A 57,671-nucleotide genomic window follows, 5' to 3' on the forward strand; every position below is an offset into this window, starting at 1 on the left:
TTCTTTATTTAAATGATTGAATACAACATCCGGTCTCATCAAATCTAACTCAAACAATCCCCTATTCAATATACATAACAATTCACCTTTCCTTTCATCGAATCTTTACAAACCAAACGCAAACTAAACCACAAAATACCCAATGTTATAAATCAACTAAATCAAACAACATCTTAAAAAATATGATTAAGATTTAAAATGGTAAATTCAAAACAGTTATATTCTAAATAAATTATTCATAAAACTACAACCCTTACAACATTTTGATATTAACCAAATAAGCCAAATAATAGCCAGATGAAACCAAACCAATTAACACCATGATCGGTTAACAAGATATTAATAAATCAAACTAAATAACTTCTTAATAATGACCATTAGTAACAACACGAACAACATATAACCAAAAACCAACTACTACCACAATCAACATCCCAATACCACATAATTCATCAAATATTTATTCACTTCTGTGTTGACAATTAATTAAAATCAGAATTCATTTACCTTAAAGTAAGTAACACAATCCCATCAACTACTTTTAATAGTCCTAACACTAACAAACACATCCCTCATCATAAAAAAATACACAAACCAATAACCACAAACAACCCCATCTCCACCACTAATCCCCATCCACTCCATCTAATATCTCTCTGTGTTATATGTTCAATTTAAATAAACCATAGTAACTCATCACATTACCTCTCATACCCGCATTATCTAAACCAATTATATATGTAAACTTATAATACAAACACTTATTCAATAATCACACCACAACAAAAAAATGATCATAAAACCGATGTCACAAAATACCTTTATCAAAGATCTCAAAACATTAATCCTAAGACATTTAGACTCCGGCAGTCTTGAAATCATAAGTTTAATTAACTCAACCAAAACCACCCTAGCATCTTGAATAGAAAAATTAAACCAACATGTATGTTCTAAATTCGGAAACAACCACCTTACTAAGAAATTAAACTTAATTCTAGCCATCATCTGAGGTATTTGTTGTACAACGTTGACTTGATGTTGGTTGTTCCATGCTTAATCAAAGTTTAACAAATAAATCCAGACTACCAACACCCATCATTATTTTTTATAACGAATAACTACTACCATTTAATCGATTTCTACCAACAACCTATCACTAATATATATATTACTTCTCAATAGTCCATCGAACATAGCTATAACTTTTAACAAAAAAATCGAAGATTAACTCAACCTCAAACAGTTATCTTCTTTCATTTATTCCCTTTCATCCATATCCACACAAACATATCCAACAAAATCCTACCTATTATCTACCTCTTCAGAACTACCTACTTAACCCTAAACTCTACATCCTAACAACCTCTATCATTTAAACACCCAATAATCTAATCTCTATTTCCTAATTATAACTCCCAAGCTGACAACTTATTTACCTACAACCCAAACAAAACATTTAGATCCCACTAACAAAACCTACTAACATTTACTAATCTCTAATAATTACATTAAATTCATCAAACACACCGAACCTATAACAACTATCAACTCAAAGTATTTCTTTCAAACGAACTAAATTCTACTTCTAATTACTACCAACCATATTATCTAAACAAACAACCCATATACATCCGTAAAGAATTAACAACAACATCCAAACGTTGTTATCTACACCAATTTAACTTACCAACATCCAAGCACCAAAACCCATACCTCTGAATCAACCTCTTACTTCCCCAATCATCTAATAACCTAACATTCTGATTATGTTATCAAGTTCCTTCATCAAAACCATCCATCTTCAAACCTCTCTTACCTTCTCACAATCCACCTCCCCATTCCAATCCTTTGTAACATAATAGTCTCTAAACTGTTTACCCCATATTGTACATTTTTATCTTCATTTGTGTTCATATTGTATAAACATCCCGACATATTGAAATATCCTCGTCCAAACATCTGTCAAGTCCAACACTCGTCAAACATAACACCAATCATTTCTTCCAACATAATCAACCTGAATCTATCCAACATCTTCCTAATTTAGAATACCAACACCGACCAGATCTTCTATCTAAAATCAATGAATCCATCTCAAACACACCTCTTCTCCTAACCACAACACCCAACCTCATCTTTCAATTAACATCCTATTTCCCATCTGATATCTCTCTTAAACATCTTAAAGTCCATTACTCCCCATCTACACCAATACAATTACCATTAAGAATTATCTTAAACCAAAAAAACAGGATAACCAACAAATCAAACATCGACCTCTGCCATCCTCTTCATGCTCATCTATCTTAATATCGTGAACAATAAACCTTTATCTTCAACCCATCATAGATTAACTGACCCGATACTACCTTCTTCTCCAAAATAGAAACCTCTAAATACCATTGATTCTAACTTAATAAAAATTGGTAAGTACACAACATAACGTTTGATAATTTAATAACAACCTCCGAAGCACATCATAACAATGTTATAATTTATGTATAAAATCAAACTTTAATCATTTCTTGAATTCCTATCTCCACGAAAGCGATAACTGACATACATGCACAGGATTTATCTTAAGATATATAACCCCCTTCAATAAACATCTTACCAACTAGATCTAATATCTTTACAAAACGATCCTACCATCAATCACTCCTTTATCATCCAAAAATTAAACCAAACCTTTGAACCATCCAATAAATTTCTATCCGGAACTACCCCAACCCTTATCTCAAACCTCCAATTGCCTCATACTTCTCAATCGATCTCCACCATCGAGTATACTACTTCCAACAAACATGATCTATTAACTACTAAATTTTATCTTCTTAAACCTAAACATACCCAACATCCACACAACCACACCATCGAACCCATTACTATAACCATAACAACATCCAATCCTTTGAAACTTATTACAACATCTCCTAGATGACCAAATTCTACCAAGAACATGCCATGAATACAAACATCCATACGCAACAAATACCCAAACGTCTAGATCTACTTCCCTCTCACATATATTAACCAATTAAAACCCCTCATGTCAATATCTCCTTAATATAAATTGACACTTCAATTGATCAACCAATATTTTACACATTTTTTCTATCTAATAATAAACTTAAATTTTAAAAAAACCTATTCATCGGTATACTTCATTTATTTCAAACACAATCCCATCTTAACAGTCCAATCATAAACACATCAAACAAATACACCCAAACATTTCATTTCCTTACTAATTACCCACTTTTGTTCAGCATATGTTTAACCCAATCCCAATCTATAATCTTATTGACTTATAATTCTATACAATTGAAACGACCGTACAAACAACACAATAACCACTACTAATTCTTATCCCACAAACAACACCAACAAATCAGCTTATACTACCAATCATTACCACGTTATCATAAAATGTATTTACTACAAACTAACCTATTAAACAGAATATCAAATTGTTTAACATTAATATCAAATCTTAGAGTTAACAACAAACCAACAGTCGAATCCTCTCAAACGATGTTTTTGTCAACTACCATCATTCAATCAATCTGTGGATTAATACTACTATGAAGTACAAATAAACTTGGACTTATAACTTATCTGATCATAAGAGGTTTACTGACGAATTGAATTCATGAAGATGCCATCTCTGACTGTTCTGATTCAAGCACCAAACAAAGTGTTACAACAAGATTAGAACTTCTCAAAATACCAACGATTGGTGCATATGGAAGTTGCATCCTAACCTCTACTATTTTGTTAGAATACATACTATTATCCAACATCAAAACAAACAAACTGCCAACAACCTGCACGATCTGTTCATCCATAGGATACTTCTCCATGATTTGTCACTGATACCTTATCCCACATGCCTACAGCTCACAACGTTGTCAACCTAAACTTTCAAATCTCTTAACTTGATTACCATTACTATTAATAACTATCTTGTTACAAACCAGCTGTGTTCAAACCATCCTGCTCCTCATGTCAAACCTCCTGTTATTACTGGTTTTTAACCTTTGATCATTACACAAGTTCGGAGGACATACCGGCAACACCATCGGTGCTCTCAAGAAACTTTCCGAAATACTAAGTCTTATTACCATGACAAATTAATTCCCTCCTTCATTTACGTAAACCTATAATCACCCCCTTTCTTTTATTATACCTTCAAAACCAACCTCTCCATCTTTTCCCATTCATTCAATTAAATTCTTACTTCCGATCATTGATCCACCACCAAAAAACTATACCCAAACGACCACACCTATTAATCGTTTATTCCCACAATCCAATCCTTAATACCATATAACCCATTTATACTTAATAACAACATACCTTCCCACTAACAACCTCCAAACGTTGTAACATAAAATTATCAATTATCGAATCTTAACTCTATATAACTTAACCTCCATCCGAACACCAATGTATTTAAATCAACCTTCTATAAATTTTTAACTCCTAGTCAATTCTGGATCCAACGTTCCATGTCCCAAAACACATCAGTAAATCAACATAAATCCTATTAATCCAACACTTATCCAAACATTTATCTTGATCGCTTAAAATCAAGGCAATTACATCCAAACCATTAAACACTTAACCAATCATTAACCGAAACCAAACAACAACATGGCGGTATACTTCAACTTGTTTTATTATTGAGTTAATTACAAACGATAAATCAACCCTAAACCTAACACAACCACTTTTATTCGATGAGATACACAAAACAACATAAACTTGATTACTGATCTTTCTGATTATAACTCAAATCTGTCTCGAACATCCTGTCACTAAATTGCAACTAAACAACCTATCGTTCACTGACAAAATCCAAACTAATTATATTTAACTCTGACCTCTTAATCTCTCTGTTTTATCGACCAAGTCCAACAACAGAACAAATATGCCTAACATTATTAGAACATCAAATTTCCATTCAACTTCTTCCAGATAGACCAATCTTATCCAAAAGATTAGGTACTTCCAGATACCTCATGGTTTTTTTCCTAACATTATATAACTTAAAATAAATTAACTTTCATAATAACAATTTAAACACATATACAGAAACAATATTAACAAAACCAAGTAGAATTAACTTATCTGTTCCAATACTTAGAGAATAAATACTAAGCAAATTGAACAATCCAGACCGATTACAAAGTTCGTTTAACTCAATTGGCATGTCAATAATTCGATCAGTCCTTGCCATTTTAATTTTACTTTTTATATTCCGATAATCATCTAATATAAACATTGCCGAACTATTATCAGATTTAGACATTTTGTTTGTCGGATCTTTAAAAGACATTACTTTCATTGTTGTAATTAAACGTTTTGATCCAGAAACAAAATCATGATCACTTCCAAAAGTTTTGTATTCAAACAACCTGTTGAACTTAGCAATAATCGTATTAGTATACTCAATGTGTTTTGTTTGATCCGATCCAACACACAGATAGGTGGGATTACATAGAACGATATCGGCTGCCATTAAACTTGGATAAAGTAAACTTCCGAAATTAATCTGAACTTTAGAAGAACTAGCACGATTAACATCGTTTGCTTTCGATAAACATACAACAATTCAATTCAGATATGGTGAGAGTGATGAATAAGACTGAACATATATTATACATCGACTTAATAAAGATCTTATTGAAAACACCGACACAACAAAACCAACCATCAATCTAGTTGCTAACGTTGAAACGAACAAATGGTTCTCTGATAGTGAATGTAGGTTGGCTAATAAGCATACCATTAACTTTTTTATACCAATAGCAGAAATCAAACACAAATAATTGGCAATATGCGGTTGTCCTGTAGTTTTAATACCAAACAGCCCAACATCTCTATGTTTTATACCAATGATAGAAGTCACTTATCTAATTTCTAAACTAATCCTTAACATCTTTTATTAAACCCATCAACTACATCAAGCTTGGATTATCTCAACACCCAACCGTTCTGTCCATGACAACGTTGTAACGAATTCATTCATAAGATATCAAACAAATATTCTCATTGATTAGATTAAACATTTAAACCAACCAATATATAATGTATAACTGAATACACTTATGTAAGTGATAAACACACGAATAAATCAAATGAAACATACACACTTCTGTTCTAAATATCAACAAATGTCTAGAATCAACTTGACACAACAAAATAAACATAAATGTCTCGGTTGGCTAATAGTTAAACTGTTGTTAAAATTGTAAACTTAACTGAATTGTTAGAAAAAAAAGATTAAGTTATGATTGGTAAACATGTTTAATAGATCGGAGATAAGAATATCTGGTTGACTTACAAACAAATCACTTATGATATGACCATCACAGATGATAACCAAACATCTATCAATAACTACAAGTATATGGTTGAATGTTGGTTCATGTGCATATCTATGACAAATCTTATAATACCTGAACAACATGTTGAAGTTATGAAGACCAAATACAAATAACTATTATTTAATATTTTGATATTAACGTTGAAACATAAGCAACATAGACCTACCAGCAACGGAAAACAACCTTGGCTATTCCCAATCATCTGTATGTCTCATTTTTAGTCCAGAATTAGAGTAATAAATCTAATCTTTAATTAAAGTATACTGTTTTGATTTCAATGAATTCGAAAGAAACAGATTTAGATTAACAAACCATGAAACGTTTTATCTTCATCATTATCATAGAACCTGAACAAATCCTGATCAAACAAACAGTTTATTAATAGTCGGTTAAAACCCAAAGATGTATAAATTCCACATTAAACAAGTATAAATCTGTCAACAAGTCTTAATATCGAAGTATATACCAACCGATTGTTAACTTCTATTTAACGTGTTTGTTGATTAAACTCTTGACTGTAAGAGAACAAAACACATGGAACACATATAATACATTGGAATACATGAATTGTATAATTTACATGAAGTAATGTTAAACATATGTGTATGTTGGTGTTTAAATTATGTGTACAAACGACCTGTTAACCTTATTAAGTTAATAACATTTAAGCAACTATCATTGGTTGTTGATAAAATCTGTTGGTAACAACAAGAAGTTAACTTTAGAATCATTGGAGATCAATATCTATCAAGATCATTGAGATTTTAAACGATCCAAGACTTAAAGATGTAATAATCGAGAATAGATTAATAACTTATAGGAACGAACCGTTGTTTTTTATCAATTTGTTAAATTACTAAATCCTAGATTCGAAGAAACAGTCTCATATCGACTTCAGTTACTTTAATCTAACTTATCAACAAAACTTATTAGGTTTCATGGATTTAAGCACTACAGACGTACAAAGAGTTCCAATAATGTAAGGTTTTGATAGATATATTTATTATGTTTGAGATACAAATCTAGAAACAAAATTATAATTAGTGATAACCTTATGGCAGTAACCAAATGTTAATCTGGAATAAAAAAATGGAAGGCGAATGGTTGTTATGACTAAAACACAATCTGGGTACAACATTGGGATCGATGCTATTACATTGATCAATGTTTGGTCATTCTTGTTAGGTAATAGTCACTTTTCAATAACATCGGAATGAATAATGTTATATGATCCATGTTGTAAACTACTTAATGGTGTTGGAACAATACTAACAAATTAGATTAATTATGAAGATAAGATTGGATAAATTCTGGTTGTTACATGACTGTTTAGAATTAAAACCATGCATGAAAAGAGTTGGAGCTGCAACGTTTCATCCCAAAACTGTAAAACATATTATAAATAATTCAAATCTTAACTTCTATTTTCTTCAACCAACATATAGACCACATGACAGCAACTTTGACTTAAATCATAAATACCAAAAACATCTTCAATATCAAGTGCTAATCCATCCATTCTATGGTTTACCTGGTCATTTGTGTTTTAAATCACTGCAGAAAATAGGCTTAACAAAAAAAATAACCATGAAGAAATCACATTGAGAAAACACCACATTAAACGCTTGAGGATTAGGCTGAGAATGTTTAATAGATTCAATCGAAGTATGTCAAATAACCGTATTTCATCAAATATGTGGTTTAAAAGCTAAACATCCAATGTTAGAAATTACATACGGATTAGAAAGATTAGAATTGGTCATGATCAATAAACGGAGGTTGGTAAATCGATTAGAAATACCTGATTGTTATATTAACACAAATTTGTTGGAATGTTGTAACGCTTTAGTATACTACTTGAAAATTAAACAACAATTAAGAAACCATGTTAACCACAATTTTTATTCAAACTATTTCATGTTTTTGAAATTAATTGAAATATATAATCGGATTTCAACAAGCCGTAAACTAAAACAACCTTTGACAAGATGTATTTTAAACGAAATACAAGATAAAATAAGGATCATTGTTAAAGTTTCTCAATAAGGAACAAATGGTATAAACTATGTATAAAGAACTTCAAACCCTCTTGATCTGGCTAACTGTTTGATAGATTTCATAGGTTAATGTATATCCAACAACCAAACAATCAAGAAAACATGAATTGAACATACACTTATTAACATGTTGGAATAAATCGTTAATAACTAACACCGTTGCCATAAGTTAATAGTTAAACAAACAACAACAAGAAAATAAACAGAACGTTGATGGTATTGGAACATTAAGGTAATCGACGGATAATAATTAGTGATTCAATGGATGAAATTAAACACATCGTGCTATATTTGTTTCGTTGGACATATTATCATTCATGTTAACATATGTGTATATAAAACCAAGAACATAATATTAAATTGGTTTAAATCAGTCACGGATAACAAAACAGGATCCAAAGTTAAACATGTTGAGGATATTATGTCAGAATTTTAGATCTAAGTTCTAAGATTTAATTTAAACATGTATAGTTTAACACCAAAAAAACTTCAACCGATACAACAATCGACCCTTCAATCAAGATGTTACTAATCGTTTGATTAGATGATAATAAAATACTCATGAAACGAGATGTAAGCACAACGCAAGTAGGAATGATTTGTTGTGTATATTGGTAAATGTATGAGACCGTTGTGTCTATGTCCGTATACATCAATATGTTGAATTATATAACCTTGTAAACAGATTTATGTAAGGTATAATCGTTGGTCACTGAACTAGTCATTAACAGATGTGAACCATCAAAATATGTAAACTAATTAATATCAACTTATTAAAGAAATGAAGATGGATGCATATGAATTACATCAATCATACAAGTATTAACTGTTTAAATTTGGAACAGTAACAACAAGTAAACACTAAAATATGTCGATGTTATTGATTAAGATCTGTTGGTGTTGATATCTGTTTAATTTTTTCAATGATTAATCAAACAAGGTAATTGCTGTCGGATTATAAGCTAGGTGGTAGAGATAAACAAGACAAATGATGAGGTGGAAAGAGGAACATATTGGTTTATTATGAATATTTGTAAATGTTGTACCAGCATTAAAGATAGAAACGTACACATTTAGTTTATGTCAGATCATTGATATTGGTGTAATAAAGAGGTTAAGACTCATCTAAAGGTTCTCGATCATAATTTACATGTTGGGATTAATAGATAAAATCATCTGAATATTACATCTATGATATCCGCATCAAACTTAACATGAACTGTTATCTTGTTGTTTTAACCAAGTATCAACATGAGGTTGTTATAGTTCTAATAAAATCTGTTGATGGTTAGTTCAAAATTCGATGAACATACCAACATTTTGTTTGAAAATATAAATATAACCAACAAATAAGAGTAATAAAATAAACATGTTTGGAGTTTGATAGATTGTTGATCTTTTGTTCTATTAAGTTAGTTGATTGAAATGTTATAAGAGAATAGGTTACAGATAAGTTAGACGAATGAATACATGACCTCTGATAGATGTAAGAGTATACATAACAAAAGAAACAAACCAATTAACACAGGATCTTGATGCTTAGATTGGATTTTTTTGACGTTGTTGATGAGTTTATTGATATCTTTAATGTTAATAAAATTGTCATATGGTTAACAAATGTTGTTGTTATGTTATAGAAATTAACTTATAGAAACAACTAAATTCTTGATTAATAATTCACTATGTTCGATTGTTATTAAGAACCAATAAGTACTCAATAGATGTTGAACATTATGAGATTAAGTTGTGCTGGATGTTAAACCAACGACCATGATATAAAAAAAGATTTGGTGATCGACATGTTCACTTCATTTTATCAATAACAACATGTTCGGACCTGTTTTGTACTTGTAAAACTATTAGTTGTTCATTCACTCTTTAAAGATTTTACTTGATCCTTAATATAAACAAATTATTATTAACTGAAACTGTTAAACGTGGACATAATTCATGAATCAACGAAATAACTACAACCTTGTTGTGATTGGACCAAAACAGGGTAAACGTAATGAATAGTTAGGTCTGGTTTTAAGGTGTGATTTCAGTACTATGGATGTTGGTAATTTATAGTTTTCAATTAATTCATCATTTCATTACTACATCAAATATAAGGAACGAGATATGTTAATTTGAATGTTATTTGAATTAACTCATGAGTTCAACCTCAATGTTTTGAATTACATATTAAAATAACGTTTAGTCACAACGTTTGGTAACAAATTGGATGTTGTCAATACTTTGATGTTATTACGTTTAATTTAAATAAAGCAGAATGGTGATGGTTTTACTAATAATTGGTTCAATTAATTCCTCATTTCGATAACAGTATTGGTCTAATATCCTATAATGTTCATCTATCACTTCCTGTAAATCATAACGAACGTTGTTAAATGTCCAATTGATGTGTTCGTGTAAAAACCAACATCCTAATAGATTAAATTGACGATTGTAACTAGACAGGAGTATACATGTAAAACGAATCAACAAACACATGTTAATTAACTGACTTAATATCTGGTAAACATGGTATTCGCTAGTCAACATCGTTCGAATTAATAAATTTACTTGGAAATGATCAACGGCCAATCAATAACAACGTTCAGAGGTATTAATAATCCATGGATTGTCATAATGTTTGGATATGAATTTAACACATAATTAATAGTTTAACTTGGAATGAAGTTGTTTAATAATCGTTGATGTTTTTAATATGGGATAAAGAAATTATCAATAAGTTTACGATTTGTTTAAGTCATTATTATGGTTTTATAGTATGAGAAGTATACCGAAGATAACAAAAATAGGAAGATGTAATTGGCCATGATTTCATATTGGTTTATGTAATATAGACGAATAAAATTGATATGTTGGTATATGATATTAGATGTTGGCGTTGGTTATTAAAAAATACATGTATCAGTGTTGGTTAACAGAAACATAACACCAGTTTATTACAATAAATGGTAAGATAATTGAACAATACTTTGTTTGAACCGATATATCTGTTATGTTGTACTTCATCAGATGGTAACTTAATTAGTCAGAATAAAGAAGAACCAGTATAGTGTTATATCTTTAAAATAACTAAGATGTTACATGTTGGATGTACTTCGGATGTTGTGATGTAAAGAATGGTCTGATTTTGAGAATAAATTATAAACAGTGATCGTTTGTTCGAATCGATCATGCAGGATTGGTAACTAAACCTATTTAAATCAAACGTTGTAACAAATCCATTCTCGATTAAACTCTTAAAATTTAAATCAATGAAAGATGGTACTGATCAAGTGTATCTCCATTTATAGATAAATAATCGTTTGTTTTTCTTAAATTGATAATTGTTTACAAGAATGGAATTATATGTAATATTTGAAACAAAATAGAGGTGATAAGGATGTTAATTTAATCATGTGGATAGAGGATATAATATTTAATAAGGTCATTTTGTTGGTATGTCTCATAATGAGATCATTGGGATTTTATTGGTAAATATCAAACATTGGGTTTAAAATAACCTGAACCAAAAGATTGTACAAACGTTGCATGTTGGTTGTCAAATCGTTGAACTGAAACAAATATCATAAACTTAATATGTTAATTGTAGGTGGAAACATTAAAACATTTGTTCTGGTTTTTTGGAAATAAATGGTATCTTTGGTAATACTGAACGATAACTGGTTGGAACAAACGTCCATGAATACCAATGAATGTTTCATCACTGTGGTTTTTTGTTGTAGTATCTAAAAGGTCAGTATTAGTTACAATCAGAACAACAGGTTGTTATACCAATTGATGGATTTAATGTTCTGGGTAAGTAACATCTTATTTCCGATACCGAACATCAACTTAACAACATTATTCATGGATGGTCAAAAAAACCAACGATCGGTTGTTGTATATTATAACTCCGATATTACAGATAACAAAATATAAGATAAAAAATTATCATCAGGTTGTTTTGATTATCTTTATTCACATGAAATTGTTACAGATGACGATATTGGATTCAATGAAACATAAGTTGTTGAACTCGATGTAGAACTAAACACAAATAACATGCTTATGGTTCTATGACAACTATTAAGTTAATGTCGATATTAACAAGGTAATAAAGGTTGGTGAGTCAAAGGAAATCGGTCATGATAAGGTATTCTTGGTAACATGAATTCAGATCATTGTGTTTATCAAAAATCCAGTAACAGACATTTTGTTGTTAAGATCGAATGATAAGCCAAGAAAATAAATGTTTCATTAATATTATGATATGTTCTAGACGTAACTAATCGATCCTTGTATACTATCCGGATTGATAACTTATTTGTTGTTGTTAGTCGATTGTCATTATTCATAACATTTGAAAGTGTTATAAGGCCATAAACTACCATGATATTTATTAACTAAAACAGGTTAACCATTTAACTTACGTTTGATATGTATATGGTAATAAATTTAAGATCACTGTTTCATATTTATTAATTTTATCCAAGTATAGTTGTTAAGATTTATAACAAGGTTTTATAATCGAACATATTCCGATTACCATCAATCGTTGGAATACCATGTTGTTCTTTTAATTCAAGATCTGATAGAACCACTGTCCTGACGTTAGGTTAATTCGAACTACAAACCGATTAACAAGTAATTATTTAACCAAACGATTACCTCAAATACATATCTCACAAACGTTTAACAACGAGATAATGATTAAACAGATAAAACATTGAACCGAATGGTGCTTCATGGAAGTGTTATTTTGTTGGAATTAGATTGGATTTATTTAAAGTGAGATAGACCAACATCATTGGATATTATTATATCAGTTATAGATATTATTATGTGTAGTATAACAGGTCTCGGTTAGAGTATTAATTGAAGATCATAATATAATTTGGTTTATTTAATTAATAAAGATCAAATTTAATTTATTAATGTAAACTGAATATGGATCAATCAGAACAAAACATGTTGTTTGTTATTTGTTGGTTGTTAACACATCCGACCGAAACAAATGTGTTGTATGAATTCCAACGAAGTAGTGATAATATTTGTTTGATATTTCAGTATTTGTAGGTACTTTTTGTTAACCAAACGTCCATGTAATTTAATTAATTGATTCGTATACGTTTATCAAATTCTTCATCGATGTTATCATCTAATATTATATCAATCGTTTTGACCTTAAACTCCGTTGTTTATCTTATTAATTGCTTATCTAAACATTGGTTTAAACAGTTTCATTTAACAACATATTTTAATTAAACAGATGTTATTCGGTTGGTGTTAACATAAAACATAACAAATCTTAATAACAACCGATCATGTATTTATTTATCGGATGTCATAATCACACAAGTCAATAACCAAAACATTACAAAAACTATAAATGTTTCATCGTCTTAGTGCTGAGTTGTATACGAAGTAATTTCTTTGGTTGGAACATCAGTTCAATTAATAAATTTATAACAACCGATATAACACTATTAACACAACACGATAATCCCAATCTCGTTTGGTTCAAACGTTTATGTTATATCTCTATAAATTTATATATATGTTGGATAACATACGGTTATTTAAAAAACAACAAAATGGTAACATAGAACCAACCGTTGTATTCACGCAAACATAGTAGCAATCAGTTATAATGGGTAACTAGTAATATCCTTTGAATATATTTATCAAACCATTATTGACTACGTTTAACAAGACCATCCGATTTATTCTCATGTAGTAAGTTCCATTGGTTTAAAGATACTTTAGATGGATCTACTAACGTTTTGTTTTTTATATAAAGATCATTAACATAAATCATATTATTACTATATATATATTACAACTAATAATATTAATAAAAGATACCAAAAAAATTGATTGTTATCGGTGTGTGATTAAAGTATAAATCAACTGGTTTAGGATCAATATAAAACAAGATGGTGAGATGATTTGGTACCTGTTTATAATGAACTTTCAGTGTTATATATTAAGTGCCAATAATCCATGTGTAGTATAATAATCTCATTGATGATTAAAACAATTAGTCATTGTGTTTGGATGTTTAAGTAATACAAATTAGTATCGATTAACAATTATCAAACCTCTATGATCAGTTATTTATGATTAAAACTTGTTGTAATTCAGCAGAAAAAATGTACTAACATGTAAAGGTTAACTTAACATCTTGTTATAACCTGCATAAACTTCATACATTGTAGTTTACCAAGATAGGATGTTGTTGTTAATTTATATAATCAGATTTAATATGTATTATGTTTGATAAAGTGTTGATAAGAGTCCGTGATTTGATCAATGGGTAATGTTGTCTGGTTCAATAAGATGTCAATGTCAATTATTGACTCTGGTTATAAAACCAATGAACATAATTGTCTCAGGTTCTACTTACCAATCGTTGGATGTTTCGGAGGTTGTAATTTGTTAATGATTAATAAAATTTATGTTACAGATATACAAATACTCTGGAGTTAGAATCCAATACAAAATTTAGTCATATTTAAACCAATCATTTTATGTTAACACAATTGGTAACGAATGTTTTGTATATTTCCTTAAAATGTAATAAAGTTAAATATATTACATTGGATTTTATGTTTATATAGATAACTAAATATTATTCATTCATATCTAATAATATAGAACTATTAATTTGAGATAACTGATAAATTTATCTTCTGAACTGTCCAACATCCCATGGTTGTTAAACACCCACATATATATAAACGAATCTAATTCCTTTGTATTAATGTGAATTTAGATATTAATACTTCTATACCCATATTCATGGTTTGTTGTTATCGTGTTTAAGTGTTAACCTTTATGAGGTAAGTCCTATTGGTTGAACTTCTTATATAAGATATTACATAATATAAATGATAATTATGAATCATGTTTATAGCTATTCATTATAAATTTTCTATCTAAGATTATATCAAATAAATGAACCAAACGTTGATAATCAATATTTTGTTGGTATCATAAATCAGATGGTTTATTATTATAACAAGTTCGGTTAGTACCAATGGTTTTTATAGAATATTATAATACCATAATTTAAATGTGTCGTTATGATTATCATTAGTTTTTAAAACAACCAAATGTTTTAGTGGTATTCATAAGTTATACAATTAATTGATTTGTTTAATCAAAACACAGATCGACAAACTAATAACTTCGAGGTATTATGTGAATTGTTACAACAAAATAGGTATTAACATCAACGTTCGGATGTTGTTGTTTGTTCATCATTTTGTTGGGTATTAAACATTAGCCATGTTATATTTCCATTATTGATCCATCGGATAATACTAATATTGACGGTTATACCAAAAAGTATTATAATATATCTGTTAATAACATTCGAAACTAAACCATGATTTACCATTATCTATGAGTGAAATCGATAATCCAATTCCATTGTGTTGTCATTAAACATCTCTGTCAACTTCTATCATACATTTATTATCCTTGGTTGTTTATCATCTTATTTGATCATCATGTATGTATGTTTTACTAATTACCCACCTTATTGTCCATTTATGGTATTACAATGATGTTAATTAATCTGACGATTACCATCAATCCCTCATTTGTACTGATTTAATCTGTTCTCAACAATTGGTACTATGTAAATACTTTCCAATTTAGGGATAAAATTCAAATTCATAACAAACAAGATTAGTAATTAATAAAGTTAACAACAAAAAACATGTTACCAAGGGTTGAATCTATTATTTCGAAGCCTTTGAAACTGCTTATGACAAAGACTAACAAAACTAATCGTTTTCTCTCAAGGTCTAACCGAACCTAACAAAACCTAGATGTTAACATCAAACGACTACTTAATTAATAGTCTTAACAACTTATAATCTGAACACTTACCTTCTTGTTGTTGTTTTTTATTATTGATATTAGGTATTATAAGTAATCATAGGATTAATTTTATTCACTTACATCCAAGTTCCATATTATCATCATAGATTTCGTTATAATATTTGTAAACATTGATATACCAATAGGATATTAACTGTACGTATTATTGGTAAAATATATCTAACACTTATTCCGTTCGTTTATGACAGATTTAATCACCTTATACTATTAGTATACAACGTATACGGTCATGATTCAGTACTTGCTAAGAATATAAATATATCATTAGATATTAAATCTTGGTTCAGTGATGAGTTAATCCATATTATCAACATAACAAAACATCGTATCAAATTGTTTATAATTTACATTTTATTAATCATAACATTTAATAACATTAGCTTACAACCACAAAACATAGAAAGAAATACAGTCTACTTGTTGCTGCTAATCGGTTGTTAAATAATTCCAATGTTATGGTTAAACAATCATTTATTATTTACATGTAATTTATTAAACTTAATAATTAAACAATTACCAAAACTATACACGTTGTACCACAACATATTAATTTATTATCTTCAATGTTCATGTTTTTTCCATTAACATGTTGGTTTGTTGGTATCAATAATTTGGTAAACATTTAACATCCATTTAATCTATTCGTTTCGATCACGTCAGCAGATGTAAACATTAAACCCACCATCTGTGTTCTAGATACCTTAATTACTATCACAAAATATAGAACTATTATAATCTATAATGATTTATCCATTAACATAAATCAATAATCAAATATGTTCTTAGTTCATTTTCCCGTTGGTAAATCATTACACGAATAAACCAAATGATTTGAATTAATATCCATGTTGTTAAATAATAATTTATAACAATTTATAAACATGATTGGTTAATTGCTTAGTTTATAACCCGATCAGATTATCTAATTCATCAACCACAATTAGTTATAATCGAATTCTATTGAAACCTCATTAATACAACCCGTTATCTATAATACCCGCAATAACTTACTAACCGTTGGTTTTAATATCATGACCCTTAGATTAATCAATTTTTTATACAAGTTAATAGCAAACAGATTATTAACCAAACATATAGGTTATCATTAATCACTCGTTCAAATATGTTATAGACTTAACAAACAACATGTTGTATCTGTTATTAACTATGGCAGGTTGTAAACGTAATTACCACTTATCTAATCAATATTCTGTTCGTACTTAGTAACTTAACACTAACAAACATGTGGTCAATAACCAACATCCAAACACTTCATCATGTTAGCTGTAGCTTGGTTTAATATGTAGTTGTTATTGATTAATTTACTTAGCTAGTACAACGTATTCATGTTAATATAACATATAAAATGTTGGTATAATTTCATCAATTATCTTCGATCTATACGAATGATGATTAAATCTTGTTATAAAAACCACCATCACAACATCATCTACCCATTGTAAAGTTATACCATCTTCAAACGTTGTAAACATCAACATGTAGGTTATTATTACTCGATTATATCATCTTAATTGGTTGAGAGTCGGTATCTGTTACATTTACCTTATTATTAAAGACCATATATTATCATGGAGCTTAGATCATTCAATATAACGACTGTTAAGATCCTATTACGGATACATCCTGATAACAGATCTTATGTAGAATTATTAACAACAAATAAACAAAACATTAACATCTTTTAAAACCAAACATGTTGTTCAAATATATATGTAAGTCTTATAATTTATAACATAATGTTTATGATTTTAATTTAAACATACTCTAATCTAATATTATATTCATAAGTCGATATCTTGAATTAATAACATTTGGTGTAATGTCAAACCAATGGCACAACAAGTTATCATTTAATTCACATCTTGTTAGAATGTTGGTAACACGGACACAACAAATTAACTAAATCCGACTAATGGGTGTTATCCTCTTTTTTGTTAACAGAAGGTTATTAGTACTTAATCTCCGATAATTATCCTATCAATATTATTAAAAACCTACATAGATGTAAAGAGAATATTTCGGTTCTCATGTAATAACTTATAGAAAAAATGTGGTGACAATGGCCTGTAATTATGTTTTTAACCACCAACATGGATGGTAGGTATAATGTAATTAATATTCAGGTGATTTACCACATAAGTTCTTATTTAAGATTATGTTCAAAAATTTGATTGTCTTATGAAGATGATTGATTAAATCGGTCTATTATAATTACTTCTAATCGATTACCATCTATTATTTACATCTATTCCTATCAAGAACCGATGAATTATATACAAATCAATGAATTGTAAAATCTGTTACCAAGAACAAAAAAAACATACACATGGTATGTGATAAAATTTTTATCTTATTAGATCCATAGCAACACATACGTGTTTACAACCTCCATTCAGGGTTAATACTACGACTTTAATAAAACACCGTAGACCTGATACAGATATGATATGGATATGTTTTAATTTAAAACTTCATTGTTATTGATATCTCTACAAAATGTAAACAATATGAAACAAATATTTGTTGATCAAATATAAACCAATATGCTATGTCTAATAATAACCTAAACACGTTTTAATTCTTTTATTTATAAGTATTAACATCTAATAACTACCAAAAATATATATGTAATATCTATGTCATTGACCTGTTGGTTTTTAAAAAGTGTCGAGATGTAACATGTCATCGGGTTGTATTAAATTCTTTTCTTTATCAACGTAGTAAGATGTTATGTTTATGGGACTGGGATTTTGTATGTTCAGTTATTATTATGATGGGTTTTTGTTTTAATGTAATAGTTATTAACAATAGGTAAATGGATTTAAAGTAATAATAGATGAAATATGTAGTGATGGTGGTTTGGGTATTTAGACACATTAATGTAAGTTTCATTTAGTTTACATTTATTCCATTAACATAATTTATTACATTAACCTGTTCATGGTTGTTTTCAATGATGATTGGGTTGTTTACTCGGAATTATCATGTTTAGAACCATTAACAACAAAACCAATGTTATTAACAACAAGTTGACAATGTCCGGTGTTTGTTTGATTGGGATATTGGATAATGGTTTAAGTTGAATCTAATCAGTGATCTTATGCTTTGGATATTAAAACCATCAGGTTAATTATGTATTAAGGTTACATTATGTACGATGACTAGTTTGTAACTTATTGATAGATTAATTCGAAGTAACACTCATGAACAGAGGAATTACAAACAAAAGGATTCAACTTCTTATTTCTTGTTTTTTTATATTAGTAGGAATGACAACATTTCATTTAAATCCAGAACTGATTGATGTTTCGATAAACATTTCTCATGTGGGAATACTGATCAAATAGGATTTTAACATTACCATTTGCATTGATGTGTAGTACGAAACACAATGTTGTTGTTGGTATCTGAAAGGAAACAGAATTTAGTTTCATAGTATCTGGATCTTGTTTAACTGTTAACTACAGAGAACTGATGAAATGATGAGAATATGGATTGGGAATTTGGATTTAATTAGAACATCGAAACTTTCATTCCAAATGATAAAATGATTGGAGAAATGTCATTGTTTGGACGTTGATCGAACCGTTAAAGATATGTAAATTTTTATTATAAAATATAGACATATTACTAGTAGAACTAAGCGGATGTTGTTCACATTTTTAACTGATGTTAACTTCCTATGATACAGTAGTAATAATTTTTGGTGTTAATAACACTATCAGGTTGTTTTAAATGATAACAAAAAAAACTAAGAATTGAGATTTATGTTTAACTTACTAATCGAACCATAGTTTTAAGTTGAGATTTATAACAGACATTGGCCATTCGAACTAAAGTAAATTCGATACAACCGTCCTAATATACCTCAAGCATATATCTCTTCCGAACATGATGTTGTCAGTGTTGTTATCGAAAAATAATTGTAGTTATTTATACGTTGATGATGTATAATAAATTATTATTAATTTCAATAAACAACGGAAGTAGTATTTAATTCAATATTTACAACGTTCAGGTTAATGGTATTCTTGGAAGTTGATCATATGAGTTTTGTGTTAAGTATATCAATAAAGTTAATAAGTTTTTTTGTTGTTGGTCGTTGTTAGTATTAACGGTTAATACTTGTTTTTAGTTTATATTCATTTAGGATTTTGAATCGATATAATATGGATTTAAGGTTTAACTTGGTCTGTTTCTATTAATGGGAATAATATATCAAGATTAAAAACCATAAACAATGGTATTGGTGTTGTTTGTATGAATGTTGTTATTTTGTTGTCATGATATCGGTGTAAAATATACTGGAAAATATAAAGGTTTATCAGTTCATTTCTGACATAAAGAAGATAATAGGTAAATGTAGTTATCTGTGATATATGGATGTTGAAATGTTTTGCTTACAATAGTTGTAATTGATTTTATAATTTGATTCAAAACCATGAACTACAGTTACTTTATTATTATCATAACAACCATCAATATTGTAGTAAACAGACTAAGTATCGGTTCCTGCTCTTACAACATCGATGACATTTTGTTGGCAACAGTCGTTATCAAAATATCTATCAAGAATAGAAGATTTATCATGTCGGTTATTAATTATAATTTTACCATTAAATCATGACATAATGCTTAGTACTACAAAAAAATGTACACTTCGATTTCATGGATTGTGTAAACTAGATGGTTTGGTTTTATTAGTATTTAATGTTGATACTAGGTATGATAGAGAATTAACATGGTTCATAATAACATCGGTATAATGCCATCTGTTTCACATGCGTTTAAAGTTAAAGATCTACTCAATGTTCATGGATTGTTTAGTGTTGAAGTTGTCTGATAGAATATTTTATGTAAAATAATCCGGTGGATACTAACAACAAAATAATAAAACAATGGTAACAACGTTTCATCGCTGAAACCTTTTTTGTTAAAACTTACAACATATAGTTGCATATATGGTGTTCGGTGATGTGGTTTATTGGTTTATGAATAACAGATGATAGTTTATGTCTAAACAGTACTAGATCGGTACTATTCAATTAAGTTAAAACGTTAGTTATACAATGAAATAATTTTTTATATGTTAGTACCATTGATACCAAAGTTAATTCTAATGTTTGGCCATATTTGTATTGATTGAATTGATTATGAAGATAATAACCGAAACATCATCCGATAATACAAGTTATCAATGGAATTGATCTGCCGATTTGTTCCGTTCTTATTATTTTTAGTACTTACTTAAAACATCAAACATTTTATCACATCTGTATAATTACAAGTTTTAACAGTTCATTAAAATATACCTGTTTAATTTATATCGTTTAAAATTACTCTAATAACAACACAGATGATTGAAGAAACCATGAAATTTATGTTGGTACGTTAACCTAACATCTTTTAATTAAGTAATTCGAACTGTTTGTTACTCCTTAAGGTAATTAACTTAATAATCACATCTATTGATATTTGTTCGGAATTATATCACTAGAAACATTATAAATTACAACATCCGAGAACGTTGGAACAAAAAAGATGGTTGTTTGTTTTATATAAGTAAACATAAAAAAGGATTAACTTATGATATAATTCTTAATCTTATGATGATGTATGTAATTACGAATATGTTTATGACTTCAAATGACTGAGTTAATAGTTGATTAGTAGTAATTAACAAATCAGATATAATTAACATCAATAAATCTAGGTTAGATATTCTAACGACCAATCTTATAATTTCTTAATACATAACATAATTTTTTTATCATCTTAAAGACAAACAAGATTTAATGAAATTGGTAAACAAACGTAGTGATTATTAACATCCATTTATCTATAGTTTTATTTATAACATGGTTGTTTATCTTTGTTGTATATTTTAGTAAATTTAATTTAATAGTTCAGTAAATCATTAGTTATTACCTGTTTTATATATTCATTAACATCTTAGCTTACAGTGTATTTGGATTATAGTTAATGGAGTGTTAAACGAGATGAATTTGTTGTGTTTAAAGTGTTACATCGAACCATATTCTAAAAAAACATCAATGCTAAATCGTATGTAATCAAAGATTTTGACTATCGAAAGTACTATGATCCCATTATTAATTCCTTTATTTTAATATTAATTTGTTAGTTCGAAGACATCAGATGTAAATTGATATAAATTATCATTAATAATGTTAAGTACTAAAGATATTTAACTTTGAATCGATTTCATTACAAATAGATATAAATCATTGTATCGTTGTTTAAACAAATAAAAATACCCAATATTTACGTTATTATAATTAACTATTATCCGATCACATTGATTTAATTTCATTTATTAATATCTCTTAATTCTATTTAAATCTTGAAACATGGATGTTGGCAGATGATAATCTTTTTTTAAAAACATATACCATTCGTGTCTGTATTGGCTTACAACTCAAACGATGTTTGACCGCTATGCTTATTCGTATTGCTTAAAGTTAATATAATAAACCCATGACAATGAGATATTACAGACCACTTCAAATAGTTCACATCGTTTGTTATAATTATTTACAAATCTATAAGCTCAAAGTTCATCCATAATATACCTTTTCTATACATGTTACTTCGTTGTTAACTTTATCTTAATCGGTTCTAGAATATTAACAACCAGTAGTTTTTTAAAACATAAACGTTATAGCTAACCTATTATACCCATCTTTCTAACTGCTCAAACACCAACATTTTGTTGTCTATATATAACCAAATCGTGATTTATGTAGTAAGTTAATCACTTAGGTTGATAATTTAATTGAGATAATAATAAATGTTAAGGCTTAAGTTTATTAATTTTATAAACAATACATCTATAAATGAAACATATATTTGAAATTGGTTGAACTGTCACTGAAACAAATTAACAAACGTGGTATTACATTAGTGGTTAGAAATAATAATATTCATGATGTTGTTCCAAAATCACCGATTGTGTATGTCTTTGGCCATGCGTGTCACGGTAAAACAAGTCTGATTGATAGTATAACCAAAAAAAATTCAACATCCTGTTACTCAGATTGTACTATTCGATACCACAAGGTTGACATGTTTAAACATAAAGGAATGAAATTAACGTTTATTGATGATCCTGATTACTTACTAGTTAGAAATATGTGTTTATATGGTTTACATACTTTTGGTATAGCGGTGTTAATTGTATCACTCCAAGACGGACCAAAGCCCCAAACACTTGAACATGCGAAGCAAATTAAACAATATGGCTTACCAACTTTGATAGTGTATAATAAACTTGATTGTGGAATAGTTAAAATGGAAGAAAACATTTCTAAGACTAGAAGTGAATTAGTTAAGATTGGTATTGTTCCTGAAATAATTGGTGGCAATACAACCGAAGTTTTGGTTTCAGCCAAATCAAGTGAGAATATAAAACAGGTATTAAATTTATTGTGTTCGTTAGTAAACAGATCAACATTTATGAACAATTTAAATTCATTACCTATTGGAATTATCCTAGAAATTAATTTAATTAACAGATTAAGAACAGTTGCTAATGTGTTGGTAGTTCAAGGACTGTTGAAATATGGGACGGTTGTGATACTTGGAACCGAATCTTCCAACATTTATTTCAAGAGGAATACTCATTTTACCATAGCAGTTTGTATCACAGAATTAACCATACTACCAACTAACATCCAATTTAAACACCATATTGAAAACAACCGTTGTACTACAATGCCGATAAAACAAGTTAATGTTAATTTCTCTTATCGTGATAATTTTTTAGTCGGAATAACTGATACAATAATTAAAGCTAATTTGTGTTCTAGTTTTAGTGAGATTATTGATTTAATAAATGAATTAACACCGAAGGTTGTTACAGAAATTGTTGAGTACATTTGAATTATAAATGTTGTTCTCATAATAATAACAAAACCAACTTTAATAACTTCTGATATAAAGTCCGTTGTAAGTACTAAGTGTATTGCTAAACGATCAAGTGTTACTGTACTCAATCCGAAATTTATATACATGCTTGTACAATGGTTAGAAAAATTAATAACAAGACAACAGTTATTAATTCGGGTAGAAAAAATATTTCAATCACAACACCGTACTATATATGGTACTAAATTAATTTGCGGTGAAATTCATGTCAATCAACGACTTGTACTTATTCGTAAAGAACAGCCATTATTTACAGTACGAGTTAAAACACTAAAACGATTTTGTTCTGAAGTTAAGTTTTTCAATGAAGTAAATCAATTGTTTGGATTAATTATTCATGAGAAAAAAGATCTTGGATTAAACGATAAGTTGACATCATAGTTACTATAATCCTTTAATTTTGAATCTTATAAGTAGGTTATTAGTTAATATAAATCGTATAAATTATAACCATTACAATTATAACTAACAAAAAAATTAAAATAATGTTATAGATATAATATTCATGAAGTTGTTCGTTTATGAAGTCATGGTGGTGTAACAATTGATAATCATTTTAAAGAAAGATATTATTAGTCATGATATATTTGATTATAATCCGAGTCTCCAACGTTTAGATTGATCTCTGATGAAAAAAAAGTAAACCAATGTTGTCACAACAACGTTTGGCAGGAATAGGTTATATTTGGTTTAATTATTAAATATTATTTATGAACAAATTATAGAATAACCTGTTAAGAGATTTATATTACATGTTTAATCTTATATTATTCCTTCAATAGTACTAAATGAGGGTATCTTGGATTTTGTTTTGGTTATTAATGTTATTAGTACTTGATACACCTGTTTACCGTTCTTTAAAATCTATTCAGTAATCGTTTCTTGTTCATATTTCTGAGTCCATTTACTATTAATTTTGATCAATGCCATCAGGTTTTTTATTTAACTTTAACCACAACATCACATTAACCAACGACCAATCTATACCTACATCCGAACCCACAAATCTTTATGCCGAGCAAGTTATTTCAAGTTAAAACCATCATGAAATAATCCAAACATTTACATCAAACCATATAATTTATCACATCATTTTATCATAACATTTAGTTGACAGATTTATTACCTTATAGATTTTCTAAACAAACCATTGTTATAAAACGTTTCTACCATCTCTTGGTTATGTTGTTATCGGTTGTTGAATTGAACTTATCGATGGTTGTACCATCGGTCTTTGTATTATACATACTTCGTCAATTACATGTATACAGGATTGTTGTTACGATCAACGATAACTATGTACCTGTTGTTATCAAGTTATGTTTTAGTTAATATGTTCGGATTAATATGGTTTCAGTATAGGAACTAACCATGGGATGATGGTTATTACAGATGCAGATATTATGCACTTCAAACGTTGGTACATGAACATCTGGTGTTTAACCCCTCCTAAGGAGGGTACATTTCGATAGCCACATGTTGTTTTCATACATGGATATTAAAATAAACAGATCTGTTAACAACCAAATCCAACTACCAAGATTATAACTTAATACCCTATCAAATCGAGAAACACTTACAACGATAACACAAAAACAACAACCAAATAACATTAATAAATTTAAAAAACAAATCACAACGATTAACATATTTCTAAAGACCAACATTGGATTATAAACAACGGTTGAACAGATTATACTCAGATAATTGAAAAACACATAATCATTAGAACCTTTTGAACGACCGATCAAACATCAATGAATAACTAAACTAAATTGAACTAACCAAACAAACCAGTAATTCCTGCGGCATTAACCTATTAACCTTCTGAAATTAAACAGAATCTTCAAAGTTACATCCTTCCCAACACGTAAACACTACCAACAGGTTGGCAACTGAACTTAATTCCCCTATGGTAGTATGACTGACATTAAACTATGGATTCACCTTTTTAATAACTAGTTGCAATGGTAATACTATTGACCTAATTCTTATATACACGTTTTGATTATCGTGTTTGTCAATAGCAGTTTATAAACAAAATAACAGGTTAATAGCAGTGGTATAGATAATAAAATTTTGTTGAATCAACTTTAATAACTACACCATTAGATTTAGAGAACATGTTGTTATGACTGTTTCCAATGATTAATCTCTCTATACCTGTTTCTAACAATAGAGATTGAGAAGTCAATGATGTAACCGTTTGTTCCTCCATGTTAACAGTAATAAGACATCATGTTTGATCGTTGTTTTTAAGAAAAAGGATTAAGTTCGTTGAAAGAGAAGTAACGAATTGTTATCTGGGTAATAACATATTTCAACTTCGGTTAGTTTAGTTAATGAGTTTTTGTTGGTTTCCACATATAATCTTATCTCTGAATTGATTACCTCCTGATATTATGGTTATACAATTTAAGTCTTTACAAGAATAGCGGAAACATATTATTTGATTACCAACAAGACCGTTACAAACCTTATAACATGCTGTTAGTATGGTTTTTGTTGTTAACAGCTGTGTTTGGTTAAGAGATTAGAGTAAATATTAATCCTATGTTACAACCTCCAAGTAATCCAATCGGACATATTCATCCTTGATGTCAACGTTGTACATGTACTTCGTTTATTAGGTTTATAATATCTATTAAAGATTAACACATTGTACTACTATTCAAAATATACATCGAATAAATACTTTCCAATTCTAAACAACCATTGATTTCAACTATTAAATATGTCTTTAAAATAATTTCTTTCGTACAAACCAAAGTTAGTATAATTTTGAAATAATCACTCCAATGACAGATCATTGAATAAGTTATTTATTTATCGAAAAACAAACTGGATAGTCGGATCTTAATCACCAAGATTTAAGTGTAATACTGCTTTAATGAGATATTCAACCGTTAATATTATTTCGTTGGCATTGGTGTTTGGTTGACAAAACATGGTGAAATACATACAACAAGTTGTTAACACTCCAATTATTCGGTTAGCTCAAATCATTTACTGATTACTTAAGAAAAAATCAATTACAACAAAATGATATGGTAATCTGATCTTATTAATACCCTATATTATCGAGTGATATCTAGGCTTCAATCTTCATAAGTGATTAAACTATACACAATTTGGTTGGATGTTAGAGTTAATTATAGCAACGACATTACTTTCTTACAAGAACACATTTATCCATGTAACTAACACTTTGAATCAACTATACAGTACTGATTTAGATCTATGTAGATATAAACTATCATCGGTTAACAACAAAACAGTCAAACATCTTGATGAACATGGTATATGCAACGCCATGTTGTTATCATTGATAAAAAATTTCAATAACAGTATATTACTACCTCTATTTTATTATCTATTTACAGGTCTTCCTGGTTTAATTTTATCTAAAACATTGGATTTAATTGACTCAATGCTTGGTGGTACCAAATCTTCTGATAATATCCTATCCTCGGATACATGAAAAGTAAACAACATCATGGCATCATGTCCATGTTTCACATTAATCCTTATATCAAATTTAATAAGATCAATCGGCAACACCAACCTCAACGTGTTCGGTCTATTGAACCTACATAAATGAAGTGTACACCTTTTGGTCTTAAAACTTATATCACGATTCGATATTAAAATCAAAACAAATAACATCTACAACAAACTCCATCTAATTCATAAACAACTTAATAACAACGGTCACTTACCAAATGTCATTGATGTTGTTAGACTGAAAACACAGCTTAGCATATTCATGATGATATTAATGGTTACTATAATAGTAATGAAAGGGATGTATCTTAGATATTTAGATCAAAAGTGATATATGTTTAACTAAAAACTAAAGCATGTAATAAATCCGGATGTTATAAAACTTAACAGATGTTCGATGATATCATGTATTAATTATGTTGTCATAAATATATTAACTTCTAATCGTACCAGAAGTACCACCTACAATTAATCGATAAATATAATATATAAACCTAACCACATCTAAATTTTTTTTGAACCTATCATAATTGATAGATTTGAACTAAATCCTTCATGGTTAGTAACTTCTATCTCTAGATCCATCTAAACATCCATACTATCATCCCAATTTTGTACCAAAACAACAACCCACAACCATGTTCCAACGTTGTATCGATAACCTTTAACACCAATTTCGAACTTATTACTCATTATCAATACCAATATAGTTTATTCGGATTCGCTGATAACAACCAAAGGTTTTAAATTAATCGGAATAATAAGAGGATATTATAATTTATTAAGTCTATCAAAAACCAAACAAACTGACTGATTCTTTAGACCATATACCTTGTAATTAAACATAAATCTATCCCATTATCAACATATCAAATATATTCATATAACATTATGATCTTAACAACATCCTATACAAACAAAACCATACCATCAAGAACCACCATCATTAATACAATAATTAATAACAATAACCTGATTATACCTGATCTAAAACATCAATCCTACTAACAAAATCAACCAAATGTTATAAACTTATCACAACACACAACAAAACTTTGATTTAATATCCAAGCTTTTCAAAGATTATCAATTAAATATCTTGAACAATTGAACTTATCAACACTTACACCAACCCAAAAACAAAACATACCTCGTTGTTACCATTAAGTAACCACATCTTGATCCAAATACTATATTAACCTTTTTTGTTAAAGATTACTAACAAGGATATGGTATGGAAATCTTTTTTTTAATCTTACAATAATCTGTCTATATGTTATCAATAAATACGATTACAACGACCAAAGTTACCAACGTCCAGTGAAAGTTACTTTACCGATCATCCAACGGAACCACTAAGTAATATTAAACATGAATTATATAAAACAAATAAAACTAATGACAATTTGGCTTTAACTAACAGGATTTTGTTTAAACTTACCAACATTTATTTAATTAATACTTTAACTATACAAAACTCACAACAAACTGCATACACTTACCAAAAAATGGATGTTGATAATAATTCATCCCAATAATATTAATATTCTTATAACTGTTACTTGATTACCAAATGTTCCAAAACACCCATGCATTAGTTCAATAACAATTACCAATTTAATATTATAAATCAAAATCCAATAAAGAATCAACTATTAACATATGTCAATGTTATAAAAATCCAATCCAAATCAGTAATACTATTAAAAAAATTAATTAATGGATATATTAGATACTCGGTACCAATGTTATAACAACTAAGTTAATACATCAAGATTATACTAATCGTTTACTAAGCCATCATTAATCCACAAGATTATAGAACAACAGACGACCCTGATTCGATTGCCAACAGATTAACAAATTCTAATCACTAATAAATTATATAATTAACTTCGAACATAATATTAGTACCATTATCGGACATAATCCAACATTGATACATGAAATCCTAATGAGTTCTAATCTGTTATCTGATACCATGATTAATAATTTAATTAACTAATTCCACTACCAAAATCCAGTCAAACAGAGATGAGAATAACTCATAACTTCAATAGTACTACGTTACATCCCATAGTGAATAATTTAAACCAACATTATCGTTACAAACCGTAGGTTATTAATACAACGGATTTTTACAAATAGTACTATTAGTTCAAATTTAAATGGATGGATTATTAACAGTAAGTTATTAACCAGAGATCTATTAATTGCTATTAAACACATCGATGAAAACCAAGAATTAACAGTGATTAATCTAAATATCTAATAAAATCTAATAACTAGTCACAACGGTTTTTTCCGTTAATGTTAACATTACGAATCACAACGTGCCAAACAAATCTCGATTCCAACCAAAGTTATCAAATATGTTGTCTTATTATATTCGATTTAATTAATTATTTTTTACTTAATGTAAATAACCGATATTGTGTTTTTTTTTAAAACTTATAATACTCAGTAATAAATCACAGGAAATTGATAAAGTCTATTAAAGATTAACGTTTAACAATGATATCTTATTGACTAACAACATGCTGATATCCCCGATCTAAACTTCTAGACCAATGGTTAAGATAAGTTCTACTAAAAATAAACAACAATTCAACAACGTAAACAACCTCCATATCCACATAAAATTAAACTGATTTATACTCAGTATTCTTATAAATTTAATCCCATAACAACTAATTTTACATCTATTTTATACCTCCAACGACCTCATGTAATGTTTAACCACATGATGAATTAATCCAATGTCTTACCAAGACCATATTTTTTGTTACATTAATTTAAACCGAAGGTGGATTAACTCAATAATCCGGTTATAACAACTACCCATTATTAACAACATGGGTGTTATTAGATTAGTATATCTTTTTTTTATAAACTGAACTTATAATTAACGTATTAAAAGTATACAAATAAAACGTAATTACTCCACATATAACAACCAATATCGATAACATGTAATTCAATTAAAATAACTCCTAGCAAGAAACAACGGACACATAACTTAGATGTAAACGTGTAATCAGATTATTTTGTTGTACTTCAATGACCAAAGATTAAACACATCTAACATAGTAGAGGTTGGAATTATATCTTAGTTGATTTAAGAGTTATGATCGGATTAGTTTTAGTTTATAGTGGTATTGATTCTGAAGTTGTTACAATTATCCCAAGAATGAGATACAACGTTGTTAAAAGGTTGAACAGTGTGTTATACCAATCAGTTAGTTGTATTAATTCGTTTTATTAAACACCATCTCAATACAACCACCGAACAATTCTATTCCAAGATAGTTTTATTAAGTTAATCCAACAACGGGATAATAGAAGATATCAGAACAGAAAAGAGATACTCATTAACCAACGTTTGAGGTATAGAATGTTATCGGAATGTCTGTTCTAAGAAGTTGTAGATTTTGTAGATCATATTCCGATTATTATACAAAGATAAATATTATGGCTTAGCGGTATTCTTAAGTTGTTACTTCAACATAAAACTACAACAATATTTTGAAACATGATTATTCCAATGAAATATAAAGCTACCTGTTGAACGTTATCAAAACTCAGAGCTTAAGTTGACATTTAAATCACCAAGATCAAATCTAAAGAAAGATATCGATACGTGTTGTTCAGATTACTCTCCTACATCTTCTAAAACCAATAGATCTGGTTGTATCGTTCGAAACAACGACCCATTATCGAACTTAACAACATATTTAAGCATCAGATATATCCTAAATATTTTAAACATCAAATATATATAACTTTAACCCAATCGACAAAACCAACACAACGATGGTAATCTTTTATTAAAAAGGGATATAAAAAAGGATATAATCTAAAGATCTACTTAAATTAACTGTAACAGATCAAATATACGATTCAGTTGAAGTGTTTAAATATAAATCAAGCAAATAATAACGATCAATACATTATTACTAACAACGAAAAAATACTGTAACCAATCAATAAGACCTAACAGATAAAACCAACACGTATTGTCATCTTAATAGATATGTGATTCCTGTTCCCAAACAAACTCCTAAAATCCATCAGATAACCATCTATATACACCTAGACAGACTTAACACATCACTTACAACATTTGTAACCTTTTTTAAATCCACAGTATATTAACTATTGATACCTATAATTTTTTGTTTAAGTCATGTATACGATTTAATCACTAAAATAACCAAGCTATTAATACCTAATATATTACTCAAATAATCTAAACATTACCTAACCCACCATCATCAACCATCATCCATCCCAACCCCAAACATTTACATTTCTTATCATTAAAAACGGGTCTATTAATCATGTCATTTGCATATACTTTCAACTAAAACTCCAACATACCAATGTATAGGCTTAAACTTAATAACAACCATTATATAGACCTACAGTTTAATATCTTATCAATCAACTTAACCAATCGTTGTTTTAATGTTAACAGATTAATGCCGAACTAAACAGCTTAAGAATTATAATGTTATAAACTACTTATCGAGGTAAATCGATTACAATACACCGTTCTAGATCTATAACATGTTAAAGGTATAACAAAACATTGGGTTATTTAATCTATAATAAGAAACCGAAATCAATGGAAGAAAAAAAAGATATATACTGATATGAATATAACATTTGTTATTACAAACAACAACCAGTACCAAAATAATATTAGTGATATATTGATGTTCAATCGATTGTTGGATTTTTGAGAGGTTTATGTGTTAACTAACCAAGAAGTTTGGTCCATTATATCTTCAAGATACCAAAACAAAACAGATTACAACGAACACCTTCCTAATCAACATTATTTATAAACATTGGTTCCCTTTAATATAAATGGTATTAACACCAACAAGATATAAATGTTACTCCGATATAGATTACATTTTACAATAAATTTATACACTAACTATGAAGAATTTAACAACAAGGTAACATAATGGTGTTTAATCTAATTAATTTATGATTTGTTAAGGATATTTATTTAAATATTAAGCCAGTATTTGACAACGGTCTCATATTGATATTTAACCAAAAATAATTCAATAAATTATCTCATATTTACTTAAAATATTAAATTAATTACCAAAATACCATGTTGGTCATCTCGTTAACATACCTTGTTCTAATTAAATTTAATCTTATTAATATCAATTAACTAAGTAACCATATTTAACAACAATTTGAAAGATATATTGTAATCACCTTAAAATTTAAACTTTAACACCAATTACATCCCTTAATAACAACTGACATATTATGATGTTTGGGTTTTTGATTAACAGATCCATATAATTAACGACACTTTGTTGGATTAATTTAATTTATGTTAAAAGTAATATTTATACAAGTATAGACTTAATATTTCATCAAACAACCTGTCAAGACATATTACTGTTCCGATTATTATCAATAATTATAAAACCATACATATCTAACATTAAAATATTTTGATTACAATACAACCCACGAACCTGTTTATAATACCTCGTTCCTTAGAATTCGTTTAATGAACAAACAACACATTGATAAATACCCTAATTCCATTAACAACAAAATATCAATCCGGATACATGTCAATTATAATTTAAATAACTAAATCCAATGAATAATTTGATGCCACCATCGTTTCTTGCATCGTTGTTTATTTTAAGTCTAAATAACCATCCTTGATAGGGTTTTTTTGATTTGTTACATATGTCAATTAATATAAAGTTTCATACTGATTAAGCTAATGACTTAATTAATACATAAACACATGTCAATACCATAACAATACATTTAAATCAACAAATAAGCCAAGTTCTCATGTTAACAAATAATAGGTCATTGTTCGTTATAATGTTATATGTTTTATAGCCATACTAAGTTCCGATATCTGAAACACAACAACATGTTTATTCCCATCATGTTATTACAATGGCTAAACGTTTGGTTAATTAATATAAAGTTAATAAAATTATAAACAAAAACCCATTGATATCGAACCTAAATTGAACTAACCTACACATCTGTAGTCATTACCTCAATATTACTGATCTTTTTTAAAATCAAACAAACACAGTAATAAGCTTTAACAAACACATGTAATTAGATGTAAAACGTTATTATAAATTGTTGTGTTTAGTACTTACTTAAGCATAAAATTATCGATCATATCATGAAACCACCAATTTATTTACCACAACCAATATAAAGATTAAACTACTAATCATAATTATGATCAATAATCTAAACAACTGATTCTTATCCTCTGTTCCAATCAGTTAACTCGGTGAGTTATGGTTTTTTTGGTTCATATTTAATCCATCGATATAATACCTTACAACGACCAACATTCGATAACATTTACGATAATAACAACACCACATCAATTATGATAACAATATGTCTATTAGAATACTATGAGTAATAAGTCGAATTGTTGTTTTAATCAATATTAAACATAAATATAGTAATAATTAATTAATAAAACCAAATGTACCAACAAAATGTGGTTAATTTTTAAAGAATTATATTGATTTACGAATGGAACTTATATTATCGTTGGTTTAATCAGTTTTTAACCAGTTATAATTTATACACATATCGGCTTCTATAACATCAATAAATTGGGTGTATGGATGTTGGCAACGTTGGTTATCTATAAAGTTTACATGAAGAATATCGGGATGTTATAAAAGATTTGTTTACAATTATCATGTTTAGGCTTAAGATCGAAACATGTTTAAGATCATCGTGAAGATGATAAAGATTAGTTAATAAGTAGATCTCCGAATGTCAATTCGATTTTAAAAACCACATACTATCAAACAATGTTTTCTAAAAGTTTGATATAAAGCATCAACGAACCTATTGAATCAATCTCGAAACCAAATAAATTACTACTACTGATTTCAATTTCATTAAAGTCCACTTATAAAAAATTTACTATCAACAAATAGATCTCTTAGTTATTTTGGTTATGATAACTCTTTTATTAATCGAAAGGTTCGATTCTCAACTTAAATATGAGGATGTGGTGTCCATAGCTCCAACGTTTGGAAGTATCGTAATGGAATTCCTAATATATTCAGATAAAATACAAGTTCGTTTATCTCACTATATCCAAGCATGTTTCCAGAACGAAGAAGTTTCACTACAACTCTTTTTGAACACAACACAAAGTAATCATACGTTCGATTTGATAGTTTAAACCATTTTGAACCCATATAGTTTCATCTTAATAACTTAATAATTTTCTGTTTATCAATAAACTTAAACATATACAAGGTTTATAATTTTTTTGATTAATGTCAAAATCCTAATGTCGATAAGATCTAAACCTCCAGATGGCAATCCAATGACCCATAACATCTTGTTGTACTTTATGTTTCTCCTTCCAATATTCGTTACCATCATGGTAAGCTTAACAATTTAATACCGATAATCTACCTTTAGATTAAATCTCACTATCGGTTAGACATTAATATTACTCAAACAAATACGATTAACATGATCTGTAGATATGGGAATATTATTCAGAGTAATACAACAAAAAAACTGTTAAGAGTACCATAACTACCAAACACAACTTAAACCTAAGCTCTTCATTATGTTCCTAAATCCTGTACATTAAACGAACCCATCAAAAGACTCTAACAACCAAACGTAAACGAATGAACTAATAACCACTTAAAATTAGATGATTTAAATAATATACTTAAAATTAAGTTGAAATAATCCCATAGAAATCATGTTTAGTAATATTTAATTGATTCATTTTGTTGAACCGATCTATATCATTCACTTGAATCAGATCCCATAAAGTTAAACCAATCCATATAATCCGTTAACATAATTATGATAATATTAATCCCATTCTATTAACATTTCTGTTGTTAAAAGCATACCCCAACTATTGATAAAACATGTTATACCCATAAGTTAAAAACATGGAGTTATTAATGACCACTAAAAGTTAACATCTTAAATTATAAAACACAGTACATAATACAAGTATTTCTTTCATAAGATTGGTTTCTTTAACCTTAACGGTGTTGAATTGTATTACTAACAAACGGTTAAATCTTCAATTACATGATAAAACATGGTACTAAAGTGAACAACATAAACGACCATGAACAAGATGTTATAACAATTGTGATACCAACATATATGTTAATTTAACACCAATTCTCCCTTGTGTACAACAAATCTAAACAATTGATCTAATATCCCATTGAAAGAAACCATCCATTAAACAAAATCGTTTAATTCGAACAATTAATAACAACCATTGCTTAGATGAATGATTACGGTCCAACAACTGATACAAATCTCACTAACAAACTAATTTATTACCGTAAGTTACATCCCATTTTGATGTATATATCTCTTCAACTTATACCACCGCTCGTACTATTCACTACCTTGTTGCCATTATTCCTTTATCGTTATATAATCCCATATATTAATTATTAATTAAACGTAACAACATCCGGTTGTTAAACAGATGTTTCGACTTCTGTAATCATTTTAACATTAAATACTCATCAAAGCTGACTTCGTTACCAACACAGATAACATCTTCAATGACTAATATGACCAACACCTATCAAAGTAGATCTTTAATCCATTAACTAATTTATAACTTTATTGAGTCCATAAATTATATTAACTTTAACTATTACATCTGATTCCTTAAACTAATAATTATTCTCATCGAACAAGAATCAACACTGACTTGTTTAATTAACATCACGTCACATTGATTTGCCATTTACACGTTGTACAATTCAAACTCCCAGTCCTCAATCCAGTTAATCAACTACCAACCTCTCTGTTACAATTTTGTATCTTTATTAAAATAGCCATTAAAACATTGGCTTCAATCATCACAACTTACAACACCTCAATTGTACCTTAATAAACCAACACATTAACAACCGTCTTCATCTTTTACCAATCTACCATCTATAATTATCTCAACAGGTAGATGAACTTATGTTATTTCTTTTATCTGAATTTATCTACATCGAACACAAAACATCTAACAATTGTTCGATATTCTACTTGATTTAACAGGAACTTTAACAGCAACAACATCTATCCCCAATTATTTCATGAACACTCACAACCTTCAGCTAATCCAATCTCTGTGTTTTCAAGTGTTCGTTTCTACTTCTGATGTTCAACAACCAAGCCAATCACAACTCTATTGAAGTAGATAAACCAAACTGATCAATTAAGTCTGTACTCTCCGATTGCTTGAACACCGATGTTTACTTAAATAATTTCAACCAACATTGACATACTTGGAACATAAAAATCCAACCTAAACAAACTCACTGAACAAGTAATACCAAGAGTAACTACAAACCTAACCTCTTTTCTTCATGCATAAACATCCTTATCCTAAAGACATTGTATTAATGAAATCCTGATTAACAGGATGTTGTTTCCATCATAAAGTATACCATCGTACCAAACTGATCTAAACCATAATATTGGTATGACTTAAACACATCAACCTTTGAACTTCAAACAAAGACCATGAACACTTCCCACTTCAAACGTTGTTATCAGCCAATCATTCAACCGGATATTAAAACAACCGATCAGACCCTTTATATACTGATCCAAACAAAAAATATCCATTACTTACTCCCTATAAAACACTCCACCATCGCATCAATACCATTAACATTTAACTTCCCCACCTGCATGTTTTCTCATTAATCAATTACCACTAACTACTTAACACCATCATTCCGGCTTGTATTAACACCGATAATTTTCAATTAAAGTTTATTACTTTATATAACAGAACTAATCACTTTATATGTTATATTTCCTAGATTTTAATAAAATATCCTAGATTAAACATGTTCTTTAAAACTATACAATATTATTGAAGTTAACTAACTCGTTTGCATATCCTAGACCAATTAATGGCAACATACCAAACATTATTCGGTCTTTAATACCTACCATTTTTAATTCTAAATCTCTAATAACAACACTGGCTATGGCTTTTGTTTAACTTTAATAGGACATTGTTGATAGCGGTGAGATCTGATGTTTTAGTTCATAACTTCGATATGTCAACTACCTGTCTAAAATATCTAATCTGTTCCTGTTCAAACGTTTGATAAAACCTGTTAATCTGACCGATAACTCATCATTTATTGCTGGATTTTTAAATCAAAGTTGAAGCAATTGGTATTCCACATTACTGAGATCGATGTCATTAGTTCTAATATGTCTTCTATATGTTTAGGGTTAACATTTACCTCATATTGTTCATAAATCTGTTAAACACTTCTGATAAAATACTTAACAAAACAACAGGCTACCATAATTGGTAGCATAATCTGAAAGATCTACCTATCAGACAACAACATTTACATAATACTAACATCTTTATCAAATGTTTATGTTTTAATGTCGGTTTTTATAAATGGTATACTATCGGAACCTTATTCTCGTGTTTATTCAATAACATATGAATCGAAAAACCTCTTTGTATTACCTATCTTTAACAATCCGCAACATGGTGGGATAAAAACAACATCCGAATTCGATTAAGAATTATCAATTAATTGTTCTAACTTATACTAACCTCCACTTTCATCTAAAGCCATGTCTTAATAATCTGTTTACTCCTTCTTTTTTAAAAAATATAATACAATCAAATATTTTAACATTACAGTTACTATGACCAACAAGATTGGAAGATGGAACGTTGTTGTTTAACAAATATGTCAAATTCATATCAATTACTTTAAGTATAATTCTGGCATCGATTTTATCTGTTTGTTTCTAATTTTTAACTGAGAATAAATCATTGAATCTTGATCTTTCATTTGAAGTTACCATTGTAACTCAGATTACCATAACATAATCTACCATTAACATGAACCAACACAAAATTCGTTTGATCACAACGGAGTCAATAAGTTCTTTCTTAAACAAAGTCATTGTTATTAAAGGATAATCTGGATCCGATTGGAACAACAACCTTCAAAACAAGTTTTCCTGTTAATAAATCATAACTGAATGCTTATTACTTACAACGATTAAGACATCTTGATATGAATAAAACATACAAAATTTTGTACTTTAATCCATCAACAACATGTTATTTCAGTATAACATTGATATTTTTCATAGGTTTCAAGTCATTAATTTCTAATTCATGGAATGGTCCTAACGTTAACTTAAATCCAGATTCAACCGATCGATTGAGTTGTCAATATTCAAACCGAATCACCTAAGTTCAATAACCTTCCTGTACCAATAATTCAATCCATAACACTTTCTGCATATACCGGATTTTGTTTGTTACATTAATGGCAAACGAGTATGAACTTTATACTTACAAACCTTTACAAGATCCGATATTTATCTCTTTAATCAACACAACATTTGAATCAGCTACTACAACGTTGGTAACAATCACATCATCAAGCAAGAACCTGCCAACAAGTCAACCACAAGTGTTATCACAATCATCTGATGACAAGTCTATCTCTAAACTCAACTTTGTTCTGTAACCAATCTCATCTGCAACACATTCTCCTGATGTTTCATACTAACTCTCTTATAAAATAACTTGATTTAAATGTTTTATTCAACAGATCTGTTAATCTTTTCTTTCTTTAACTGTAACTAAGTACAAACATTTCAACGGTTGAGATATCCTCTGTGTACGGATGGGATGTTGACATTTTGTTTAACCCATCATTGAAGCAAACAACTTCCCTCTATAGACTCGTTAGTTGTTGTAACCGACCTGATTGTTCATGCCACTACCAAAACCCACCATTATGCTAATTAATGAAGAATTACTGGGATACATATCTGAATCATCTAGATCCATAGTTTTGTAAACTCCATCAACAAACATCTGATCATAACCCTCAGAAGCCTAAACGTTGTTGTGAATTATGTAGAATAATTTGCGTGTTGTTAATCACTTCTATTACCTTGTTTCGAACAGATTTACAAGGTGTTTTGTTCGTGTTCAGAAGTTAATAAGTCAGATGACCTAATAATAGTTCAGATTATGTTGTATATTTAAATCCCAATCTTATTAGTGCTTCACAAAACTTTAACCATCTTTCATCGATCACAATCTGTGTTAACTTCTTGTATAAAAATCTATAATCCGATCCTTTATAAAATCCAGATGATGAAACATCATATCTGCCACAACATTCAGATGGTACTATATCAGCAATACAAAAATCCCACCCTGATGTTGTTATAACTGTTGTAAATTTATTATTAATAGTTACACCATATATAATATTAGTATGAACATTGATTAAATTCAGATCAATAACTCTTTTAAGTAAAGCCAATGATTCAAATCTTAAGTATTTTTTTATTACTTTCTATTAAAAAGTGAAACAGAAATAATCCCATTACCATGTTCTTAGTTAGAGTTCATTACAACGTTGTCATAGGTCGGATGTAGTATATTCTTAGATGATAACATATATTTCATTACTTCATGATTTTGTTGACTTCATTAGTTAAAGAAACATGTGTTGTTACCATTAAATCATCATTGAAGTTAACGTTGAACCGTTTATAAACCAGGATGGGATGTACTTTGATTACATCTTTATTATTTAATTTTACCATAAAAACCAACATACAAAGTTTATGAAGTATTGGTGTTCTGTTTAAAATAATAGGATAAACAACTTATAACTTCATCATAAGCTTTGATTAGCCATAACCGGATTACATCTAACGTACTCTCTATTGAATACATTTGATTTGGTTACAAGTTTCAATACTGATTTTAAATAGATAATTGGTTTAAACAGATCAGATGCCGCAATTCATGGCATACTACACTCATCAAGTTTTAGTTTTGAACTTGAAACAATTACCGTTTATCAAGAATAATCTGTAACTTTTAACCTAAAAAGAAACTGTCGGAATCTACCATGTTTATCTTTCAACATTTACTGAAATAGATGTTAATGTTTTATTACTATATGGCGGATGGTTATCTAAGTTGCTCGAATTGTCATATAACATATCTGCTACTCGTTTGTAACGTTCCAACGTTTTGTATTAATTTGTTAGTAACCGATTGTTAACTAAACTTATTAAAAACAACGAAACAACACTTTAAAAAGTATTATTAGTATTCTTTACTTAGCTATAAAATTCGTTTAGATCGGAAGATTATATTCTTTCATTATCATCTACCAACGTTGGTCTTAAACTAGCCGGTAAAACAGGAACAAATGTTTAACACAAGCCAAGTTAGATCAACATGTTTTAAACGGTCATCGATAATCTCCAGTCTATCGTTTAATTCATTATGAAGTAACCACAGAATCAGCATTTTTCATATCTTCGTTGGATATTCATGTTTTAACTTATATAAGATTTATTCTCGATAGTAAATGGTTTATTGCCGATCCCTCCAAAACAATCCTGTCATAACTTCTTTGTTTTCCAAAACTACTGTAAGTAGATGGATTAATTATTTTATACCATATAAATCATCAGATATTCGTTTGTTATATTAACATGTAAAGCCACGATTTATCAGATCTTTAATCACTAAACTAGACAACCCAAGTAGAGTTTCAGTACTTCTGAGTTATTCTTATGAAATCAAGTGTGAACAATAGGTTTAGCTAATTCTATATGACCGTATCTGTGTTTGATCCGTCTTTAGTTAATGATTAAAGTCAGTTCCATAATTAGGATAACAACTTGTTTGTATTTATCACAGGTTTATTACATAAATATTTGTTCTTGTTAATCGGACCAAATATCCTTGGATACAGAAACATCTATTAATAAGTTTATCTGTTATCACCAACAAAAAAGGTATATACACTGTTCATCACTTCCCATACGACTATAATAATATTGTTTGATTTTGAAGTAACCTGATAACTTGAACGGGTTGTTTCCTCATTTATCCATCAAGTTTAATTACCACATCATTATCACAACATTTAATTCTTGGTTATGTTACCTTAAGTTCAATGTAAAACGAACATGATTCTTTGATCAGAACAGACAGATATATCTCCACAAGATGTTTTGAACCTTAGATATCTCTCATCTATGTTGGTACTTAACGTTTCTCTAGATTATTAAATTAATACGTTTAGTAAGTTAACAGTTACCCGAATAATAAATGCCACTCTGCAGTCCGGCAACATCCATACTTCCAACTCACCTAGTCTCTATACTTCTTTGTCCATCTATACCTTTCAGTGGGTGTTGGCTAATGGTTGAATAAGATTCTATAGATCTGGTATATATTTTATCATCTACCATGTGGTTAAATTTATAAACATACATGGTTCCAACTGTTGTGTTTCTATCCAAGCTTTAGACCTGTAATCTCATCGTATAATTGACACCGATATTTATCATCTTTGTTTGTATTAAAAAGGTAAATACATGATTCTAAGGACTTAATATCCTACTCGATTTCTATGTCTTGAACGTTTGGTATTAGACCGTTAGGATAGAATCAGATATTGATTTCAATAATAATATTTTTAATCGATTGTTTAAATTCAACGTTCGGATGTTGTTTTTGATAGTTTTGATTTAGTGATATCGATTATTCTCTGTTTATTGTTCGATATGTTATATATTTGGAGTAACTCGTTTTTATAAGTTCCGATCCCATCATCATAATCCATCAATCCCAGATGAAGTTCAAATATCTGTTCAACATTTACTCTTGAAGGTATAACTTAATGGATAAAAAACTAAACGTCCGTAGCTATTCCAACGGCCATGAATGGCATATCCTCCTTCGGAACTATCCTCGATATCACACCTTTGTTGCCATGCCTACCACATACCTTATCACCTACCTTTATTGATCTTTCATTTAAAAATTCTGTTTCAGTTCTATCTAAATTAGATGACTTACAGAGAATTGGATTTTGAAGTAAAGTATAACTCATCAATTTAACGCAACGTTTGTATACGTTGTAAATTTTAATATACGATTTATATGCCAATATGTAAATTATTTTTAAAAAAGTTTAACATTGATGCTACCGAACCCAAAGATGTCATAACTTAGATGTCTATGTTTTATAAAAGATTATTGTTTCGGTTCTTAATAAATGTCGGATATGGTTTATGTATATCTTTCTAATAGTTTTAAGATTAATAACAACGTTGTACATCGACATCGACCAACTTGTTCCTGTCAGATTCTTTGACATTGATAACGGTTATACTTTGTATATTATTTTGTAGTCTTATTGATAAATCTTTATATGCCAAGGCATATTGGTTGGGAAATCAACACCATTATTTGATTCAATGGAGAGTTTAATCTTACCTACAAACACGGCATTAGCATGAAGTTTACAACTCTTTTAAAATACCATTGTTTTGTAGATGGGTTAAATATTTCCTTGATATTATTTCGATTTTATTAGTTAAAACTTTATTCCGTTTAATTCAATATCTACTTAGATTACATGAAGAATATCGGGATGTTTCTTTTGATACATTTTCAGATGAAATTAAATATAATCTCCAACCTTAAATCAACATATCGGTCACAACGAAGTAATTGATTTAACTTTATGTGGTAGATCTATAAACAGAACTCATGATTTATTCACAAATGATAATATTCTAACTAAAATCAAGATCCAAAATGATTGATAATAAAAGATTACAATATTGAATCTTAAACAACAAGGAAGTACTGAAATCAAGACACAAAAGGTACCATCATGGATTTTGTTACGACTAATCAACATCCAAGTCTGATAATAAAACGAACTCTGTTGACATTAACGAACCATGGTATGTTTGATAAGTAATTAAGAAACCAACATAGTAAGCATGGACGTTGGTAATAACAAATTGTATCAGGATTTTGTTCGGATGTTGTAAACAAATACCATTGTTATTATGAAACCAACATCAACGTTGTGGCTGTTTACACTTCTTAACTTATCATCAATGTGAATTGGTTTTCTATAGAAGTCGATTCCAACAGGATCAATGGATGTTGGATACAAAAACCAAACCATGTATGTATCAATTGGTTTTTATCAAATCAAGGTTGTTCACAGGAAACACCATCGTGAGTCTAATACAACAAGAACAGCCAGAACCAACAGCTAACCATCACGTGCTTATGATCAAACACAACTACATCACCTGCAACGAATACTTCTTTTACATTTGTTCTTATCAAACCTAATTGTCCAATTATATATCGATGGTCATCCCTATCCTGTTCTGAAACAACACGGTCTCGATCTTGGATCTAAACATCATTCCTAAATTACCTACATCAACCATCTTCTTCCCACTGCTATCCTTCGATCAACATGCATCCGACCTCTGTCCATGCCAATAGCCTGTTACTTACATCGTGCCATCAAAACCTCTAATGAATTTACTAACAGACATCTCAACGAACCAACACCCATATGACAATTCACCAATTTTTAAATCCCAACATCGTTGTAACACCATAGTTACTTGAATTTTGATCGGTACTATCCCATCATCATCGGAAATGACCGTAAACAACATCCGAGATCTATATGGTTCTTGTACTTAAACTCCCACTTCACAACCACTTGCAACAACCATGCTACCTGTTGTACGTACAACATCTGATTTTGTTAGCACAAACCGATCACGTACTCATGTCAACTACATTGATTGGTTCACAAAACATCCACAACATCCCAACCTTCCAATTGGTTCCTTCATCCTTCCTGTTAAACCTATCTTTACCAATCTCATTAATAAATCAATAACAATTACCAAATTCCATGAACATACTTGTTATTACTAAATATAGTTCTACTATTATCAATACATTCACTCCAGATTTTGATAAGATTAAACCTATTGTTAGTCCTTTCGGACCTTACCTGTTGTTACAACGTTTAGAACAAGAACAGATATGTTTAAATGTTGGTTAACCACTTTCAAACACGGACACCATGGTCATTCCTTCATTTCAAATGATGATTTGTAAACTTAACTTCACGATCAATCCCAATTATATCTCAATATCTAATAGTCTTCAACAAAATCAGCTTACGTGTTGTCATCTGTACGTAGGAAATAACAACTCTATCTACCCCAATCAAATGGTCATATTAAAACCTCTAATATAAATATCTGAACTATCAATTGAATTATACTTCCAACATGCTTATCTTCTAACCATATATTCAATCGAACTTATATTTGCCACTAACATTAATAATAGCCATTCTAATCTCATGGTTTGTTTGGAAGAATTGGTTTAATAAACATACTATAATCCATGTTACAAATATATATTTACTACCTTATCACAAAACAACGAAGTCAATGGTTCTTTCGAAATCTTTTGATGAACATTGAACCAATTGATTGAACTGATCAATAAATATCTTAGAGTTATTAAAAGAACCAACGGTTGGTAAGATCAATTTATGAATTAAAACAACAATATCGACATAATATTGACAACACAACGTTTGGTATGTTTTTATCTCGGAGATAGTTATTTTGGATTCATGTTTGATAATAGACAAAGTGAACCATTGGGATGTTGTGTTTTGAACATTTAATTGATGGCTGTTATAACTTACTTCATCATCATGATTTAGAGATTACAACCTCTATGCGATTAGTATGCTGAGCATACCTGGTCGTTTGACCAAATGGACCAAAACTGTGACCATTTTGTTATTAGTTTGATTTCAGTCAATTAATTCAGTAATGCTTATCTATTGCTTCACCTATTGTTACCAATGTCGGAGAATTGAACTTTCAACTTGTTGAAGTAAACACTACATCTCTAAGACTGACTCTAAGCAAATTCTGAGCCAACAGACCAATGCTGTGGTTCATGACAACGTTGTCCTTGGAAGCAGTTGAAGAACAGATTAAGTTATCTGATAGATGATAAAATCTAAGTCTTGACATGTAAACAACCGAAGCATACCTGTTTGGTTTACTTTCAATTGAACCTATATTACACGTTAGTAAAACATCAGTGTTTGGTTTACCGTTTAAGTTAATATTACTAATACCAAAAGAAGCAACAGCCGAAGTTATACCTGGCACAGTCGTAAGTTCCACCTCCATTGAACTTGAAATCATCTGTTTACATCAGGATCTATTAAACATTAATGCATCACCATTCTTTAACCATGTTGTCCTAATCTGAACCGAACAAATGTATAACGTAAACAACAACACACCATACAAATTTGATTTGGATGAATAAAGTGATCTTCCAACGTACTTGATGCTTGAACTATTAGATAAAAGAGATAAAACACTTCGATTAGTTAACGATTCCAATAAAACAACCTGTGTTGTTTCTAATAAAAACACCGTTAATAATCCGATAAGATGAATACTACCTGGACCAAGACCAACGATAACCAACAAAGTTGTTAATTGTTACTGAAAACTAGGATGTTGTTACCAATTAACGTTAAGCTACTGCACGGTAGAATTAAAACAAGTGATGTCATATTCATCGAAGATAGAGTTATCCTTGATATTGTTGAAATTGAAACTTCTTCGAAAGGTGAACCTAAATTTAAACCTATTACCAATGATAGATTTGATCCAATGAAGTTATAAAAATTTAAAATATACACCAACGTTCGGTTCCTTATTTGTGACTTAGGATTGAAAACAAAACATGGAGAGTTGTTCGTTACACTTCCGATTACAAAGGCTTTTAATCTCGATCATGATTGAAACTTTGACAACGAAACCACAGAGGTATTTGATGATAATGTTGAACCTAAAATACTATTGAAGTATTGGAATGTTGAAATGTTTGGAAATAACGACAATCTTTGGTTTCTTATGGATGTTGTATATTGGTGAATGAGTAAATTTAAAATTGAATAAAAACCTACATCACCAGAACACACACCTGTGTTGCCGACAAGAACTGACTTCGACCTTGTTGTTTCAACGCCCAACATGAAGTTCGAACATATCTTACCTCTAACATCTTGTCTTATAGATTTTATATACCCATAATATCCAACAACATGTCTGGATCAAGAGGATGTTGTAACCATTTTTTTGGTAATCCATCTATTCCTAAACTTATCAAACAAAATCCTGATAATGACGATAAATGTACAACTGATCCAACTATTTGTTTCATGTTTATAATTAAACCCTGATTAGATATGTTAACCTTGAATGTTCTAACCGTGGAAAAAACTGAAACCACAACATGGTATTAGGTCAAACGTTTGGCTATATCCCTCTCTAGTTTTATAAACATGCTCGGGATGGTGGTTCCTTGGATCTTGTTTTCCCTTGGTCATGTTGTTAATTTACCGAGCATTGGCATAGATCTTGTGAAACATTTTAATCATCGTGATGTTGTGTTCGAATTATCAAAACCTGTGATACTGAACAACGGATTATTAACAACCCCATAATCGAAACTTACCAAATTGTTGTTAACACTATGAACATTATTATTTCTATAACATACTACAAGTTTTATACGAGTTCTAAAGACAACACTGTAAACCATCAGTTTTATTAGATCGTTGTAATCACAGACTTCGTTAAAGTATTTACAATTGCTAATGAAATTCTTCGGTGAATGAACTTTATATATTGGTGATGGAACAGGTATAATTCCGGTCTCTATTTTGTTGATTTTCGATAGAACAAGTAACATTTTATCCATCATTATTGATCTACTTCACTTTGAGAATTTAGAATTAAATAGTGCTAACACTACGAAAAATTATCTCATAGTTAATTTAACTGAATTAGAACCAAGGTACATACACATGTTGTTTTTGTAAACATGGAAATATAAATATGGTGGTCATTGGTCACAACGTTTTGTTTGATTATAGATGGTTGTTAATATCTGTTTACATCCATGAAGTTATCAATCGATGCCAGAACTCACCAACATGGTGAACCCAAAACTAATTAAACCTGCCATAACTATCAACACTCAATAGTTCTGTGTTTTGTATTCTTTTCGATGACATGGTTCCTTGACAATAACAGTTATGTTCATGTGTCTTCGATCGGTACTTGAAATCTTTAATACTATTAGTTAAAAGAACCGAGATTTATAACCTTGGATACAACAAAGTTGTATTATAACGTTAGAATAAAATCGGTATACAAATGATAACCAAGAAATAAAATCAATTCATTAATTTGTGTACTAAAAGAATGTTTGACCGTTTTTTATACTTAATATTAATTTAAACTAGATATCGGATGTTTGAATTGAAGTATCTGTCAGTGATGTTAACCAATGTTAAACGGGATTACTTTGTTTGGATAGACCTGGAATTAATTGATATTATGAACATGAATATCGTTGACTATACCCGTTATGGAGATATTGATGTAAGCTGGATTTTGATATTGATAAAACATCCGTATATTTATAGATCTTGTTGTTATAGACATAACACTGAAAAAATAGTACTGATGTTAAATAGTAATGGTAATGTGTTTTATTTTAATTGAAACAAAGATGAAAGATGTTGAAATCATCTTAATACAGATAGTGCTGATGATAACATACTTTTAAAATGATACGACACTACCTTCTAAATCTCTTACTGAACAACCGTATCTTAACCATTGAAAACACATGATCCAATCGTTGTTATCACTGATCTAAATGATTTACTTAATATGTTTTTTAAGTCATATGGAGAACATGTTAGATTTATCGATTACTTCGATGTCTGTTTAGGACATTGACATCCATGTTATGGTAACCGAATGTTGGAAGGTTGATGTTGATAAATTCATAAGATTATTGGAATAAATAAACTCGATCGATACATCAACACTGTGTTGGTGAAACGTTGATCTTAATATCTTCAATGAGACAGAAACAACCATGATGCTAACCATGGCCAAATGACCAGGTAACAAACGATTGGCTTAATCCCGTTTGTTCGAATGTAATTAAAAACATCGATATGATTGGTTTAAGATAAATCATTGGTAAGTCTAAGTAAATGGAAGATGGTAAACATGTCTGAGATATTATGACTGGTATGACATCTAACATCGTTGCAGGTAATATCCGAATTAAAGTACAACAAATGGTCTTAAACTACCAACGTTGTGATGGTTAATGTTACCGTCTAAGTTATAACCTGTTTAGGAGAATCAAATGAATCAACCCAACATTGTGTTGGTGTTACTGATTGTCAATAGTAGTGTGAATACTATGAGGAAAACGTTACAATGAAAGATATCAACAGATCATTTGTTTATGAACTGCTTACCATCATGGATAGACTTATCTGAAACATGGTATTAAACAGTAGAAAGGTAAGAGAACTGATAACTTTGGAACCGATAGTAACCACATATCTGCACATCTCTTTTATATCCAACATCCATCATACCCTCCTTAAAACATCATCTTATCAATGACATTGATGTTTATTTTGTTGTACTTGGTCGATACAACGATCGAGATATCAGATGATATTCGGATGTTACAGCAACAAACACAACAACTACTACTTTCTTGGTGTTGATTTAAATCTATTAACATCCCTCCTATCCCCTCCCTCATAGCTTCTCATTCTATCGTTTCTTCATCTCATGTGTTTTAATTATCTATTAACTAATTACTAACATCCTCTGTATAATTTATCAAATAATCAAGCCAACATACACAATAAACCAATCCTTTCTTCCATCTGCCTACTCTGTGTTGTTCCCTATTCTCTTCATCTATCATTAACCACCATTTATCAACTCTTAGATCCCATCCCCATCTGATCCTTCACTTAAACAAACCACATCCAATGTAACATTTGTTATGTTCATCAAACACATCATCCTAATTAATCCTATATCCTACAAGATAAACCCCATCCACACCAACAAATTAACAACACTGAACCCTCCACATGATCCTACCCCAGACTACTTCTGATCTCTACATCTGACACATCACGTTCGTAACAACGAACCAACCTAACAACATGTCACACCAAACATAACCCTCATTACAAACAACACTTATATATATCTCATTTGTTTGTTGTTTTTATTTATGTGTTGGAGGTGGTTCACTTGTAACCAACGTTTTGTAACAACCAATTTAAAGATATCAACACACATACCTATAATCCTTCCTTTATACCTTTTATTCATACCATCATTTTGATGTTTAAATACTCCGTACATACCTGTTTTAACCTAACAAAATCCTACACTTGAAACACCCTCATCGGTTGTTTCTATCGTAGCCATTGAACCTATATGTCACTACTTAAGACCTAACATTAATTCGATATCCTATGAATTCAGACTATTATACCCTCCTTATTATTACCTTCAACAACTCTGGAATTGAGATTATCTCCTTCCTCCGATCTTAAACAATTTCAATTATCGTTGGAATAACTAATAACCATGAAGTTAAGATACAGGTTATATGTTTGATTTCAAAGCCATCAATCCCATCCTTTCATTGACACCACTACAACAACTTGTTTAACCAAAGAATAACACGTTGTTTTGTAGACATTTTGTTGTTATAAGAACCTATGGTCTAGATCGGAAGATCTTGTTAGATCCAACTTTCCTGCCCCTATGATGGGGCAATGAACTCCTTACATGTTGGTCATTAGTTGATTTAAACCTCCGAGGTTTTAGTACATAAACAGATATATGTTTCCGATTATTATATCACTTGAAGTTTAACCAACCAAGTACATCTAGATGATGTTAAACATTAGGATTAAGTCATGGATGTTTGGTTATGAATTTAATTACATCAATGTTGATCAAACCGATATGTCACAACGTTGTAACAAAATATTTAAACATGTTAACAATGATATCAATTTTAATTAATTGAACAAATCTGCTGTTCGATATTAACATACTCTCGTTAATCTATAACAACCTCCAACCTTTGAAAGCCATACATGAAGTCTAGAATCAAATACATTTTCCATGATTAATTCTGGTAATTTATATTCGGTGAGTTTACATTCAGATGAATCGAACACACTATGGTCCATGAAATTCCATTAACACATAGATAACTTCGTTGTTACCATGTTGGTCCCAAATAATCACTGTAACCAAAGGTTGTGTTTAATTTGGTTTGTTTGATCGGATCATGTTACAACTTAAATAACAACATCAATCAATGATGAACCTTTCGGTTCCCTCTATTTCGTTATCATGCCAATCATAAACTTCAGAATCCATCTTCGTTCGAAACTTCTTAACAACATCTTTTGATCACGAACCAAGCACAACAAGTATTCAAAAAATATGTTGTTGATGAACTTACCTCTAAAGACCGTACAAACGTTATCCAATGTAACATCTGTTTTGTTTACAATTGTATACTCATTGATAGTTATTGACTTATTTATTACTAATCGATAACGATAACAAATAGTCTAATGAATAAAATCTTTGTTCGATGATATCTGACTTCGATAACGTCTGATCTGTCGATAACATTATCTGATCCAATATTATTCAGAATTTAACACATTTATTCCTATCAACCACAATGAACCTCTCGGTTGTTATAACTTGACATGTTAACTTAACAGTTCTCTTAATAACAACTAACATTACCTTGATCGAATCAATAACACCAACAGATACCATATCCCTAAACACACTTTCATTTTACATCATGACCATGGAACATATTATCGATCTCTTTAATTCATTTCAATGAGCTATAACAACCAGTACCAACATTGGAAACCAGTTGTTTAATCTGTACTACCAACGATAATCTTACAACGTTGTAAACCAAATGTTATAACCTTGGTACTTGATTGGTATTTAATAATCTTTGATGTTATGAACTAAGAAGTTCCCTCCTCCTGTTGTTATTCCACCTTTAAATGACAGATCTAACTACCATTAGTACCCTCTCTATCCTTTTATCTCTTACATTCGGATTCGATATTATCTCTACATTTTTATTACAACATACCTACATGTTAATCTATTCAAGTGAACTTGTAATCCTATCTTCTGATCTTCGATGCCAACATCCATGTCTCATATTCAATACTTAATCCTATCCAATATCTCCATTTCTTATCACAAAAGACTAACCTGCTAACAACGTTGGATTGTTTGTTTATTAATCTTAATTTCCTCCTTCCTTTCAACCATCCACAATGATCAAACGATGTGGCTTTAAGTTTGACACCAATGTTTCCCGTCTATTGACTCTAAACCCTGTCAATAGTAGTCTTTCCTCTGATATTTCCTGCTGTTACCACTACATTCTAGAAAATTCAACGTTCACCATTTTTATCTCATCACGATGTCTGATTAACAACAAGGTGGCCAATGTTCTCGTTATCAATATCATCGGTAATAACCAATAAACCTCCATCTGTGTTGGTTATAAGCTTCTGGTAACAGAGATAATTGGAAATAAGTTAAAGATCTAATCCATTGTATATTAGGATATATGGCCTATTTCATCCAACATTTTGTTACCTCTTTGTTGTTAGTAAAATACGATGAAAACGAAACAACTATCGAGATCTATATCCTCCTACCATTTCTAACCACATGTTTATGGAACTGAATTCCAACGTTGTTATTATCCCATTCTTACCTACCCTCCTGTAAACTTCTAACGATTAAAGAACCTACACTTCCTATCCTTATTAAAACGTTTATACTAATCTCAACACTATTTCATCTACATTGGTAATCTTCCTTGATAAACCCACCTCTTAACAATCCTTGGTTACATTATTAACTAACAAATCCAATCCTCCTATTTATATCATCTACAAGTATTCCTTAATTGGACATGCTGGGAGAACCATTTACCAATGTATCAGTCAGAACCATGGCGGTTGTTATCTCGTTATCTACACAACCAAAAAAAGTTCATCATCATTGCCATAAGGCTTAACAACCTCAAATCAACGTGTCATGATCTTGTTGTTTAATTCCATTGGTAATGTAACAGTTAATCCAGGTTAGTTACTTCGGTATCCTATCAATCTCCATCGATGACAACGTTCTGCTCCCTTCGGGTCCAATGTTATCCTAATAACCCCAATCAACACGGTTATACATCTAATAATTTTCAATTTTAAATCTATACTCTTAAAAACCGAATTAACTTACCATCATTCCAAACAAAACAGGTTGTTGTTGAGTGATTTAACATTAACCGAAGGTAATCTGAACCAATTAAAACAAGATCCATACTCATAACAGTTATTAGATTATTGATGAATGTATCGAACATTGGATTCATGGATTTATACGAAAGATTTACAACAACCAACCATCAAATAACTTCAATTTATTCTGACAACGTTGTGATTATTTTCTCGAAGCTTGGTTAATAAGTTCGATCAGACCAACAAGATGTTGTAACGTTTAGTTTAAGTTCTTATAATTCAAATCAGATATAAAATCCAGATGAGATCCAAACGAATAGGCGGTTTGTTTACTCGTTTGTTGCTTCGTTTGATTGGTGGTTCACTATGTTGGTGTTAGTATGTGATAAATCAACAGGTCATGAAGTGTTGATTGGTTCTGATAGAAAGATCTAAAGAATTAAGAAACCAATAATTGTCAGAGGAAGTGGTAATCGATTATGTGGATATAATTTTAAATCAATTCCTATCTATTATAAATGAAAAACATTGTTACCATTCTCTGTTGGTTTTGGTCCCACTAGAAACGAGGTTATCAACCTTAACCGTGTTGAAAGCATATTAAGGAACAGATTATAAGCATCCAATGAGGTTGTATATCGTAAATGTTTAACCAAAACATCGGTTTTAAATCCCTTGGTATGGAAGTTGTTTATAGTTCTTAACTTTATTTCAAGATCATTGATTCCAATATTCGATTTAATATCGATATGTTTCTTTATCACCTTGTTAACCATTCGTAACCGTCCCATTTCTTTCTTTCTAAGATACTTCTTTTTACCATCATTGATCCCAATATTATTGAACTTTACTGAACCCAACCTATTCAAATGAGATGAGGTGTTTATTAATGCTTATATCCGAGCATCATGGATCCTTATGTTGGATACAACGGTTTGAACCAAAACATTCATGGACAACACGGACATTTAACAACCACCCAACACAATTATAACATCAACTTCGTTGTATTCATGGCATGTTTTGTTGCCATTAAATCCATCACAAAGAAACCACTAGAACCATGTGTCCTGCTATCACAGTTAACTACCTGTTTTAGTCGTCAGTGTAAAGACTTCAAGTAATGGTTTCGTTTATAATTTAATCTACCGAAGTCTACCATGTGAACACCATTAAATCTCAAACCATATTAACTACTTCTTGTTATCTATTGATTACCTGCTTCAATTTGGTCATTGATTCGACACAACATCTTGATGAAATTGTAACGAAAACCCATACCAAATGGTGGTAGTTTACCTAATATCAAACTGTCTTTTATACCACTAACATCATAAGATTTTCCTGATACAGTTGCTTTGGTTATGGATCTTGATGAACCATGGAACGAAATAGCGGATAGTATAGATGTTCAATTTAGACATATCTCGTTGATACCTATAACCCTTCGAATAAGGACCGCTGGTTTCATTCCCAACGTTGTAGCAATTGAATTGATCTTTGATAGTTCACACCATTTTAAGTTCTTCCCCACTGGGATAGATAAATCTCCAGATTCCAACACAGAACCAATGTTCACCATTTGTTTTAATACTATCTCGATATGCTTACTGTTAACGCTAACACCTTGACTTTCATAGATCTCTTGAATTGTGTTGATAAAGTAATTGAAGAACCGATTGAAACCATAGACATCGATATATTCTTGTAAACTCGGCTCACCTAAAACAATAGAAGTACCTTTGGTTACCTTTTCATTATCCTTTACTACAACAACATCTTGTTGCAAGTGGTAAATCAACGGTCTCTGGTTACTTGAACTCGGATCAAGAACAAACACGTTGTCATTTGGTTTTTTGTTACCATATTTAAAGAAGCCATCGACATTAGCTAGAACAACATAATCGTTTTCCTCAATATTACTTTCAAATATCCTTGATAGCTTTGTAAAAGCTCCTTCTTCATCTGGAACAATTGAATCCAATCTGTTATCTCTTACCTCTGATAACACATCGAAAACATTTACTTTTTTGCTTGAACGTACCAACAAATTAATTTTTATCCCAGATGGAACAAAGTGATCTAAGACCAAACCTCCTCTTACCTCCAAACAAACCGATGAAGGTCGACCTTTGTTAAACTCAATTGAATTGATATCTCTACTGACCATTGTTAACCCTCCTTCCATAACTTTAACTACATTTATACCATATATTAAATTCCTAAGTTTTATTATACCATTGGCCAAAGATATGTATCTTCCACCAACCATGTTGTTAAAACACAGAACCGAACCAACATTGACATTGGTGTTGTTGGTAACTAACAATGTTGTACCTCTTTCTAAAACCAACCCTCAAACCTCAACATTATCCTGTTGTATTGTCAACCTACATTTTGTTCCTACTACTGTTATCTCCGATCCAGACCAAACACATGAGATGTTTTTAATCTTGATCACTCCAGATAAAGGAGCTACCAAACATCCACGTATACTCTCAACGTCCGTGTCCTTCTTTGAATCGTGTTTACCATGGAATGTTCTTAATGTTAGTTGAGTTCCGGGTTCACTGATCGATTGAGCTGCCAATATGCCAACCGAACCTCCATCCTTTACTATCCTCCTTGATCCTAAATCTATCCCATAACAAAGTTTACAACAACCTGCCTTAGAATGACAAGTTAAAGGAGACCTGATCCACAGGTCATTACCACAATGGTCTAATATAGTTCGAATGTTGTCATCGGTTATCAACTCGTTGGCTTTTATTATTACTATTCCATTCGAATGTATCGGTTTCAATAAGGTTCTACCAATCAGTCTGTTCTTAATAAACCCTGTCTCAATAACCAACATTACCTTTAAACCAAAGGTTGTATGACAATCTGATTCATCTATTACACACTCTCTTACAACCTCTACTAATTTCCGTGTTAAATGACCGGAACTTGCGGTCTTCAAGGATGTATCTGCTAATCCTCTTCTTGATGAAAATGAACAACAAAAGAACTGAATCAAACTTAAACCTTCACTATACGAATTTAAGATTGGTATTCTACAACGTTGATTGTCTAAACCAATTATGTCACCTCTGGCACCAGCCAATTGCTTGACCTGAGACCATGTTCCTCTCGCTCCCGAATCCAACATAACCTTAATACCTACTCGTTTGTTTTCTTTACAACCCAATTCCAATTCGATACCACCATGTATATCTTTTAATAACTTCGGTCATATGGACCAAAACGACTGTTGGTTGTTGATCGAAACATTTGATTGTTTGTTATCCTCTTGAAAGAGGTTTGGCCATGTTCTTGTTACCATCGTTCGCATATTCCTTATAAGTGTTTTTTTAATACTAGGAACATCAAAATCAACCATTGACAGAGATAATCCCGATCTCGTTGAATACTTAAATCCTAATGCCATTAGCTGTTCACAGAATGAAACCATGACTTGGTCGTTATAATGTTTTTGAACCAAGCCAACAAGATCTGAAATCATTTGTTTATTCAAATCTGGGAATGACCATTCATATAAAAACCTACACTTCGCTGGAACAACCTCCGATATTAACAAACGACCTGGTGTTGAGGTTATTGTGTTGGTGGACCCATCATTGATTATGAATTTTATCTTATCATGTAGACCAACGATTCTGCTTTCAAGAACCTTGTGTACTTGTGAAAATGACCATAAACATATGTTGTTTTCTACATTTGTAGTCAATGACATGTAATGTAGACCGAGGATCATGTCTTTGGTTGGCAGGATGCATGGATCACCATGGGCCGGATGGAATACGTGTTTATCAGCCATCATCAACAACGAACACTCTATCTTGGCTTGTAAACTAAGCGGAACATGAACTGCCATTTGATCACCATCGAAGTCAGCATTGTAACCAGAACATAACAACGGATGAAGTCTTATTACTCTTTCGTTTGTTAACTTAATTCAAAATGCTCGGATGTTAAGCTTATGCAACGTTGGTGCTCGGTTTAACAACACCGGATAATACTTCACAACTTCATCTAATATCTCGTTTGCCAACGTTCGATCATGTTTCAATATGTATTTTGCTTCTGATTCGGTCTTTATTCCACATCTTAACATCAACTTCGAACAAATGAATGGGTCAAACAGTTCAAGAGCCATGACTCTCGGTATCTCACATTCGTTTAACAGTAAATCTGGTCCTGGTACTATCACACTCCTACCTGAATAATCTACCCTCTTACCTAGGATGTTGTTCCTAAACATACCTTTCTTACCTCTCAGAGAATCCATCAACGATTTCAAAGCTCCAACGTTGTAATTATCTGACTTATCAACATCTGATGAATTATCGATCAGAGCATTGACTGCCAACTGAAGATCTCTTAATACCATCAGGTAATCATCGAAATCTACATCCAATCCTTCTTCAATCTCATCCAACATCAACGAAACAATGTTGTTTTTAGTGATAACTTGTTTGTATAATTCATTTAAATCCGAACTTACTAATTTATCATCATCCAAAACAACCATTGGTCTTAAACTAGCCGGTAGAACAGATAAGACTTTTATTATCAACAGATCTGGTTGAATATTACCATCTATCAAACCATTTACTATCTCCAACCTTTTATTAATATCCTTCGATACTTCCTTACTTAACACT

Annotated in this window: 37 protein-coding genes and 1 pseudogene (1 of these 38 running past the window's edge); 9 read left to right on the top strand and 29 right to left on the bottom strand. The window is 29.9% G+C overall.

Annotated elements, in window-relative coordinates:
- Positions 1-486 precede the first annotated feature (486 nt).
- On the bottom strand, positions 487-645 hold the full coding sequence (locus MAGTDC_RS04245; protein ID WP_192572972.1) for a hypothetical protein: 159 nt from the start codon (positions 643-645) through the stop codon (positions 487-489).
- A gap of 145 nt (positions 646-790) precedes the next feature.
- On the opposite strand from MAGTDC_RS04245, the gene MAGTDC_RS00800 reads away from it, so the two are divergent.
- Entirely contained in the window at positions 791-1,057 is a 267-nt protein-coding gene (locus tag MAGTDC_RS00800) for a hypothetical protein (RefSeq protein ID WP_146656623.1), read from the top strand.
- A gap of 755 nt (positions 1,058-1,812) precedes the next feature.
- Here the strand turns inward: MAGTDC_RS00800 and MAGTDC_RS00805 are convergent.
- The 4 genes from MAGTDC_RS00805 to MAGTDC_RS04250 all read right to left on the bottom strand — a co-directional run bounded on the left by MAGTDC_RS00805 (position 1,813) and on the right by MAGTDC_RS04250 (position 3,037).
- Positions 1,813-2,034 (bottom strand): hypothetical protein, encoded by a 222-nt coding sequence (locus tag MAGTDC_RS00805; protein WP_146656624.1) that lies wholly within the window; start codon positions 2,032-2,034, stop codon positions 1,813-1,815.
- 267 nt (positions 2,035-2,301) lie between these two features.
- Positions 2,302-2,436 (bottom strand): hypothetical protein, encoded by a 135-nt coding sequence (locus MAGTDC_RS05240; protein WP_278046870.1) that lies wholly within the window; start codon positions 2,434-2,436, stop codon positions 2,302-2,304.
- Positions 2,437-2,610: 174 nt separating this feature from the next.
- Positions 2,611-2,781 (bottom strand): hypothetical protein, encoded by a 171-nt coding sequence (locus MAGTDC_RS05245; protein WP_278046871.1) that lies wholly within the window; start codon positions 2,779-2,781, stop codon positions 2,611-2,613.
- Between the two features lie 31 nt (positions 2,782-2,812).
- A complete protein-coding gene (locus MAGTDC_RS04250) occupies positions 2,813-3,037 on the bottom strand; it encodes a hypothetical protein (RefSeq protein WP_192572973.1) in 225 nt (74 codons plus the stop codon).
- A 497-nt stretch (positions 3,038-3,534) separates the two neighbouring features.
- On the opposite strand from MAGTDC_RS04250, the gene MAGTDC_RS05815 reads away from it, so the two are divergent.
- On the top strand, positions 3,535-4,137 hold the full coding sequence (locus tag MAGTDC_RS05815) for an adenosylcobinamide-GDP ribazoletransferase (protein WP_192572974.1): 603 nt from the start codon (positions 3,535-3,537) through the stop codon (positions 4,135-4,137).
- Positions 4,138-4,623: 486 nt separating this feature from the next.
- Here the strand turns inward: MAGTDC_RS05815 and MAGTDC_RS05260 are convergent, their stop codons facing one another.
- Together MAGTDC_RS05260 and MAGTDC_RS00820 are read right to left on the bottom strand one after the other, a co-directional pair.
- On the bottom strand, positions 4,624-4,839 hold the full coding sequence (locus tag MAGTDC_RS05260) for a hypothetical protein (RefSeq protein ID WP_146656626.1): 216 nt from the start codon (positions 4,837-4,839) through the stop codon (positions 4,624-4,626).
- Between the two features lie 64 nt (positions 4,840-4,903).
- A complete protein-coding gene (locus tag MAGTDC_RS00820) occupies positions 4,904-5,914 on the bottom strand; it encodes a tryptophan--tRNA ligase (protein WP_146656627.1) in 1,011 nt (336 codons plus the stop codon).
- 1,765 nt (positions 5,915-7,679) lie between these two features.
- Here MAGTDC_RS00820 and MAGTDC_RS00825 point away from each other — a divergent pair.
- From MAGTDC_RS00825 to MAGTDC_RS05820, 3 genes are all read left to right on the top strand, one after another.
- Positions 7,680-8,438 carry a glycine--tRNA ligase subunit alpha gene (locus MAGTDC_RS00825; protein WP_146656628.1) on the top strand — a complete coding sequence of 253 codons (759 nt, stop codon included), beginning with the start codon at positions 7,680-7,682 and terminating at the stop codon, positions 8,436-8,438.
- Between the two features lie 14,804 nt (positions 8,439-23,242).
- Positions 23,243-24,700: a GTP-binding protein gene (locus MAGTDC_RS00835; RefSeq protein WP_192572975.1), complete on the top strand. Its 1,458-nt coding sequence runs from the start codon at positions 23,243-23,245 to the stop codon at positions 24,698-24,700.
- Positions 24,701-27,458: 2,758 nt separating this feature from the next.
- Positions 27,459-28,169 carry a cobalamin biosynthesis protein gene (locus tag MAGTDC_RS05820; protein ID WP_192572976.1) on the top strand — a complete coding sequence of 237 codons (711 nt, stop codon included), beginning with the start codon at positions 27,459-27,461 and terminating at the stop codon, positions 28,167-28,169.
- Between the two features lie 10,283 nt (positions 28,170-38,452).
- On the opposite strand, the gene MAGTDC_RS04255 is transcribed toward MAGTDC_RS05820, so the two are convergent.
- The 13 genes and pseudogenes from MAGTDC_RS04255 to MAGTDC_RS00885 all read right to left on the bottom strand — a co-directional run bounded on the left by MAGTDC_RS04255 (position 38,453) and on the right by MAGTDC_RS00885 (position 46,276).
- The gene (locus MAGTDC_RS04255; RefSeq protein WP_192572957.1) at positions 38,453-38,614 is read right to left on the bottom strand and encodes a hypothetical protein; all 162 of its coding nucleotides are present in this window, start codon (positions 38,612-38,614) and stop codon (positions 38,453-38,455) included.
- Positions 38,615-38,662: 48 nt separating this feature from the next.
- The gene (locus MAGTDC_RS00850; RefSeq protein WP_146656633.1) at positions 38,663-38,872 is read right to left on the bottom strand and encodes a hypothetical protein; all 210 of its coding nucleotides are present in this window, start codon (positions 38,870-38,872) and stop codon (positions 38,663-38,665) included.
- Between the two features lie 346 nt (positions 38,873-39,218).
- A complete protein-coding gene (locus MAGTDC_RS04260; RefSeq protein ID WP_192572959.1) occupies positions 39,219-39,383 on the bottom strand; it encodes a hypothetical protein in 165 nt (54 codons plus the stop codon).
- 234 nt (positions 39,384-39,617) lie between these two features.
- Complete coding sequence (locus tag MAGTDC_RS05270) at positions 39,618-39,749, bottom strand: hypothetical protein (RefSeq protein ID WP_278046866.1); 132 nt, start codon at positions 39,747-39,749, stop codon at positions 39,618-39,620.
- Positions 39,750-39,906: 157 nt separating this feature from the next.
- On the bottom strand, positions 39,907-40,206 hold the full coding sequence (locus MAGTDC_RS00855) for a hypothetical protein (protein ID WP_146656634.1): 300 nt from the start codon (positions 40,204-40,206) through the stop codon (positions 39,907-39,909).
- Between the two features lie 145 nt (positions 40,207-40,351).
- A complete protein-coding gene (locus MAGTDC_RS00860) occupies positions 40,352-40,543 on the bottom strand; it encodes a hypothetical protein (RefSeq protein ID WP_414173050.1) in 192 nt (63 codons plus the stop codon).
- Positions 40,544-41,998: 1,455 nt separating this feature from the next.
- Positions 41,999-42,214 (bottom strand): hypothetical protein, encoded by a 216-nt coding sequence (locus MAGTDC_RS00865; RefSeq protein ID WP_146656636.1) that lies wholly within the window; start codon positions 42,212-42,214, stop codon positions 41,999-42,001.
- Between the two features lie 326 nt (positions 42,215-42,540).
- Positions 42,541-42,807, bottom strand: a pseudogene (locus tag MAGTDC_RS05825) (hypothetical protein); the annotation flags it as partial.
- 126 nt (positions 42,808-42,933) lie between these two features.
- Positions 42,934-43,074: a hypothetical protein gene (locus MAGTDC_RS04265; RefSeq protein ID WP_192572961.1), complete on the bottom strand. Its 141-nt coding sequence runs from the start codon at positions 43,072-43,074 to the stop codon at positions 42,934-42,936.
- Positions 43,075-43,686: 612 nt separating this feature from the next.
- On the bottom strand, positions 43,687-43,899 hold the full coding sequence (locus tag MAGTDC_RS00875) for a hypothetical protein (protein ID WP_146656637.1): 213 nt from the start codon (positions 43,897-43,899) through the stop codon (positions 43,687-43,689).
- Between the two features lie 340 nt (positions 43,900-44,239).
- Positions 44,240-44,410 (bottom strand): hypothetical protein, encoded by a 171-nt coding sequence (locus MAGTDC_RS04270; RefSeq protein ID WP_192572962.1) that lies wholly within the window; start codon positions 44,408-44,410, stop codon positions 44,240-44,242.
- Positions 44,411-44,471: 61 nt separating this feature from the next.
- Entirely contained in the window at positions 44,472-44,708 is a 237-nt protein-coding gene (locus MAGTDC_RS00880; RefSeq protein ID WP_192572963.1) for a hypothetical protein, read from the bottom strand.
- 860 nt (positions 44,709-45,568) lie between these two features.
- Complete coding sequence (locus tag MAGTDC_RS00885) at positions 45,569-46,276, bottom strand: SAM-dependent methyltransferase (RefSeq protein WP_146656639.1); 708 nt, start codon at positions 46,274-46,276, stop codon at positions 45,569-45,571.
- A gap of 27 nt (positions 46,277-46,303) precedes the next feature.
- Between MAGTDC_RS00885 and MAGTDC_RS04275 the strand changes: the two genes are divergently transcribed.
- Positions 46,304-46,474 carry a hypothetical protein gene (locus tag MAGTDC_RS04275; protein ID WP_192572964.1) on the top strand — a complete coding sequence of 57 codons (171 nt, stop codon included), beginning with the start codon at positions 46,304-46,306 and terminating at the stop codon, positions 46,472-46,474.
- A gap of 397 nt (positions 46,475-46,871) precedes the next feature.
- Here MAGTDC_RS04275 and MAGTDC_RS04280 read toward each other — a convergent pair whose 3' ends face one another.
- Together MAGTDC_RS04280 and MAGTDC_RS00890 are read right to left on the bottom strand one after the other, a co-directional pair.
- Positions 46,872-47,015, bottom strand: a complete 144-nt coding sequence (locus MAGTDC_RS04280) for a hypothetical protein (protein ID WP_192572965.1) — start codon at positions 47,013-47,015, stop codon at positions 46,872-46,874.
- A gap of 78 nt (positions 47,016-47,093) precedes the next feature.
- Positions 47,094-47,558 (bottom strand): hypothetical protein, encoded by a 465-nt coding sequence (locus tag MAGTDC_RS00890; protein ID WP_192572966.1) that lies wholly within the window; start codon positions 47,556-47,558, stop codon positions 47,094-47,096.
- A 551-nt stretch (positions 47,559-48,109) separates the two neighbouring features.
- Between MAGTDC_RS00890 and MAGTDC_RS00895 the strand changes: the two genes are divergently transcribed.
- Together MAGTDC_RS00895 and MAGTDC_RS00900 are read left to right on the top strand one after the other, a co-directional pair.
- A complete protein-coding gene (locus MAGTDC_RS00895; protein ID WP_192572967.1) occupies positions 48,110-48,451 on the top strand; it encodes a hypothetical protein in 342 nt (113 codons plus the stop codon).
- A gap of 648 nt (positions 48,452-49,099) precedes the next feature.
- Positions 49,100-49,438 (top strand): hypothetical protein, encoded by a 339-nt coding sequence (locus MAGTDC_RS00900; protein ID WP_146656642.1) that lies wholly within the window; start codon positions 49,100-49,102, stop codon positions 49,436-49,438.
- Positions 49,439-49,487: 49 nt separating this feature from the next.
- On the opposite strand, the gene MAGTDC_RS00905 is transcribed toward MAGTDC_RS00900, so the two are convergent.
- Both MAGTDC_RS00905 and MAGTDC_RS05275 read right to left on the bottom strand, forming a co-directional pair.
- Positions 49,488-49,700: a hypothetical protein gene (locus tag MAGTDC_RS00905; protein WP_146656643.1), complete on the bottom strand. Its 213-nt coding sequence runs from the start codon at positions 49,698-49,700 to the stop codon at positions 49,488-49,490.
- Positions 49,701-49,888: 188 nt separating this feature from the next.
- The gene (locus tag MAGTDC_RS05275) at positions 49,889-50,023 is read right to left on the bottom strand and encodes a hypothetical protein (protein WP_278046868.1); all 135 of its coding nucleotides are present in this window, start codon (positions 50,021-50,023) and stop codon (positions 49,889-49,891) included.
- Between the two features lie 628 nt (positions 50,024-50,651).
- Between MAGTDC_RS05275 and MAGTDC_RS00915 the strand changes: the two genes are divergently transcribed.
- On the top strand, positions 50,652-50,813 hold the full coding sequence (locus MAGTDC_RS00915; RefSeq protein ID WP_192572969.1) for a hypothetical protein: 162 nt from the start codon (positions 50,652-50,654) through the stop codon (positions 50,811-50,813).
- A gap of 1,063 nt (positions 50,814-51,876) precedes the next feature.
- On the opposite strand, the gene MAGTDC_RS04290 is transcribed toward MAGTDC_RS00915, so the two are convergent.
- The 5 genes from MAGTDC_RS04290 to MAGTDC_RS00925 form a co-directional block, all read right to left on the bottom strand.
- On the bottom strand, positions 51,877-52,023 hold the full coding sequence (locus MAGTDC_RS04290) for a hypothetical protein (RefSeq protein WP_192572970.1): 147 nt from the start codon (positions 52,021-52,023) through the stop codon (positions 51,877-51,879).
- A gap of 454 nt (positions 52,024-52,477) precedes the next feature.
- Positions 52,478-52,609 (bottom strand): hypothetical protein, encoded by a 132-nt coding sequence (locus MAGTDC_RS05280; protein WP_278046869.1) that lies wholly within the window; start codon positions 52,607-52,609, stop codon positions 52,478-52,480.
- Positions 52,610-53,516: 907 nt separating this feature from the next.
- Entirely contained in the window at positions 53,517-53,864 is a 348-nt protein-coding gene (locus tag MAGTDC_RS00920) for a hypothetical protein (RefSeq protein WP_146656646.1), read from the bottom strand.
- Positions 53,865-53,992: 128 nt separating this feature from the next.
- Complete coding sequence (locus MAGTDC_RS04295) at positions 53,993-54,166, bottom strand: hypothetical protein (RefSeq protein ID WP_192572971.1); 174 nt, start codon at positions 54,164-54,166, stop codon at positions 53,993-53,995.
- Positions 54,167-54,211: 45 nt separating this feature from the next.
- Positions 54,212-57,671, bottom strand: the 3' portion of a protein-coding gene (locus MAGTDC_RS00925; protein ID WP_146656647.1) for a DNA-directed RNA polymerase subunit beta'. The gene runs 581 nt beyond the window's last position; 3,460 of the gene's 4,041 nt are visible here — the last part of the coding sequence; its start codon lies beyond the right edge, outside the window; its stop codon occupies positions 54,212-54,214.

The organism is Candidatus Hodgkinia cicadicola (assembly GCF_002774925.1).